Origin of the sequence: Chroococcidiopsis cubana SAG 39.79, from assembly GCF_003991895.1 — a bacterium.
In the GTDB taxonomy this organism is placed as follows: domain Bacteria; phylum Cyanobacteriota; class Cyanobacteriia; order Cyanobacteriales; family Chroococcidiopsidaceae; genus Chroococcidiopsis; species Chroococcidiopsis thermalis.
In genome coordinates this window covers 1-43,934 of record NZ_RSCK01000055.1, presented here as the reverse complement: position 1 = coordinate 43,934, position 43,934 = coordinate 1, and the positions used below count along the sequence as shown (strand labels likewise).

Annotated in this window: 43 protein-coding genes; 16 read left to right on the top strand and 27 right to left on the bottom strand. The window is 44.9% G+C overall.

What is annotated here, in order from left to right:
• The first annotated feature begins 130 nt into the window (after positions 1-130).
• Complete coding sequence (locus tag DSM107010_RS40000) at positions 131-460, top strand: hypothetical protein (RefSeq protein WP_199755724.1); 330 nt, start codon at positions 131-133, stop codon at positions 458-460.
• A gap of 73 nt (positions 461-533) precedes the next feature.
• Here DSM107010_RS40000 and DSM107010_RS24895 read toward each other — a convergent pair whose 3' ends face one another.
• On the bottom strand, positions 534-2,828 hold the full coding sequence (locus tag DSM107010_RS24895; protein ID WP_199755723.1) for a serine/threonine-protein kinase: 2,295 nt from the start codon (positions 2,826-2,828) through the stop codon (positions 534-536).
• Between the two features lie 671 nt (positions 2,829-3,499).
• On the opposite strand from DSM107010_RS24895, the gene DSM107010_RS24890 reads away from it, so the two are divergent.
• From DSM107010_RS24890 to DSM107010_RS24875, 4 genes are all read left to right on the top strand, one after another.
• Positions 3,500-4,024 carry a LabA-like NYN domain-containing protein gene (locus DSM107010_RS24890; protein ID WP_039714205.1) on the top strand — a complete coding sequence of 175 codons (525 nt, stop codon included), beginning with the start codon at positions 3,500-3,502 and terminating at the stop codon, positions 4,022-4,024.
• Positions 4,025-4,089: 65 nt separating this feature from the next.
• On the top strand, positions 4,090-5,706 hold the full coding sequence (locus tag DSM107010_RS24885) for a 2-isopropylmalate synthase (RefSeq protein ID WP_199755722.1): 1,617 nt from the start codon (positions 4,090-4,092) through the stop codon (positions 5,704-5,706).
• A 222-nt stretch (positions 5,707-5,928) separates the two neighbouring features.
• Positions 5,929-8,088, top strand: coding sequence for a hypothetical protein (locus DSM107010_RS24880; RefSeq protein WP_106169454.1), 2,160 nt, complete (start codon positions 5,929-5,931; stop codon positions 8,086-8,088).
• A 17-nt stretch (positions 8,089-8,105) separates the two neighbouring features.
• Positions 8,106-8,906 (top strand): class I SAM-dependent methyltransferase, encoded by an 801-nt coding sequence (locus tag DSM107010_RS24875; RefSeq protein WP_106169453.1) that lies wholly within the window; start codon positions 8,106-8,108, stop codon positions 8,904-8,906.
• A gap of 138 nt (positions 8,907-9,044) precedes the next feature.
• On the opposite strand, the gene DSM107010_RS24870 is transcribed toward DSM107010_RS24875, so the two are convergent.
• The 8 genes from DSM107010_RS24870 to DSM107010_RS24835 form a co-directional block, all read right to left on the bottom strand.
• On the bottom strand, positions 9,045-9,626 hold the full coding sequence (locus DSM107010_RS24870) for a DUF924 family protein (RefSeq protein WP_106169452.1): 582 nt from the start codon (positions 9,624-9,626) through the stop codon (positions 9,045-9,047).
• A gap of 15 nt (positions 9,627-9,641) precedes the next feature.
• A complete protein-coding gene (locus tag DSM107010_RS24865) occupies positions 9,642-10,175 on the bottom strand; it encodes an SRPBCC family protein (RefSeq protein WP_015155938.1) in 534 nt (177 codons plus the stop codon).
• 171 nt (positions 10,176-10,346) lie between these two features.
• Positions 10,347-10,703, bottom strand: coding sequence for a four helix bundle protein (locus DSM107010_RS24860; RefSeq protein WP_106169451.1), 357 nt, complete (start codon positions 10,701-10,703; stop codon positions 10,347-10,349).
• A gap of 91 nt (positions 10,704-10,794) precedes the next feature.
• Positions 10,795-11,745, bottom strand: coding sequence for an AAA family ATPase (locus DSM107010_RS24855; RefSeq protein WP_127024165.1), 951 nt, complete (start codon positions 11,743-11,745; stop codon positions 10,795-10,797).
• A gap of 69 nt (positions 11,746-11,814) precedes the next feature.
• Entirely contained in the window at positions 11,815-12,906 is a 1,092-nt protein-coding gene (locus DSM107010_RS24850; protein WP_106167319.1) for a DUF4350 domain-containing protein, read from the bottom strand.
• Positions 12,907-13,017: 111 nt separating this feature from the next.
• Positions 13,018-13,614, bottom strand: coding sequence for a DUF4129 domain-containing protein (locus DSM107010_RS24845; protein ID WP_106167318.1), 597 nt, complete (start codon positions 13,612-13,614; stop codon positions 13,018-13,020).
• 86 nt (positions 13,615-13,700) lie between these two features.
• A complete protein-coding gene (locus tag DSM107010_RS24840; protein WP_106167317.1) occupies positions 13,701-14,189 on the bottom strand; it encodes a DUF2243 domain-containing protein in 489 nt (162 codons plus the stop codon).
• Between the two features lie 293 nt (positions 14,190-14,482).
• Positions 14,483-14,794 carry an RNA recognition motif domain-containing protein gene (locus DSM107010_RS24835; RefSeq protein WP_015155931.1) on the bottom strand — a complete coding sequence of 104 codons (312 nt, stop codon included), beginning with the start codon at positions 14,792-14,794 and terminating at the stop codon, positions 14,483-14,485.
• A gap of 258 nt (positions 14,795-15,052) precedes the next feature.
• Between DSM107010_RS24835 and DSM107010_RS24830 the strand changes: the two genes are divergently transcribed.
• Positions 15,053-15,847 carry an LmeA family phospholipid-binding protein gene (locus tag DSM107010_RS24830; protein WP_106167316.1) on the top strand — a complete coding sequence of 265 codons (795 nt, stop codon included), beginning with the start codon at positions 15,053-15,055 and terminating at the stop codon, positions 15,845-15,847.
• Between the two features lie 33 nt (positions 15,848-15,880).
• Here the strand turns inward: DSM107010_RS24830 and DSM107010_RS24825 are convergent, their stop codons facing one another.
• From DSM107010_RS24825 to DSM107010_RS24815, 3 genes are all read right to left on the bottom strand, one after another.
• Positions 15,881-17,266, bottom strand: coding sequence for a UDP-glucose dehydrogenase family protein (locus tag DSM107010_RS24825; RefSeq protein WP_015155929.1), 1,386 nt, complete (start codon positions 17,264-17,266; stop codon positions 15,881-15,883).
• Positions 17,267-17,383: 117 nt separating this feature from the next.
• A complete protein-coding gene (locus tag DSM107010_RS24820; protein ID WP_106167315.1) occupies positions 17,384-18,358 on the bottom strand; it encodes a UDP-glucuronic acid decarboxylase family protein in 975 nt (324 codons plus the stop codon).
• 374 nt (positions 18,359-18,732) lie between these two features.
• Entirely contained in the window at positions 18,733-20,850 is a 2,118-nt protein-coding gene (locus DSM107010_RS24815) for a cation:proton antiporter domain-containing protein (protein WP_241994339.1), read from the bottom strand.
• Positions 20,851-21,936: 1,086 nt separating this feature from the next.
• Here DSM107010_RS24815 and DSM107010_RS24810 point away from each other — a divergent pair.
• Positions 21,937-23,385 (top strand): general stress protein, encoded by a 1,449-nt coding sequence (locus tag DSM107010_RS24810; protein ID WP_106167312.1) that lies wholly within the window; start codon positions 21,937-21,939, stop codon positions 23,383-23,385.
• Positions 23,386-23,483: 98 nt separating this feature from the next.
• Positions 23,484-23,957, top strand: coding sequence for a BON domain-containing protein (locus tag DSM107010_RS24805; protein WP_015155925.1), 474 nt, complete (start codon positions 23,484-23,486; stop codon positions 23,955-23,957).
• A gap of 81 nt (positions 23,958-24,038) precedes the next feature.
• On the opposite strand, the gene petL is transcribed toward DSM107010_RS24805, so the two are convergent.
• Complete coding sequence (gene petL, locus DSM107010_RS43100) at positions 24,039-24,134, bottom strand: cytochrome b6-f complex subunit PetL (RefSeq protein ID WP_015155924.1); 96 nt, start codon at positions 24,132-24,134, stop codon at positions 24,039-24,041.
• A 163-nt stretch (positions 24,135-24,297) separates the two neighbouring features.
• Between petL and aroB the strand changes: the two genes are divergently transcribed.
• Positions 24,298-25,401, top strand: coding sequence for a 3-dehydroquinate synthase (aroB, locus tag DSM107010_RS24795; RefSeq protein WP_015155923.1), 1,104 nt, complete (start codon positions 24,298-24,300; stop codon positions 25,399-25,401).
• Positions 25,402-25,406: 5 nt separating this feature from the next.
• Here aroB and DSM107010_RS24790 read toward each other — a convergent pair whose 3' ends face one another.
• Both DSM107010_RS24790 and DSM107010_RS24785 read right to left on the bottom strand, forming a co-directional pair.
• Complete coding sequence (locus DSM107010_RS24790) at positions 25,407-25,649, bottom strand: NUDIX hydrolase (RefSeq protein WP_106167311.1); 243 nt, start codon at positions 25,647-25,649, stop codon at positions 25,407-25,409.
• Positions 25,650-25,833: 184 nt separating this feature from the next.
• Complete coding sequence (locus tag DSM107010_RS24785) at positions 25,834-26,655, bottom strand: peptidoglycan DD-metalloendopeptidase family protein (RefSeq protein WP_181246341.1); 822 nt, start codon at positions 26,653-26,655, stop codon at positions 25,834-25,836.
• Positions 26,656-26,795: 140 nt separating this feature from the next.
• Here DSM107010_RS24785 and DSM107010_RS24780 point away from each other — a divergent pair, with 140 nt between their 5' ends.
• On the top strand, positions 26,796-27,998 hold the full coding sequence (locus tag DSM107010_RS24780; protein ID WP_015155921.1) for an HhoA/HhoB/HtrA family serine endopeptidase: 1,203 nt from the start codon (positions 26,796-26,798) through the stop codon (positions 27,996-27,998).
• An 11-nt stretch (positions 27,999-28,009) separates the two neighbouring features.
• Here the strand turns inward: DSM107010_RS24780 and DSM107010_RS24775 are convergent, their stop codons facing one another.
• The 4 genes from DSM107010_RS24775 to DSM107010_RS38725 all read right to left on the bottom strand — a co-directional run bounded on the left by DSM107010_RS24775 (position 28,010) and on the right by DSM107010_RS38725 (position 30,956).
• Positions 28,010-28,351, bottom strand: coding sequence for a DUF760 domain-containing protein (locus DSM107010_RS24775; RefSeq protein ID WP_015155920.1), 342 nt, complete (start codon positions 28,349-28,351; stop codon positions 28,010-28,012).
• 529 nt (positions 28,352-28,880) lie between these two features.
• Complete coding sequence (scpB, locus tag DSM107010_RS43095; protein ID WP_041463315.1) at positions 28,881-29,396, bottom strand: SMC-Scp complex subunit ScpB; 516 nt, start codon at positions 29,394-29,396, stop codon at positions 28,881-28,883.
• 341 nt (positions 29,397-29,737) lie between these two features.
• Positions 29,738-30,844 carry a peptidylprolyl isomerase gene (locus tag DSM107010_RS24765; RefSeq protein ID WP_015155918.1) on the bottom strand — a complete coding sequence of 369 codons (1,107 nt, stop codon included), beginning with the start codon at positions 30,842-30,844 and terminating at the stop codon, positions 29,738-29,740.
• On the bottom strand, positions 30,795-30,956 hold the full coding sequence (locus tag DSM107010_RS38725) for a hypothetical protein (RefSeq protein ID WP_015155917.1): 162 nt from the start codon (positions 30,954-30,956) through the stop codon (positions 30,795-30,797). The genes DSM107010_RS24765 and DSM107010_RS38725 overlap by 50 nt, the downstream gene beginning before the upstream one ends.
• 142 nt (positions 30,957-31,098) lie before the next feature.
• Between DSM107010_RS38725 and efp the strand changes: the two genes are divergently transcribed.
• From efp to DSM107010_RS24750, 3 genes are all read left to right on the top strand, one after another.
• Positions 31,099-31,659, top strand: a complete 561-nt coding sequence (gene efp / locus DSM107010_RS24760) for an elongation factor P (protein ID WP_015155916.1) — start codon at positions 31,099-31,101, stop codon at positions 31,657-31,659.
• A gap of 69 nt (positions 31,660-31,728) precedes the next feature.
• A complete protein-coding gene (accB, locus tag DSM107010_RS24755; RefSeq protein ID WP_015155915.1) occupies positions 31,729-32,298 on the top strand; it encodes an acetyl-CoA carboxylase biotin carboxyl carrier protein in 570 nt (189 codons plus the stop codon).
• Between the two features lie 81 nt (positions 32,299-32,379).
• Entirely contained in the window at positions 32,380-32,733 is a 354-nt protein-coding gene (locus DSM107010_RS24750; protein ID WP_015155914.1) for an ArsR/SmtB family transcription factor, read from the top strand.
• An 87-nt stretch (positions 32,734-32,820) separates the two neighbouring features.
• On the opposite strand, the gene DSM107010_RS24745 is transcribed toward DSM107010_RS24750, so the two are convergent.
• The 3 genes from DSM107010_RS24745 to DSM107010_RS24735 all read right to left on the bottom strand — a co-directional run bounded on the left by DSM107010_RS24745 (position 32,821) and on the right by DSM107010_RS24735 (position 34,687).
• Positions 32,821-33,447 carry a GerMN domain-containing protein gene (locus tag DSM107010_RS24745; protein WP_015155913.1) on the bottom strand — a complete coding sequence of 209 codons (627 nt, stop codon included), beginning with the start codon at positions 33,445-33,447 and terminating at the stop codon, positions 32,821-32,823.
• A 76-nt stretch (positions 33,448-33,523) separates the two neighbouring features.
• Complete coding sequence (locus tag DSM107010_RS24740) at positions 33,524-34,342, bottom strand: LmeA family phospholipid-binding protein (protein ID WP_015155912.1); 819 nt, start codon at positions 34,340-34,342, stop codon at positions 33,524-33,526.
• 87 nt (positions 34,343-34,429) lie between these two features.
• Positions 34,430-34,687, bottom strand: a complete 258-nt coding sequence (locus DSM107010_RS24735) for a hypothetical protein (RefSeq protein WP_127024162.1) — start codon at positions 34,685-34,687, stop codon at positions 34,430-34,432.
• A gap of 133 nt (positions 34,688-34,820) precedes the next feature.
• Between DSM107010_RS24735 and chlP the strand changes: the two genes are divergently transcribed.
• A complete protein-coding gene (chlP, locus tag DSM107010_RS24730) occupies positions 34,821-36,041 on the top strand; it encodes a geranylgeranyl reductase (protein WP_015155911.1) in 1,221 nt (406 codons plus the stop codon).
• A gap of 392 nt (positions 36,042-36,433) precedes the next feature.
• Here chlP and DSM107010_RS24725 read toward each other — a convergent pair whose 3' ends face one another.
• The gene (locus tag DSM107010_RS24725; RefSeq protein WP_106171513.1) at positions 36,434-37,183 is read right to left on the bottom strand and encodes a response regulator transcription factor; all 750 of its coding nucleotides are present in this window, start codon (positions 37,181-37,183) and stop codon (positions 36,434-36,436) included.
• Positions 37,184-37,277: 94 nt separating this feature from the next.
• Positions 37,278-37,478 (bottom strand): hypothetical protein, encoded by a 201-nt coding sequence (locus DSM107010_RS39995; protein WP_181245495.1) that lies wholly within the window; start codon positions 37,476-37,478, stop codon positions 37,278-37,280.
• Here DSM107010_RS39995 and DSM107010_RS24720 point away from each other — a divergent pair.
• Complete coding sequence (locus tag DSM107010_RS24720) at positions 37,414-38,613, top strand: YheT family hydrolase (RefSeq protein ID WP_127024159.1); 1,200 nt, start codon at positions 37,414-37,416, stop codon at positions 38,611-38,613. The genes DSM107010_RS39995 and DSM107010_RS24720 overlap by 65 nt on opposite strands.
• An 84-nt stretch (positions 38,614-38,697) precedes the next feature.
• Here DSM107010_RS24720 and DSM107010_RS24715 read toward each other — a convergent pair whose 3' ends face one another.
• Complete coding sequence (locus DSM107010_RS24715) at positions 38,698-40,185, bottom strand: DNA phosphorothioation system restriction enzyme (RefSeq protein ID WP_127024155.1); 1,488 nt, start codon at positions 40,183-40,185, stop codon at positions 38,698-38,700.
• Between the two features lie 567 nt (positions 40,186-40,752).
• Between DSM107010_RS24715 and DSM107010_RS24710 the strand changes: the two genes are divergently transcribed.
• Entirely contained in the window at positions 40,753-41,799 is a 1,047-nt protein-coding gene (locus tag DSM107010_RS24710; protein WP_106169418.1) for a glycosyltransferase, read from the top strand.
• Between the two features lie 113 nt (positions 41,800-41,912).
• Here the strand turns inward: DSM107010_RS24710 and lexA are convergent, their stop codons facing one another.
• Positions 41,913-42,524, bottom strand: a complete 612-nt coding sequence (gene lexA / locus DSM107010_RS24705; protein WP_015155906.1) for a transcriptional repressor LexA — start codon at positions 42,522-42,524, stop codon at positions 41,913-41,915.
• A 166-nt stretch (positions 42,525-42,690) separates the two neighbouring features.
• The gene (argF, locus tag DSM107010_RS24695; RefSeq protein WP_015155905.1) at positions 42,691-43,608 is read right to left on the bottom strand and encodes an ornithine carbamoyltransferase; all 918 of its coding nucleotides are present in this window, start codon (positions 43,606-43,608) and stop codon (positions 42,691-42,693) included.
• Positions 43,609-43,934 lie beyond the last annotated feature (326 nt).

The window sequence follows — 43,934 nt, the reverse complement described above, 5'->3', positions numbered from 1 at the left end:
TGTAGGGGGCTGCCATACTAATTCCCAATTGCTCTGCTATCCCTACTATAACGTCCTAATTTAACTTCGTAGTGCTATACAACAAAATAGTCATAATTTACGGATTAACACTTCTGATTCGACTACAGACTTGATTGACAACGGTACAGTCATTCTCGATCGCTTGGAAATTTTACCTGACAATTCTGAATCTGCTTCAGATAATGATTCAAGTCCGATAGGCGATCGCGATGGTTCTACCAAAGATGAAGATCGTCATCCCGATAAAGATAATAATGGGATTGGTGATGGGAATGGCGGTGGCAGAGATCGTCATCCCGATAAAAATAATAATGGGATTGGTGATGGGAATGGCGGTGGCAGAGATCGTCATCCCGATAAAGATAATAATGGGATCGGTGATGGGAATGGCGGTGGCAGAAATAATAACCCTGACAAGAACGATAAATCTCGAAAATAAATCTTAAATCTCAAAGAGATTATTGGCGATTGAGAATTAAATCAAAAGAGACGAAAGATCGCCAGAGAAAGACTTACACTTTCTCTTCTGAATCAACTTCTTCTACAATTTCTACTGTATTAGTTGATTCCCGCCAAAATACCGTACTTGCTTCTAAATCTTCTGAGTCAACTTCTGCGGGGATGGCAACAGCTAGTAAGTCATCGCGATCGCCAAAGTTATCATTATTAGTACTATCAGTACCAGTTAAATTTTGTAGCGCAACTAAAGCTTCTGAGGCTGATTGATAGCGCTGCGTATAATCGTACCGTACCATTTTACCGATAAAAGTTGCTAACTCCTGGCTCACTTCAGCTTTATCTAACCACAGTACCTCACCCGTTTGCGGGTCGAGTTGAAGTTCGTGAGGTGCAAATCCCGTTAAGGCTTTAATTAATAACATGCCGACTGCATAAATATCGCTGCTGTAGAAAGCACGACCTGCGGTTTGTTCGGCAGGAGCATAACCTAAAGTGCCAATGCTAACTGTCAAGTTAGTTTGCCCAGTTGTTAGCATTTGATTGCTAACTTGCTTGACAGCACCAAAATCAATAATGACGAGTTTGCCATCGGAGTGCCGTCGCATGATGTTGCTAGGCTTGATATCGCGGTGAATTGTCTTACACCTGTGAACGAATGCCAAAATTGGCAGTAAATCTTGCAGAATCGCGATCGCGGCGATTTCGCTCACAGGCTTGCCAGGTTTGAGTTCCCAACTGAGGGGATGTCCGTTAATCAACTCTTGAACTAAAAAGAATTCTTCACCTTCTGCAAAATAGGCAAGCAACTGGGGAATTCGGTCGTGTTTCCCTACAATTTCTAAGGTTTCTGCTTCAAGTTGAAACAACCTGCTAGCCATTTGTAAATGCTGGGGATGATTGCTAGAAGGTTTCATTCGCTTCACAACACAGAGAGGTTTGCCGGGACGTTGTAAATCTTCTGCAATGTAAGTTTCACTAAACCCACCAGAAGCTAAAACTTTGGTAACTTGGTAGCGTCCGCTGAGAATTTTTCCCGCCGTAACTAATTCGTGTGGCAGTAATTTTTGGATCTCGTCTTGTTGGTTGTCTACCTCTGGGGATTCTAAAACAGTGGTATTTTCTGTAGCAGCAGGTTTGAGTTGAATTGTCTGGCGGCGATCGCTCATCGTTGCGATCGTCAAGTAAGAACCACCACACAACACAATTGTTAACATCGGTACGGCAGTGGGTAAGATCGAGTACTGATATGTAAAGACGGCGTAACTGATACCACCCCACGCGATCGCAATTCCGATTGTCCATCCTAGTTGAGAGCTGAAGCACTGAGTTTTTGCTAGCACAATTGTCGTTCCAGCGGCTAATAGCAACACCAACAACCCCTGGAAAAAAGGATTGGGAATTGCCAAGGCGATCGCTTTTTGTTGTAACCGCGTGGCGATCGCATTCGCTTGAATCTCTACCCCTGGCATCGGCTTGGGATACAGCCAGCTGTAGGAAAAAGGTGTTTTGTGAAAGTCTTGCAGCGAAGCAGCTGTTGCGCCAACAATCACAATCTTATTCTGAAAATAACGCCCCTGTTGCAGGTATGTGTTCCAATTCTCGGTATCGAGGACGTGCCAAAAAGGGATATATTCAAACGTCCCCGCAGGTCCATAGAAATAAATGCGATCGCCTTTAGAGGAAGTAGGGGCGCACAGCTGTGCGCCCCTACAATTACGAATCGAAGATGCCACCGCTTGCTCAAAAGAGGGCATTTCTACCCCCATAGCCGCATAATTATCAAATTGCTGTTGATATTTTGTTGCCAAACTTAAAGGAAATTCGCTAGAAAATCTGTGAATTTTGCCATCTAACTCTAGGGGGAAATTGACAAAACCAACTGACATTGGCTTCGTCCACAAAAAACGAACTGGCTTGGTTAGTTGAATGATATTACCTTGGCGCAATTGCGATTGCTCGTACTCCGCTGCTAAGGTGACTTTACCAGCGTAGCGTTGTAACACTCTTGCAAATTCGCAATCGTCTGTACTTCCATAACTGCTGGGAGATGCGAATACTATGTCTAAAGCAACAGCACGCGCTCCTGCTATCATTAATCGATCGATCGCTTGAGCATAAGCAAGTCGCTGCCAGGGCCAAGCTTGCAAGGGCTTGAGAGCGGCATATTGTTGAGGGTTAGTTTGATAGTATTGTTGAGGAATTGATAAAGATTGCTCGTCAATTGTCAGGATAACAATATCCTCTGGTGGTACAACAGCGCCCCGAATTTCAAAAAATAGCGCCTGGGTTTGGTACTCCATCATTTGTACTAATGTCCCATTAGTGGCTGTAGCTACTGCCGCAGCCACTCCCCAAAATCCAGATATGAGTCGATCCCACTGGAAAGATCGTAAAGACTTACTCTTCTGAAGCAGCGATGGTATCTTTTGTACATCGGACAGTGTACGATCTTGTCCCATATAGTTATGTCAGACTGGGAGTTAGAGGATAGGGACAGTCAGCAGGGGGCTTCTGATTTGGTAACTTTCAAGTTGCGACTAGTTACCATACACTAGACAGCCCAACTTAACTCTACCGATCGCCCTAGTTTCTTTTTTGACTGCCTGACCCTACTAGTTTAGAGTTCCCTATCTAGGAAGAAAACCTGTCTCATCCAATCGGAATTTATGAGAATTTTAAGCACGATCTGGCAATTTCTGCGATCGCTAACTGTCGATCTTGGCAACTACGTTCGGTCTGAACTGTGGAAACTACCAACCAACTGATAAAATTAACTGCGAATTTAGTTAATTTAAGGGTAGATGTTAAAAATAGGTGTTGCGCTTAAGCTAACCTGGTAAAGGTTTAGCAAGCATGGTTTAACCTTTAAGACGAGAGGCTCACTAAAACTTAGGAAGGGTGAATGTAAAATCGATTGAGATCCATAACATACAATTCATAAAATGATGCATAAAAAATTGTTATAATTGAGAATTCGACGTTAAATAGTTTTTGGAAAATTTCTAGGTATTAAATTTCTATGCCTTGTTCTATGATGAACCGTCTGTCTATATTTGTAGACGGGAACAATATGTTCTACGCACAACAGAAAAATGGTTGGTTTTTCGACCCGCGAAGGGTGCTAGAGTACTTTAGGAAAGAGCAACCAGATACAGTACTAATTAATGCCTTTTGGTACACTGGATTGAAAGATCCTCAAGATCAAAGGGGTTTTCGGGATGCACTCATTAGTCTGGGATACACCGTTCGTACTAAAATTTTAAAAGAGTACTACGACGATACCTCGGGTCGCTATTCGCAAAAAGCGAATTTAGATATAGAAATTGTAGTAGATATGTTTAATACAGTAGATCAGTACGATCGCGTAGTTTTATTTAGCGGTGACGGAGATTTTGAGAGAGCTATAGAATTATTAAGGTCAAAAAATACTCATATTACAGTTGTATCTACAGAAGGAATGATTGCAAGAGAGTTACGGAATGCTACCGATCGATACATCGATTTAAATGATATTAGAGAATCCATTGAAAAAGCTGATTATTAGATAAGTGGTGCGTGGTACGTGGTGCGTGTTTTTTATACGATTACTAATAGCTAAAACAGGGATAAATGTCTGGTGAATCTATGGACAATCAATGGGGAACAGAGCGGGTCATAATTTTCGATACTACGTTGCGGGATGGCGAACAGTGTCCTGGGGCAACGCTGAACGTCGATGAAAAATTAGCGATCGCCCGTCAATTAGCTCGCTTGGGAGTAGACGTGATCGAGGCAGGCTTTGCCTTTGCTAGTCCTGGCGATTTTGAGGCAGTGACAAGAGTTGCCAAAGAAGTCGGAACGATTGATGGACCGATCGTCTGTAGTTTGGCAAGGGCAATTAAAGCTGACATTAAAGCCGCAGCCGAAGCCCTCAAGCCAGCCGCTAAAGGCAGAATTCATACATTTATTTCCACATCAGATATTCACTTAGAATATCAGTTGAAAAAATCGAAAGCCGAAGTCTTAGCGATCGCTGAAGAAATGGTGGCTTACGCTAAGTCTTTTATGGACGATGTGGAATTCTCAACTATGGATGCTACCCGCACCGATCCAGAATATTTGTATCAAGTTTTGGAACGGGCGATCGCGGCTGGGGCAACAACAATTAATATCCCCGATACTGTCGGTTACACAACTCCTAGTGAATTTGGCGCATTAATTAAAGGTATTAAAGAAAATGTCCCCAACATCGATCGCGCCATTATTTCCGTCCACGGTCATAATGATATCGGTTTAGCCGTTGCTAACTTTCTCGAAGCCGTAAAAAATGGGGCAAGACAGCTAGAATGTGCCGTTAATGGCATTGGCGAACGGGCTGGAAATACAGCGTTAGAAGAAATTGTGATGGCGCTGCACGTCCGCAGGCAATACTTCAACCCCTTTTTAGGTCGTCCGGCAGAGTCAGAAGCGCCGCTAACTAATATTGATACGCGGGAAATCTACCGCACTTCTCGCCTAGTTTCTAACCTGACAGGAATGCTAGTACAGCCAAATAAGGCAATTGTCGGAGCAAATGCTTTCGCTCACGAGTCTGGCATTCACCAAGATGGTATTCTCAAAAATAAGCTCACCTATGAGATTATGGATGCTGAGTCGATTGGTTTAACAAATAACCAAATCGTCTTAGGCAAACACTCCGGTCGCCATGCTTTTAGTTCGCGCTTGCAAGAATTGGGCTTTAACCTGTCAGAAACAGAATTAAACAAAGCTTTCTTACGATTTAAAGACTTAGCGGATAAGAAAAAAGATATTTCCGACTGGGATTTAGAGGCGATTGTCAACGACGAGATCAAAACGACTCCAGAAGTTTTTCATTTAGAATTAGTCCAAGTATCTTGTGGCGATTGCACTCGTCCGACAGCAACTGTCACCTTACGGACTCAAGATGGTGAAGAACTGACCGATGCAGCGATCGGCACGGGACCCGTGGATGCTATATATAAGGCGATCAATCGGGTGGTAAACGTCCCCAATCAGTTAATCGAATTTTCCGTCCAGTCCGTGACGGCGGGAATTGATGCAATCGGGGAAGTCACGATCCGACTGCGCTACGAAGATAAAGTCTATTCCGGTCATGCAGCAAATACAGACATTATCGTTGCTTCTGCCCAGGCATACGTCAACGCCTTGAATCGGCTTTATGCGGCATTGCAGCATCAACAGCAACGCGATCGCTCGTTAGCATAGTTTTAGATCCTTCTCAACTCCGCTTAAAAACAATACGATCCCCCCAACCCCCCTTCATAAGGGGGGCAACACGATCCCCCCAACCCCCCTTCACAAGGGGGGCTAATAGTAAGTAGTCAGTAGGGTGGGCAACGCCCACCTTAACTGTAGGTTGAGGCTAATAATAAGTAGGGTGGGCAACGCCCACCTTGACTGTAGGTTGAGGATTGCGTTCGATAAAATATGCCCACTGTCCGACTTCGACATTCAGTCAATTGGCATTCAGTCAATTTGAGTTTGTTTGCCTTGTTAGTACTGCTAATTGCGATCGCCACAGCACTATATACATCTAGCGAACGTAACTTTTATTGGTGGATCGATTGGTATTACAAAACTATCGAGGTTGCTGGTGCTTTTCGTCAATCTCCCATCGCAGGCATTAGTAACTTTTTGCAATCGCTAGGAGCAGAACGAAATAAAATTTACACTCTGCCATTAGTGCCATTTATCCTACTATTTGGCGAGTCGCGATTAGTCTATCAAATTGGTTTAGCACTCGTTTATTTACTACCCTTTTCCCTGGTAATGGGAGGTTTGGGGACGCGATTGATTGCAGCCAATTCTATAGCTGTTTTTTGGTCAACGGCAATTTTTAGTTTATTAATTCCTATCAATTGGATACCAACTTTTCTTGGCATTCCAGATACGGGAGGGGCTGGATTAATTGGGCTAGCGATTTGGATTTACTTGCAAGATATGAGACTGAAACGTTGGTGGCGCGTGCCAGCGATTGGTGTCTTATTAGGATCGGCGATTCTCTTTCGTCGTCATTTTGCTTACGGGGCGATCGCTGTTTTAGTTGCAATGTCTCTGCAAGCATCGATATTTTTCTGGACTACTAGACGTATAAAACCACAACTAGCGTGGCAGAAATTACGGCAACTTGCAGTCAAGATTGGTTTAATTGCTATCATCTGTTTTATTACTCTTGCGGCGATCGCTTGGCAGTTTACTTATAACGCGCTAGTTACAGATTATCGAGGGCTGTATGCTTCTTGGAGTTTCCCAATTCATACAATTGTCGAACTCTATGCTGCTTATTTTGGCTGGGCAACGCTCATACTTGCCGCACTCGGATTTCTAGTTGGAATTGTGACTCGTACTCTGTATCTTCCAGCATTTAGTTTCATCTGGCTGTTTGGCGTAGTCTCAGTAGTAGAATGGTTGATTCTCTTGCGCTATGCCAATGTGTTTTATTGCCTCCATTTGTCCCCAATTGTGGTATTAGGATTAGCTAGTGGTATTTGGACGGCTTACTTAAAACTCAAAGTTAAATTTCGTCCGCTCGTTTCAGGTATAGTTATTTTCTATCTGATTAGTAACTTAGTATTTGGACTGACTCCGATTGGGAAATTTCAGCATCCTCTCCGTTCCCTATGGACGCTGAATATTCCTCCCTTAGTCCGGGCAGATTACGATGAAGCGATCCAATTAGTAGCTTACTTACGTCAAATTGCGACTAATAAAAAGTCAATTTATATTGTTGGTTTCCAGCGGTTGCAGCTCAACAGTGGTATGGTGCGGGCAGTCGAACGTAGTGTATACAAACAAAACGAGCGAGATAATTTACTGTTGCTAGGCGTGCCTCAAGTTGATTCTCAAGATTTTTATCCTGTAGAAAGACTGTTACAAGCAGAGTATGTCGTCATTCCTCACCCATTACCAAATTTTGAGAGCGACTTTACCAAAGTTCCAGTGGTAGGGGAGTGGTTACCTCTCAAAGAACATGATGTTGTTACAGTTGTCTCTAATGCTTTTCAGCAAAATTGGGAAATAGCCAAAGATTTTCAGCTTTTACCCGTCCAGTTTCATTTAGCCAATGGTGCTGTTGTGAGTATTTACCAGCGTTTGCGTCCTACTTCCATAGAAACGGCAATCCACACCCTCGCCACCATGCAACAGAGAATTGGGCAGCGTCCAGGGGGACAGTTGGATTGGATGAGTTTGAGTCATCTATGGCAAGACAACAAAGTTACTAAAAACATCACCCGTAGCTATAGATTATTAGCGTATGCCGTCCCAGGAAGAGGAACGCAACCAATATCGTTCTTGTATTTGGGAACTTTAACCAACCGCACCCAAGTCACAGGTAAAGTGACTCTATTTGGCAAAACCTGTAATGGTGCTACGCTCAGTATAGAAATGCGCGATCGCCAAGGTCAACTCGTCAGCGCGATCGCATCGCAATCTTTCACTCATAAGTCTTACAAACTTCAAGTATCGTTGGCTAGCCAAAATCCAGAACCAACTTATTTATTATTAAACGCTCAAACGAGCGATAAAAATGATTTAATCAAAAGTTGTATTGTAGAAATCGATTCTTTAAAAGTATCTAACTTCTGACTCCGGACTTCCCTCTTATGGAAAATCAAAGATTAGAAAGAGAAAAACAATTTCACGATGCTTGGGCTGCGGCAATTGATGTTGAGGGAATTCGGGTAGCAGACTATTTTGAAGCTTGCACGGCTCCAGAAAATCGATTTATTCTCAGACATATGGGAGACGTGCAAGGAAAAAAAATCTTAGATTTAGGTTGCGGTGCAGGCGAAAACAGCGTTTATTTTGCTAAAAAAGGGGCGCTATGCATGGCAGCTGATTATTCTCCAGGTATGGTAGAAGTTGCTTTAGATTTAGCAGCTAAAAATGGTGTAAAAATCGAGGGACGAACGATGGATGCATCTGCTCTAGATTGTCCCGATAATTCTTTTGATTTTGTTTACGCTGCCAATTTACTACACCATCTTCCCGATCCTCGCGCTGCTATATTGGAAATGCATCGAGTTCTTAAGCCTGGCGGAAAAGCTTGCTTTTGGGAGCCGTTAAAACACAATCCCATTATCAACGTTTACCGTCGCATCGCTACTAAAGTTCGTACGGAAGATGAAATGCCGCTCGATATTGCGATCGTTAAGTTTATCGAACGTAATTTTTCTCATACCAATTACGATACTTTTTGGATTGCCACACTCTGGATATTTTTGCAGTTTTATTTAATAGAAAGAGTCGATCCAAATAAAGAACGTTACTGGAAAAAAATAATTATCGAACATCAGAGATTAGCTCCAGCCTATTTACGTTTAGAAAAGTGGGATAAGCTGCTGAAAAAAATCCCTGGCATGAAAAGATATGCTTGGAATTTGGCAGTTGTGGCAACAAAATAAATAGTTATCAGGGAAGAGTGGTAGTTGGTAGTTGGTAGTTGGTAGTGGTGCGTGATTTAATTCTTCTCTGCTCCCATGCCCGTCTGCTCCCCTGCTCTCTTCACTCCCTCAGCTCTCTTACTCTGCTCCCTGCTCCCTCTAAAAAGACGAACCTGGCTGTTGCAAAAACTCTTCTTCTTCTGGGGTAGAGACTCGCTCTAAAATTTTGTTGCGGTGGGGAAAGCGTTCGAATCTTAAAATGACTTCGCGGTGACGCAAGGCATAGGTAATTGCATCAGCACTATCAGGATCGTCGCTCAGCTGTTGAAATAGAGCTACAGAACGATTTTGATCCTCTAGGTTTTCGCTGTGTTCAAAAGGACAGTAAATAAACCAGCGTTGTACGGGTAATAATTCGCGATCGTAGCCTTGGGCTACGGCATACTGTGCGGTAGATAGGGCTTGCCAGTCAGTCGCGAAAGCTTGAGGTTTACTGCGAAACATATTGCGAGGAAACTGATCGAGCAGCAAGATCAAAGCCAGACAGCTGAGGGGAGAACTTTTCCAGGTGTCTAAATTCCCTGCTGCGGCTTGTTCGTAATCGCTCAGAAAGCGGGCTTCCACTTCTCGATCGAATTCAGGCTTTTTAATGAACCAAATCTGTCTTGGTTTTCCATAACTAGCCTGTTCGGGAGTACCAAACCAAAAATCTAAAATTCTTTTTGCCTGTTCTGATGACATGGCTGACAAACAACTCTATTGATTCTTACAAATCGCTTGCCTCATTTTCCGCATATTTTCTGGTAATTCAAATTGCATCGCTTGTTGAATAAAAATCGATGGAATTGGAACGTTAGGCGTAGCTTGTACGGCATAAGTGAGTAAAGTGCCAATTCCGCAATCTTGCAGGTTTAAATCTGCTGTAAAGTCGGTGAAAGTACCTTTTTCCATGCGAAACTGAATGCGCTGCTGGACTTCCTCAAACACGTTTAAATAGATTTCAACTTGAGCAGTGAAAATGAGAAACGCTTTGCGGGCAACTTGATATAAGCGCTTCACCTCACCTCGCTGCAAGACTTCGCTCTGGATCACGTCGGGAAAATATTGTACCCAACGAGGATAATCGGTAAGCTGCTGCCAGACTTGCGATCGCTGCATTGGTAGATACATACATGCTGTCACAGCCCCGCCCCATGTCGAATGAGGGCGCGTTTGAACTAAAATTTCCCCCCGCATCAAAGCTGTTTGCTCTGTCTGACCGAGCGTCGTACCTATATACATTGCTGTCATACTAACTTCGTTATTCCTCACACTTATGCACTTAGCGATCGCAAGCAGTATACTGCTTACTCTACCTATAGTTTTGTTAAGAGATGGTGAACGTACTATAAAGGTTCCCCAAATTTTGCCAAAAGCGATCTGTTTGGGGAGAATTCGGAATTTGGAATTCGGAATTCGGAATTATTTCTGTTTTAGTTTTCGGGTGGAGGTGACGAGAATACCAACAATTTCTGATGCTTCAGTCAGTAAAGGCTGAAATTTGTTGAGTTTAACCATACCAGATTCAATGAGAATTTCTAACCAGTACTCAGTTTCACGGGCTTCTTTGAGTGCAATTTCTAACTTGCTCAAAAAATCTTTGTCTGATTGTGCCGATTGCGCTTCGCGGACATTTGCACCAACACTTGTACCGCTCCTCAACAGCTGCCTAGATAAAGTTCTACATACTCCTGGCTTTTCGTCTAAAAAGCTACAAGCCTTAATCACTCTAATTGCAAATTTCTGTGTTCTCTCAGTAATAGGAGTATAGTTATTCATGTCTAAATCTAAACTTAAGGTATAATTTTATACTATATATTTAGATTCGTCTTGAATTCCAAATTCCGAATTCCAAATTCCGAATTCCGAATTATCTTGGTACAGGTACTTGATTTAATAAATTATTAATTAATGTTTCAATTTGAATCCCATCGAGTAAACTTTCGGGTTTGAGAATGAGACGGTGACGCAGCAGAGGTGGAGCTACAGCTTTGACATCATCAGGGGTGACGTAATCTCGTCCGGCAAGCCATGCGGCGGCTTGACTGGTTTGCAGCCATGCTACGGCACAACGAGGGGAAGCACCCAAAGTTAAATCGGGATGTTGGCGCGATCGCTGCACCAGAGCAAGGAGATAGTCTACAATTGGCTCTGCTACTTGTACCGATTTGACTTCCTGACGCGCTTGTAAAACCAACTTCACGTTAGCAACGGGTTCGATTTGAGCAATATCTAGCCGTCGAGATTGAAAACCCTTTTGGCTGTTCAGCAGCATTTGCTTTTCATGCTGGCGATCGGGATATTCTACCGTTAATTTGAATAAAAATCTGTCTAGTTGGGCTTCTGGTAAAGGATAAGTTCCCTCAAATTCCAAAGGATTTTGCGTGGCGATCGCCCAAAATAATTCCGGTAGCGGCAAGCTTTCACCATCCAAAGTCACTTGCTGTTCTGCCATTGCTTCTAATAAAGCGGCTTGTGTTTTGGGTGGCGTGCGGTTGATTTCATCTGCCAACAAAACTTCAGTAAATACGGGTCCCTTTTTCAGCGTAAAGTTACGACTGTTAAGGTCGAGAATATTCGTACCTGTGATATCAGCAGGTAAGACATCTGGTGTCAGTTGCACGCGGCGAAATTCTGCTTGAATAAGTTGCGCCATCACTTTCACTAGCAGAGTTTTTCCCGTACCTGGTACGCCTTCTAAAATGACATGTCCCCCCGCTAGCATTGCCACCAATAATTGTTGTACTAATTGAGATTGACCGACAACAACTCGGTTGAGGGCTTCACTGAGGCGATTTAATTCAGCGCGGAGTTCGGGCATGAGAAGGGGTAAGTAGGGATTAGAGTAGGGGCGCACAGTTGTGCGCCCCTACTGAAAGAAACGTGATAACTAATCAGGTTTAACATAACTGCGGATGGTGCGCCATTGTTTTAACCAATTTAATAGGTCTTTGTCACTGAGGCGGCGCTTTTGCCCATGCAGCCGCAGCAATTGTTCGAGTTCGGTAGGCGATCGCCCCGTTTGCTGTACCCATGCTTGAATCAGTGCTTGCCGTTCTAAGGGAATTTGTCCGAGTCCTAAAGCTTGCTGGAGTTGTTTTTGCTCGGCATTACCAACTGTATCTATGACAAAATCGCTGGCTTGGGCTTTTTGCAACACCCCTGCTAAAGCTTCAATATAAGCAGTGCTATTGTCTGCGATCGCTGTTTTGAGAGTAGCTGGTTGCCCGAAACGACGATTGCTAGCCAGAATAAACACAAATAGCACGATCGCGGTTTGAAACAGGGCAGCAGCTAAGGGTCTTTGTGCTAAATAAGATAGGAAATTCCTTTCACCCGCTCGTTCTCTGACTTCTTTATCTCGGTAGCCGTGAATGTATTCGTCTATCCAGATCGGTCGATCGCCTTGAGTCGCGAGTTGAGCTAAGTATTTATAGTTATTGGGATAGTCTTGGTAGGCATTTGCTGCTAAATAAGGGGTGACACAGAATATGACCTGTCCTTCACCAATTTTTTCTTGCCATACAACTGCACCATAGCGATCGCCCAATAGCGATTGCTGTTGCTGGTCGATCCCTGCTCTGCGCCGCGTATCGATTTTAATATTAATTAACTCGTTGTTTTGTTGCTTGGTGCTGAACTCAGCTGGTGTGACTGGCTGGGGTACGCCCAAAATTATCAAAGTGTTGCCTCGTTCCACCCACTGCTTTTCTACGTAATTCAAGCCGGAATTGGGTTGGTTAAGGACGCGCAGCAATGTTATTTGATTTTGTTTGCTTAACTCACTGGATGGCTTTTGCCAACGCTTAACAGGCGTGCCTCGGTTTTGCATGTATGCATACCAAGCTCCATATCCATCGGGGCTGCGGCTGTAGGTAGAGCCAAGACGCGAAGGATTATTGGGTGCAGTAACTAGGCTGAGAAAGACGATCGCAGCGATCGCAATCGCCCCTAACCACCATCGATGACGTAGATTTCGCACACTCCACCTACCATGAAGAGAATTCGCAGCTATACAAACTCAGTCTACCCAGGCGGACGTTTGTGTAGTGCCATTCTAGTCTGGGCACCCAATTGAATTTGTGCAATAGATCTATTCTTGTCTGGCAATATCTCGATATGCCTGCTGACATCGTTCAAATGTTTCTGATAAAACCTCACCATCGCTAAAGCATAATTGCTCGTGGGTGGTAATCAGCGTGCGGTAAGACTGAAACTGGGGTAGTTGTTGAACTAATTGCAAGTATTCTCGATCTGTGCGACTGAGTTGATGGCGGGCGATCGCTCGTTCGTGCAACAGTTGTAGCGTTGCCATATACAAACAGCGACAAGCTTCGCGATAATTACCTCGATCGAAATAAGTTTGCGATCGCTTTAACCAAGCTTCGACTGGCATTTCACTGGTTCTAGAAGTCGTCTTTCCACCAACAGCGCCCCTAGTTTTCAATTCTATGAAATAAGGCTCCAAGCGTCGCCATACATACCTCACTAGCCACAGCAACAAGGCAAATGCCGCTATCCAGGCGATCGCTTTTAATCCCTCCACTAACCATGAAGGGATGCCTTCTGGCAACTGGGGAATGTTTTTATTCAACCTCATCGTTTGGAGTTCGAGCCATTCCCCTACCTGTTGCTGTAATTGAGATAACTGCCAACCTATGCTATTTTTTTCAAATTCGCCTTCTTTCATCGGGAGTTGGGAGTGGTGCGTGGTGCGTGGTGCGTGGAAGAGATTGTACTTAATATTTTCCTGAGTCTTGACTTTTGACTTTTGACTTACCCATTACCCATTACCTTTTCTTCAGACTTTATCAGTATCCACCCTGCGATCGCTAAGATAGCGCCTAGAACGAGAAAACCGATATCCCAGATTAACTCATTAGTCCCTGGCTTGACATGGTGAATGCCGAGAATTTGATGGTCGATTAACCCCTCAAAGAAGTCGAACAATCCTACGCCTAGCAACAAAGCACCAAAGAAAGTTCTGCCCGACCAAAACACGTCTTTTTGTTCGCCTGCCCGCCAGAGTAAAAATATTCCTAGTAAAGTTAATATCCACGTAGCCGCATCGAAAAAGCCATCCCACACCATGTTGACCTTCATTTCTGCAACAGTGACAGTCGGTCGAACGCTGCTGAGCATGTGATGCCATTGCAAGATTTGATGGAGCAATATACCATCAAATAGTCCGCCAGTTCCCAACCCAAGGATAATTCCAGATGCAATTAAAGGGTTGCGCTGCGTGCGAAGTTGTTTCGCTTCCATTTTCAGTCCTCTGCGACAGTTCTTTTCACAATGGCAGTCCACTACGTGAATTTCTTCTGTCTGATGGTGAAGATAGGAGCAGCGATCGCCAATTCCTACAAAAAAAACCAATACAAAAGACTGAAGGGAAGATATTTCTCTCCTTCAGCTTCTGAAATGCAAACTAACTTGCGTATCTTGTCTTGACTCAAAAGAATAAATACTAGAAGTCTAAGCAGCGAGTGGGTATTGCCCACCTTACCATACTTCTATCCCTTCAGTTTTGACTTTTGACTTTTAACTTTTGACTTTTTCTAGTAGCTTCTAGAAGATTCGCGGCGGTTATAGCTACCTCTGCTGTTGCTAGTTCTACTACCACCTTCCTCGCGTGGCTTGGCTTTATTTACCTTCAGCACTCGTCCCATCCATCTAGCGCCATCTAGCTCCGAAATAGCAGCTTCTTCTGCGTCTTCTGTTTCCATTTCAACGAAACCAAAGCCACGCGGACGACCGCTTTCTCGGTCTATAGGTAGCTGTACTCGTGTCACAGTGCCGTAATCGGCAAATACCTTAGTCAAATCTTCTTGGGTAACGTCATATGACAAGTTACCTACATATATGGACATTCCTACTCTCTCCTGAGTCCGAATCGTTGTCGAGATGACGGTTCGGAGGAGCATCTGAATTAGCAAACACAAACACAACTACCGAATCTACTCTCTATTTTAGAGTAGCATAAAATCGCTGTAACTTATACTGGCTGCGGGAATGATTAGTTTACTTTCCTCAAATGATTAGTATTACCTATGGTGCAAACCTTGCTAGCTCGTTCACATTTTGTTACAAAAGGAGAGTATGGATAACTTCTACAATCGCGTAAACTTATGTTTGGCGGATTAACTGGTTTTACTAATCCTACTGGCACTGATTGGGGCGAGCAAATGCTCAATACTGTTGCCAGCAAGACAATTCGTCACTTATTTACACAAAGTGAGTCGGTAGAAGTTGCCGTTCGTTGTTATCCTTCGAGTAAACTCTTGCAAGGTAGCATTGATAGCTTCAAGATGAGCGGTCGCGGTTTGCTGATCCGGCGTGAATTTTGGGCAGAGGAGATGTCGTTTGAGACGGATGCTGTAGCGATAGATTTCAGCTCTGTTCTAGGTGGTAAACTTGCCCTCAAACAACCGACTCAAGCTGTAGCTCAAGTGACGCTATCAGAAGAAGGAATTAACAGGGCGTTTGAAGCAGAACTGGTGAAAAAACGCCTGCTCAATTTGACTTTACCTAGTTTGACTGAATTATCTGGTGGCAAGCCAGTCTCGTTTCAGGAAGTTCGGGTAGAGTTATTGCCGGAGAATGAAATTAAGATCTGGGCTAAGGCAGACTTATCTCAAGAGGAATTAGTACCAGTTAGCCTCACAGCAACTTTAGGTATTGAACGGCGGCGACGAGTACAATTTCAAAACCCTAGATTTGAAGTAGAAACGCTACCAGAATCTCAACGAGAGACTTCTCTGGCTTTAGCACGAGCTTTGGCAGAAATTTTGAATAATATGGTCGATCTCGATCGCTTCGACTTAGATGGCGTTACCATGCGGCTAAACCGCCTAGAAACTAAAGGCAAGTTGTTAGTTTTTAGCGGCTACGCTCAGATCGAGCGCGTACCAGGAAAACAATAGAGCGTGTAGACTAGCTCTACACGCTCTATTGTTTTAGCGTCCTACGCCAACGTAGTAGAATCCAGCTTGTTGTAGAGCTTCGCGATCGAGGTAGTTACGACCGTCAATCATGACGGGGTTAGTCATTAACGATGCCATCTTGTTGTAGTCGAGATTGCGGAATTGCTGCCAATCAGTGACGAGGACTAGAGCATCGCAGCCATCGGCAAGGCGTTCGGGATCTGTTTCAACCAAAACACCCGTTAGCCCGTGACGCATTCCAGATTGGGCAACAATGGGATCGTAGGCTTTTACCTTTGCTCCTAAGCGGTTGAGATGCTCGATTAAATTGAGAGCAGGAGCATCGCGCATATCATCAGTATCGGGTTTAAATGTCAGTCCCAATAGTCCGACTGTTTTCCCTTTGAGGATCTTGAGTACCTGCTGGAGTTTTTCTACTGCAATTAAACGCTGGCGTTGGTTAACGCTCACAGCAGCTTTGAGCAGATGAGTATCGTAGCCGTAGTCATCAGCAGTATGAATCAGCGCTGAAACATCTTTGGGAAAGCAGGAACCACCCCAACCAATGCCTGCTTGCAAGAACTTATTACCAATGCGGGAATCTAAACCGATACCTTTAGCAACTTGGGTCACATCTGCACCGACGCGATCGCAAATATTGGCAACTTCGTTAATAAAGCTAATTTTAGTGGCTAAAAATGCGTTTGCTGCATACTTAATCATCTCTGCCGAACTAATATCGGTGGCGAGAACTGGTACGGGGGGTAAAGACTTGTCTTCGGCGTACTGGCGCTCGATAATTGGAGCGTACAGCTCTTGCATCATGGCGATCGCTTTGGAGCTGCTACCACCCAAAACAATGCGATCGGGGTTAAAAGTATCGTAGACGGCGCAACCTTCACGCAAAAACTCAGGATTGCTCACGACATCAAATGCAGGGACGCTTTCCAAAGTCGTGACTTCGCCACCACCAGCGCCAACTAACACCTTCTGGCGTTCGACAATGCCATCGAGAACGATCATTCGTACCCAGTCACCAGAGCCGATTGGTACTGTAGACTTGTTGACAATTACTTTATAACCACCATCCAAATGAGCGCCAATGCTGCGGGCTACAGCCTCAACATAGCGAGTATCGCTTTCTCCAGTTGGTAGCGGTGGAGTACCGACAGCAATAAATAAGATTTCTCCATGTGCCACACCGCCACCGATGTCTGTGGTAAACTCTAACGTCCCTGCCTGCATTGCTCCTGTCATGATCTCGGACAGCCCTGGTTCAAAAATCGGAGACTGTCCGGCTTTCATGAGCTTGACTTTCTCTTCATTGTTGTCCACGCAGATGACATGGTGTCCGATGTGAGCTAAGCAAGCACCCGTAACTAAACCGACATAGCCTGTACCAATTACGCAAACACGCATATACTTTTGTCCTCAACGGTGTATGGGTGATAGAAGTTTAAGATGTGAGCTTGGGTATGGAGTGCGAACGATGCAGATATGAGCGATCGCCCATTCTCCTAGCTAGACAAATAGTTACTAGGAATTACTAGCAATTCCCGCCTCGCTGTAAGTTGTTGGCTGGGGTTGCTGCAAGCGCTGCCGAAAATCTTCTACTGTCAGTTTTAATCCTTCTGATAGAGGCAAAGTTGGTTCCCAGCCCAGCCAGGTTTTAGCACGGGTAATATCTGGGCGGCGACGGCGCGGATCGTCTTGCGGAAGGGGCGCAAATTTGATTTCTGCTTGAGGGTTCACCAGATTGCGAACTGCTTCAGCTAGTTCTAGAATGGTATACTCGTCTGGATTGCCTAGATTGACAGGACCAATTTGCTCTCCATTCATCAATCGCATTAATCCTTCTACCAAGTCAGACACGTAGCAAAAACTGCGAGTTTGAGAACCATCACCATACACCGTCATCGGCATATTCTTCAAGGCTTGTACGACTAGGTTACTCACAACTCGTCCATCGTTTTCTAACATGCGGGGACCGTAGGTGTTAAAGATCCGCGCCACGCGAATATCGACATCATTTTGTCGATGGTAATCAAAGGCGAGAGTTTCAGCAATGCGCTTGCCTTCGTCATAACAAGAGCGAATGCCAATTGGATTGACGTTACCGCGATACTCTTCAGTTTGCGGGTGGATTTCTGGATCGCCATAGACTTCTGATGTAGAAGCTAGCAGAAATCTTGCTTTGACTCGCTTTGCCAGTCCTAGCATATTCAACGTTCCCATCACATTAGTTTTGACGGTTTTGACTGGGTTGAATTGGTAGTGAACGGGAGACGCAGGACAAGCCAGGTGATAAACTTGGTCTACTTCTAGGCGAATGGGTTCGGTGATGTCATGACGGATTAATTCAAAATAGGGATGATCCATCCATTTCAAGATGTTACGCTTGTGTCCGGTGTAGAAGTTGTCTAGGCAGATAACTTCATGTCCCTGTGCCATTAATCGGTCGATCAGGTGAGAACCTATAAATCCAGCGCCGCCAGTGACCAAAATTCTCATAGATTTTCTTGTTAGTTACAGCAGTCTTAACTAGACTCGTTAAGTATTTTTATCAGAACTGTGCTTCTGTGACAAACGATCTGTGATGCAATTGTGCATACAGAAGTTCGATTGGCAGTGCCGAACGGAAAAGTCGAGCATACCAACACACATGCTTAGTTGATTATTCCCTAAGTTAAACAAAAACTAACGATCGCTAGTTACAAAAACCATGATAGTAGGACAAAATTCACGAAATCTAAAAATAATCTTTATAAAATTTGTGGTGTTTATGTGCTACATGCTACCATCTGTCAGGCATAAGTTATTCAGTATAGAGACGTTACATGTATCAGTGTAGAGACGTTACATGTAACGTCTCTACAAAGTTATCCTCACTCCTCGCTCCTCGCTGAAAAGCTGGCTGGTTGTGGTTCGCCTAGCATGATCAACGAACAAGCGATCGCTCCGATCAACTGGGTTGTCGTGTCGGCGATTGTTAAACCGCCAGCACTCGTTCGTCGCCTAGTGGAACGTATGACGACGAGATCGCAGTCTTTGGCTACTTCTAGAATTGCTTGAGTGACGTTAGGGTGAGGCTTAATGCGAATTTCTGGGTGATCTGGTAAAGCCAGCTTATCAACCAACAGAGAGAGTTGCGATCGGATCCAAGCGACTCTGCCTGGAGTTGTATTGCGATCGCAGATGTGTAACAAAACAATATGCGCTCCATTTGCTGCGGCTAACAAACTGACAAATCTCAGGACGCTAACCGCTTGCGGTGTAATATTCTCTACTGGGACTAAGATTTGTCTAAATTCTTTGGGCGATTTGAGTAAGCGGCTAACAGCTACCGGACAGTGAGCTGCCCATAAAACGCTATCGATGACATTACCAAATAAGCGGGCGCGTAAACCAGTGCGTTGTCCCCAGCCCATGACAATTAAACTAGCGTGTTGCTCTTTGGCAGCGCGACTAATTCCTTGAGCGATCGCATCGTCAATCCTTAATAAAGGTTCTGCTTCTACTCCCAGTTCGCGGCTTAAGTTGGTGGCATTTTCTAGTAGGGTATCGCCGCGTTTAAAGGCTGCTTCTAATTGGGGTGCATCCATATGAGCGGTAGCTTTGGCGATCGCTAGAGGAAGGATTCTACCCTGAGCTTGGCGAGCTAGTAAAGCTGCCATTTCAATTAAGTATTGCTCTGTCTTCGGGTTATAAACGGGAACCAAGACACCAAATGAGTGTGTTGCCGTTTCTCCTGTACTCCAATAAGGCGATACTGGCTCTGGTTCTAATTCTTGGGAAGCATCGATCAAGGTAGGGGCTACCCGACTCGTGACTAGTGGTCCGAGAGTTGCGGTTACGAGTAACAATACGATGACGCTGTTTAACACCTCTTTAGTCAACAATCCTGCTTCGTAACCTACTAGCGTAGCTGCTAGAGTTGCTCCTACCTGTGGCACTGATAAAGACCACATGGTCAGCATTTCATTCCACTTGTAGCGATAAATCAGTTTGGCAAAATATGCTGCTAAAAACTTACTAACGATCAGACCAGTGACAATAGCTAAAGTTAGCGTGATGGAGTTAATGCTGGCAATGAAAGCGGGAATATCAATCAGCAATCCAAGGCTGACAAAGAAAATTGGAATAAACAAGACGCTGCCGACAAACAGCACTTTTTCTTTGACTGGTCCTTCTCCAACAGCATCGTTCACCGCCAAGCCAGCCAGGAAAGCGCCGACAATCTTTTCTACGCCAATTAATTGAGCGCCCACTGCGGCAAGAAACACTGCTAATAAGACAAATAAAAACTGATTGCCCTGATCGTCGCCCGAACGCTTGAAAAATTCTTTGCCTGCGCGATCAAATCCAAACAAAACTACGACTGAATAGATGACCAAAGAGCCAATTAAAGTGGCTAATCGGGTAGCAGAGAAATCACCCTGATGAATAGCTACACAAATGGCTAGTACTAACAACGCACCAATATCGGTGAAGATAGTCGCCCCAATCGTAACGGTGACAGCTTCATTTTTCACGACTCCCAAGCGGCTGACGATCGGATATGCCAGCAAGGTGTGAGAAGCAAACAGGGAACCAATGAGGATAGAAGTGTTCCATTTACCAGGAAAGAAAATTAGCCCTACTGCTGTGCCCATAATTAGGGGAACTAAGAAAGTAAAGCTACCAAAAGTTAACGAGCGATTCCGTGTTTGCCGAAATTGCTCCATGTCAATTTCTAAGCCTGCCACAAACATCAGATAAACTAACCCGATTTCTGGCAGCAAATCCATTGGTGGCGCTCCCCGCTCTAGTACCCGTAACCCTTGGGGACCCAGCACTACCCCTGCTGCTAGCAATCCGACTAATCCTGGCACTTTCAAGAAGCGCTCAAATAGCAGCGGTACGAATAAGATGACTAACAGCAGAATTAAAAATGGAACTATCGGTTCTTTAGTAATGCTTTCAGCGGCTGGCGCAGCAGCAAATAAGTGTAGTAGCCGTTCCATGTGTACCATGTCTGTTCGAGCAGGCAGCGATCGCGCCAGGATAGTAAATAAATGACAGGGAATTATATCCTACCCTGCCAGCGAGTGAAAATTCATTCTGAAGATAATGGACTTTCTCTCTAAAAAATACCTATCTAGAGAGGGATTCATTTAACCACGGTTAGGTATTAACGAGCGGGAATTAACTGTTAGTTGGAGATCGTTGGTAAAAGTAAAATTTCCCATTCTTTTTTTATATTGACAAACTGATTAATTTTCAACTACTGCTATTTTATTTATCTATAGTCTAGTAACACTTGTCACAGTTTGAGTGCAGAGATACTAGTTCAAAAGAAAATTGATGCAGTAAAGACAGCTACTACTTGAGGCGCAGTTGTCTAGATTGTTAGACTTAGTATATTTAAATACGATACTCAACGAATTCGCTCGAAGACTAATCTGAAATTAAATGCGAATGCTCCAGCTCAGGGAGTGAAGTTGGAAACTATGAGTGACAGGAGCAGATTGACACTTGACTCGCAAGGCTTCGCACGCGGGTCGCGATCGCGTTTTTCCAAACAGTAGAAATTCACTTTTGACTCTCAAAGAATTTTTCAGAAGATCGAGTTTATTTAAAACCAGCATTACGCCAGAAAAAATATTATTTGCATGTAGTTAAGCCACAAAAAAATTACACGATTTTTAGATAAGTCTATTTCTAAAAATACATGCGATCGAAAAGATTGCGACCTCCATTTTTAAAAAAGTTAAATAAATCAGGTAGAAAAAAGTCAAAATGATAACTTTGAAGACAAATAATTTTGGTCGAAGCTTTTTAGCTAAAATCTGCAATAAACAAAGTTGTTAAGATCGCCCAGGTTGTTTTTATTAAAAAGTAAGTTTAGCAGCGATCGTCCCCATCTTTAGTTATATAAGTAGACTCTAATATAACCTCCCTATTGATAGAGCCATGATTCCAACTTCGGACTGAGGAAAAAACAGCTATAAAAGTGAAAACTATAAATACATAGCACGAATACCAAAAATAACAAAAATTTGTGTTTGTGCCAGAAATATTGTTGATACCTAAAAATAGGGGGTAAGAAAATGGCAGTAGGTCAACACAAGCGAGCTGTCGGTGTGTTTGCCAATCGCCACGATGCGGAAACTGCGATCGGGGAGCTAAAAAGTGCGGGATTTCCCATGCACAAAGTCACGATTATTGCCCAAGATGCAGACCGCAAAGCCGATGTTGCTGGCGTAAACGTTCAAGATAAAAACCAAGCTGGCAACAAAGCCGATGAAGGTGCAACCGCCGGAGCGCTCACGGGTGGAACTTTGGGAGGTATAACCGGTTTACTCGTGGGTCTAGGAGCTTTGGCAATTCCTGGAGTCGGTCCCATTATGGTAGCTGGGGAGTTAGCTACAGTTTTGACGACTACAGTAGCAGGTGGTGCGATCGGTGCGGCTGCGGGTGGTCTTGTTGGTGCTTTAATCGGTTTGGGAATTCCAGAAGAACGCGCTCAAGTTTATAGCGATCGCGTCGATCGAGGCGATTATCTCGTGATTGTCAAAGGCTCCGATGAAGAAATTGCCAGAGCAGAAGCAATTCTCAACCATCGTGGGATTGAGGAATATGGCGTGTACGACGCTCGCGATGTCGATACAACGCCCTCTGCTATGCCTATGGGGAGCAGCTCTACAGGCACAACTGCCGACTATACTCCTGCCGCTACAGGAATGCCAGTTGGTTACAGTGCTGGATATATGCCAGGGATGACTCCAACCGCAGATTATGCACCAGGTACGGTCGCGCCCGGAACTGTCACGCCTACGGCAGATAGATCGCTATATCGTAGAAAGCGTGCTGTAGGTGCATTTACCAGCCGTCACGATGCAGAAACCGCACTTAATCAATTACGGGAATCTGGTTTTCCGATGGATAACGTGAACGTAGTATCCAAGAACGCAGACCGGATCGATAATATTGCTGGTGCAGATGTAAAGAAGAATGTTGGCAATAAAGCTGACGAAGGCGCAGCTGCCGGAGCATTAACTGGTGGCGCTATTGGGGGAATTGGCGGTCTTTTAGTTGGTTTAGGCGCTTTAGCGATCCCTGGAATTGGTCCAGTTATGCTTGCGGGTGCAACAGCAACAACCATAGCTACCGCACTTTCAGGTGGTGCTATTGGTGCAGCAGCAGGAGGTCTTGCGGGTGCGTTGGTTGGTTTAGGCATTCCTGAAGAACGCGCCAAAGTTTACAACGATAGACTCTCCCGAGGAGATTACCTAATTTTCGTAGACGGTACGGAAGACGAAATTCGTCGAGCTGAGTCAGTTCTGCATCATCGTGGGATTCAAGAATGGGGGATTTACGATGCACCCGATGCCGATACTCCTCGCCGGAGCGAATATGCTGCCACAGACACCCGCAACACTGTTCGTGGGGATGATGTCATTGACTCCGATACTCGGCGTACCAATTACGATTCAGGTGTAGTCGATCCTAACGACCCAAAAGTCATCATCGTTGATAAACGCGACTCGACTCTATAAGCGTTGTGGTTGACAGTTGACGGCTGAATGTTAACCGTTAACTGTCAACAGTTACTCAATCAAATTGTTTGAACTACTTTCCATTGAGAGACTGAGAAATGAAAAGATTATTTCCATTATTACTAGGTGGCTTTATTGCCCTTGGTGCATTTGGGTGTGAAGCGGGTGTAGAAAAAACCAGTACCGAAGCTCCTAATTCAGCTAATCAAACTGGTGAGGTAGCTGACACCGAAACTGCTAAGCAGAATCAAGAGGATGCCACTGATGAAATTCGCAGAAAGCAGTTAGACGCTGATATTAGAGCTAGAGAGCAGCGCAACAACGCTACTGGGGGAGATGCTCAACGAGCTGACGCAGATTTGGAAAGCGAAGTCCGTAGCAAGTTAGAGGCAAATTTACCCGCAAGTCAATTAGCGGTTGAAGCTGAAGACGGAGCCGTGAAAGTTTCAGGTACAGTACCGACTCAAGAGCAACTCGATCGCATTGAGCCATTGGCGAGGGAGATTAAAGGGGTACAGCAAGTGAGCGTTAATGCCCAAGTTGCCCCAGCACAGCAAAAACCAGAAAGCTAATAACTTCAATACACCACTATGCGATCGCCTCTTTACTATCTTGAGTAAAGAGGCGATCGCTTTATGGACATGGATTTAGATTTAGATGATCTTGGCAGCTCGCAGACCGAATAATAAACCTACAGCCAGAGCGAAGAATCCACCTAAAAAGCCGATGTAAGCAATAACTCCCAACATTTCTGTAATTTTCCCAAAAATAACTAAAACTATTGAAACATTTATTGAGATAGAATACAGCCTACAGACGATTGGTAGTTGGTAATTGGTAATTGGTAATTGGTAATTGGTAATTGGTAGTTGCCCCTCCGCCCCTCTGCTTCCCTGCTCCCTCATAACTGATATGCATGTAATTGACGTAAATATTCCCCAGCAGGCTTATAAGATCGCGATCGCAGCGCCAGGATTGGATCGTCTAGGTGAGTTGATGAGCGAACTCAACCTGGGGAAAAAGGTTTTGCTGGTTTCTAACCCAGCGATTTTCAAACAGTATGGGGAAAGGGCGATCGCTTCTTTGCAAGCGGCTGGTTTTGATGCCACTAGCTGTATTCTTCCAGCTGGAGAACAATATAAAACTCTCACTTCAGTTCAAAAAATCTACAATGCAGCCCTAGAAAAGCGCTTAGAACGGTCTTCAACCTTGGTAGCTTTGGGTGGTGGTGTGATTGGCGATATGACGGGTTTTGCCGCTGCTACGTGGCTGCGAGGAGTTAATTTCGTTCAAGTTCCTACTTCTCTGCTAGCAATGGTAGATGCAGCCATTGGTGGGAAAACTGGCGTGAATCACCCTCAAGGCAAAAATTTGATTGGGGCATTTCATCAACCAAGATTGGTTCTCATCGATCCGCAAGTCCTGCAAACTCTCCCTGCAAGAGAATTTCGCGCGGGAATGGCAGAGGTAATCAAATATGGTGTGATTTGGGATGCAGAGTTATTTGTCCAAATGGAACAGAGTAAGCGCCTAGATCAAATGCGCTATTTGGGTGCAGATTTACTTCAGAATATTCTCAACCGTTCTTGTCAAGCAAAAGCTGATGTGGTGAGCAAGGACGAAAAAGAAGCAGGACTGCGAGCAATTCTTAATTACGGTCATACTATCGGTCATGCTGTAGAAAGTTTGACTGGTTATCGTGTCGTCAATCACGGGGAAGCTGTAGCGATAGGAATGGTAGCCGCTGCTCAAATTGCTGTAGCACTAGGAATGCTTTCCTCTGAAGATGCTATTCGTCAAGATGCATTGATTCAGAAAGCTGGTTTGCCTACACAGTTACCAACAGGGATAGATATTGAAGCAATTATAGATGCTTTGCAAACTGACAAAAAAGTGAAAGACGGGAAAGTAAGGTTTATTTTACCTACCCAAATTGGTGCGGTTGAGATTACCGATAAAGTGACAGCAGATCCAGTTCGCCAGGTGCTACAACACATGCGATCGGTTGGAAAATAAATTGCTTAAAATAATTGAAGTTTGCCACTGCGCTTGTATTCTTGAAATTTTTTTAATATGGGCATATCTGTTAACATTAAAGGAGGCAAATGCTTCAAATCAAAAAAATCTAATGCCAACGATTCCCCATCCAAACAAGCTAGACTTCCCTCCCACTCGGTAGCGTGCAGAATTAGAATAAAGTTTTGAACGCGATCGCCATTTGGATATGCTACGGTTTCTATTTTAGGGTTAGACCTGAATCCCACCGCTTCAAAGCGTTTAATATAAAAATGTATTGGTTAGGTTCTAGAAAGTACCAAAATTGCTGGTCGGAATGCTTCTTCAATATTTCTGAGATTACCGCAAAATTAAAAATAAACCGATCGCCTTCACTGCAAAATTATTGAGTTTGTTGTCGTTTTAACTTTTAACTTTTGACTTTTGACTTACTTAACGTTTTGCTACCTTTAAATACGCTGTCGGATCTTCTGCTACCCAGCCTAAATCAGAAGCATAACGAATTTCAAAATGTAGGTGAGGTTGAGTAGATGTAGGACTACCTGTAGTCCCTACTGCCCCTATTACCTGCCCCGATTTTACAGTTTGACCAGCTTTAACTTTTAGATCTCTCAGTTGAGCGTAACGGCTTTGTTTACCCTCTTGGTGGTTAATGACGACTAAATTGCCATAAGCCCCTTGTTCGCCAGCAAAAGCCACAGTTCCCGCCCCTACTGCCCTCACAGGAGTTCCAACAGCAGCTTCTAAGTCTAAACCACTGTGAAAGAAAACTTTTCCCGTACTGGCATTCAACTGCCAGCCATAAGCCAAAGCTACTGTCGCTGCTTTTGGCAAAGGATACTCTGTTAGAATCCCTTTGGCAGTATTAGAAGGCGGCTGGGGCGACCAGTTCACCCCAGGAACGAAAACCTCTTTGGCAACTGGTTGACAGCCGTTGGCTTCAAACAAGACATCAGAACGAACTTGATACCTTTCGGCTAGCTGCTGCCATGTTTCTCCTGGCGTGGCATTGACTTTGATGCCGTTATAGGGAGGAATAACTATCTTACTGCCAACTGGCAACTTTCCCTTTGGCAGATTACGACTTTGCAAAATGGGATTCATTCCGATCAGAGTAGCTGGAATAAGATTGTATTGTCGAGCTATGCTGTCTAAAGTATCGCCTGGTTTGACTGAATGGCGAATTAGGCGAGATAAAGCAGCTGGGGGACAAGTTGTCGTCTGACTAGTGCCGTTCGGATTGGCTTGAGCCATTATTGGAATAACACATTCTAAAAGTGTTGCTAGTAGGAGTAGCCTCCAGCACGAAATCTTAAGGTGGAAGGCGTGTAAGGCTATTGCTCGATCGCACTTAGTAATTAGCATCTACGTTTCTGGCTATAGGCGCAAAATTTATGGGTTTGTCGTTAAAAACACTGGCTTTCTCTTCTACTTTACTTGTCTTGGGTGGCAGTGCTGGTTTTTGGGGCAGTCGCTATGTCGATTTGCACTTCTCTCCCCAACCAAACACGATTTCTGTTGCCGTACCACCAACTACTTCAGGAGGACAAACACCGTCAGTGGGAGGATTAGCAGTCGCAAGCGATCGCAATTTTATCGCTACTGCCGTCCAGCAAGTGGGACCAGCTGTCGTGAGAATTAATGCGACCCGTAAAGTTGCCAATCAATTACCCGAAGCATTTAACAATCCTCTATTCCGCCGCTTTTTTGGCGGACAGAAACCGATCCCCGACGAAAGAATCGAACGCGGGACTGGTTCTGGATTTATTCTCAGTCCTGACGGTCGGTTATTGACCAATGCCCATGTCGTCTCCGAGGCAAGAACGGTTCAAGTCACGTTGAAAGACGGTCGCACATTTGAGGGCAAAGTTGTCGGTGTCGATCCGGTCACGGATGTTGCTGTTGTCAAAATTAACGCTCGTAATTTGCCGCGAGTCAAGCTCGGTAACTCAAAAAATTTAATTCCCGGGCAGTGGGCGATCGCGATCGGCAATCCTTTAGGCTTGGATAACACCGTCACGATTGGCATTATCAGCGCTACCGACCGCACGAGCGCCCAAGTTGGCGTACCGGATAAGCGCGTTACATTTATTCAAACTGATGCGGCAATCAATCCTGGTAATTCTGGCGGACCCTTATTAAATACTGAAGGGGAGATCGTGGGTGTCAACACGGCAATTCGTACCGATGCTCAAGGACTCGGTTTTGCCATTCCCATTGAAACTGCTGCCCGCGTTGCCAATCAGTTATTTAGCAAAGGACGCATTAGCCATCCTTTTTTGGGGATTCAAATGATCGATTTAACCCCCGCATCAAAAACTGAAATCGCTCAGGAAACCGATTTAAAGGTTGAAATCGATTCTGGCGTACTCATCGTGCGCGCGATCGCTAAATCTCCGGCGGCTCAAGCTGGGCTGCGGGCGGGAGACGTGATTCAAAAAATCAACGGCAAGACGGTAGCTAAATCGTTGCAAGTTCAAGAACAGGTGGAATCAACGACCTTGGGAACAACTTTGACACTAGAAGTCAATCGCCAGGGTGCGATTCAGACTTTTCATGTCAAACCAGGTGCTTATCCTGCCGACGAACTCAGTTAGGCTATCAGCGCTTAATCTCCACCATTAGACTCTTGAGGCGAGGTAGCGGCATCAGCTAAATTTTCTAGCTGCATTCTTTGTTCCATTTGCCGCAGAAAATATCCTGTCATCATGGCTGATGCTAAAATTCCTGCTAGATTCTCGCGATCGGTCACGATTTTCACGTTGAATTGCTCTGAAGGTAACATTCCTACCAGCCCTTGGACGTTTTGGGAGATGATTTGTTGAATGTCTGGGCTGACAGACTTAGCAACGCGGGCTAGAATTTCCGGCGATTGCTGTTGGAGATATTTCAACAATGAGTTAGCTTGCGTTTCTTCGCGATCGCTCAAAAAGTCAGGATTAAAGGTCATAAGCAGTGTTTTGTTGCTGTAGTATCGAATCTATGGGATTGAGGATTTTTCTATACTAAAAACTAATAACTAAGTGCTAACATTTAGCTATTGTAGCTTTCACGCTATGGCAACTCATTTTCTTTACCTGCGCTGGGAATGCGGTTTGCTTTACCGCTCGGTCAAACTTTCCTGCCTGGGTAAGAGCTAGAACCATTTTTGGTACGTCAACTAATCCCGATCTCTAGATCCAACACTCGCGTTTTGGTGTTTTCTCAGCTAGAGCTAGACCTGTTGCAGGCAAACCTTGCGGACTAAAATATTAATTTTTTTTACTGATTCATTAAATAAATTGTATCAGATGTTTTGAGGATCGAATAGAGAGTTTACGTCCTCAGAATAGAGCAAGATAGTAAAAAACTAGTAACAATCGGCAAAATGAGATTAACAACCGCAGAATCGAGCGATTTTACCTGAAACAAGCTAGAGAAAAGAGATATTTGCCCTAGTCCTGATGTTTGCTCAACGAGATAAATTACTTTCAATTCCCTCAGCTATCTTCTAAATCGTCAGCCAACTCTAGCTGCTGATACTTAGATTGCTTGCGTTCCTGCCCCAGAAGTTGCGGTAGTTGTTCGACTTGGAAGTATTGATGAAATTTTTCGGTTAATTGAAGTAGGGAGGAGCGAGAATCTGACTGGCGGCGTTTGCGGACGAATCCTTGTTCTACCAATTCTTGAACGTGCTGGTAAGCACTAGAGCCGCGCAGCTCGACGAGTTGATTTTGAGCAATTGGGCTGTGAAGGGCGATCGCTGCTAACGTGCGTAAAGCCCCGACTCCAAGTTCGAGAGGAATTAACCTCTGTACCAAGTTTTGAAAACCAGAGCGCAGTTGCAGGCTGTAACCTGTAGGTGTTTCGACAACCTCTAAGGCGCTGTCGCGACGGGCGTAGTCTTCAATCAGTTCGATCAGTCCTTCTTCAGCCGTAGGGCGATCGCACTGGGCGTATTCGGCAATTTCTGCGACTGATAGCGGTTTGCCTTTTAAGTAAAGAATTGCTTCGATTTGGGTTGATAGTTTGTGGGAAGTCGGGAGTCGGGAGTCGGGAGTCGGTAGGGGCGGGTTGCCAAACCCGCCCGTACGGGAGTCGGGAGTCGGGAGTCGGGAAAGAGCGGTGCGTGGTGAAGCGGGCGGAAGCGGAGGTTTCCTCCGCATTGGAGCCGCGTCGTGGTACGTGGTAAGTGTTTTTTCTCCCTCAGCTCCCTGGGCTCCTTGGGCTTCCTCAGCTCTCTTCTCCCCCTCAGCCCTCTTTTCCACTGGCTCTTCTGCGGGCGGGTTTAGCTGAATTTTTTGTTTGTCTTTAGGCATATCTGTTAAACCCGCCCCTACAAATCCCTACTCCCTAGTTATGCTACTTGGGGTTGAACTAATTTGTCTGCACCCTGGATGACTTTAGCTGATTCGATTTTGTCACCTGCTTTCAGCTTTTCTAGGACTTCTTTACCCTCGGTGACATAACCAAAGACAGAGTAGCGCCCGTCTAGTAAGTTACGTCCGGCTGGAGTTAGTTCTGGCTCAAACAAAAAGAAGAAAAATTGGGAAGAACCACCGTCAGGCTCAAATTCCGGTCTTGCCATTGCGACTGCACCGTAGGCAGAAAAGGGCAATACTGGTTCGTCAGTGTAACGACCGGCTTGCTCTAATGTTACGCCGTATGTAGGTTCCGAATCGCCTTTGACTAGAATTTCTAAAGGAACGGCGCGGTACTTACCCGTGTTGGGGTCGATAAATCCTTGATCTTTACCAGGGGGATCGCCTGTTTGCAAAACGTAGGAATCTTCAGCACGGATGAATTCTAATCCGTTGTAGAAGCCCCGTTGAACGAGATCGACAAAATTACCTGCGGTGACGGGGGCGCTGTAGCCGTCTACAACCACAGTAATGTCACCTTTATTGGTTTTAAATGCGATTGTTGCCCGTCCTTTGAGTTGAGGCAAGTTAGAGTATTGAGCGGGGACTTCATAGGGAAATTCTTTGACCATCAACTCTTCTAACTCGCTAACTAAATTGAGTATGTTAGCGCGTTCGACCCAGATATTTTCTTTATCTTTCTTATCTGTTGCTGCTTGAAGTTTGGGAATGCCATCTTTAATTTGAGCAATTATCTTTTCTGCTTGAGGCTGGCGCTCTGCGGGAACGCTACTCAGAATTTTTTCAGGATTAGAGATTGCCCTAGAAGCGCCTTTGAGGTCGTTAGCGATCGCACCCCAACGGCGGTTGGCTCGCAGTTGATTGGCAATATCTTCTAAACTTGCTTGCAGTTGCCTGACGGGTTGGTTGTCAATTGGCAAGGCGTAACGCAACAGAGCTTTACCATCAGTGATGGCATTTCCTGCTGGTAGTGCAGCGTAGGAGGTAGGAGTCCAGGCTGCTGCACTCAGGCTCCAACAAAACGCAATCATGCTAATTGCGATCGAAATATTTTTTAGCCAGCGTTGGCAAAATTTTGTCATGATCTAGCTCTGATAAGGGGTATGCTGCGAGGAATTTTTGCTCTCCATCGCACTGCGGCGATGGCAGGGCGCGGATACGCGCAACGCGATCTTCGCGCATAACTTCGCGCATAACTTAGTGAGACCCGATCGTCATTTTGCCATACAGAGTGGTGCGTGAAATGCCTAATCCCTCACCCCTAATCTCTAACCCGACACAAAGGAGGTAAAATAGATTGCCGATTGTCCTGCACGATGAGTGAGTCTATTGTTCCATGATTTCTAGTAATGACTTTCGACCAGGCGTAAGTATTGTCCTAGATGGATCTGTTTGGCGGGTGGTGGAATTCCTTCATGTAAAGCCAGGGAAAGGCTCGGCTTTTGTGCGGACAAAGTTAAAAAACGTCCAGTCTGGTAGCGTAGTGGAACGAACCTTCCGTGCTGGTGAAACAGTTCCCCAAGCCACTCTAGAAAAGAGTACGATGCAACATACCTATAAAGACGGCGATGATTTCGTCTTTATGGAGATGGAAACCTACGAGGAAGCGCGATTGACGGCAGCACAAATTGGCGATCGCGTCAAGTACCTCAAAGATGGCATGGAAGTGAATGTCGTCCGCTGGGACGAGCAAGTGTTGGAAGTAGAATTGCCTAATTCTGTCGTGCTAGAAGTCGTGCAAACCGATCCTGGCGTGCGCGGTGACACGGCTACGGGTGGTACTAAGCCTGCTGTTGTCGAGACTGGCGCTACTGTTATGGTTCCTTTATTTATTTCTCAAGGGGAACGCATTCGGATCGATACCCGTAACGATACTTATCTCGGTCGGGGAGAATGATTGCTTTTAGGAGTCATTTGTCATTTGTCATGTGTCATGAGTGGAATGACAACAAATGACTGATGACTGATGACAAATGACATTGAAGAGGGATTTGCTGTGTCACTGGATTTAAATGAAATACGTCAACTCTTGTTGGCGTTGGATCGAACTGAAATTGAGGAACTCACCCTAAAAACTCAGGAATTTGAACTGACAGTACGTAAGGGTACGGGTAGTCAAAGTGCTGCACCTGCATCCGCTGTAGCAGGAGACAGCAGTAACCTAAGTACAACGGAGTTACACTTCGATTCTGCTAAAATGCCTGCTGGCATGGATTCAGTTTCTCGCCGAGTTGATTCTACTGCGATTAATTCCACCACAGTCTCGATGGCTGCGTCAGCACCCGTAGAACAAAAGTTTGCAGAAATTCCTTCTCCTATGGTAGGAACTTTTTATCGCGCTCCTGCTCCAGGCGAACCGCCATTTGTAGAAGTTGGCGATCGCATTAGATCCGGTCAAACTGTCTGTATTATCGAGGCGATGAAGCTGATGAACGAAATTGAAGCCGAAGTATCTGGACAAGTCATGGAAATTTTGGTACAAAATGGCGAACCAGTGGAATACGGACAGCCACTGATGCGCATAAACCCCGATTAATGGTTAACTACTTTAATTACCAGTTAACTATTTGGCATCACTGCCAACTATCTTGCGACATCTTTCTACGGGTCAGTTCTAATGAAATTAACCAAGCCTGTACCTCCAGAGGTTATGCAACAAGTAGCAGAGTATTTCAGCTTGTTAAGCGAACCAATGCGCCTACGGCTGCTCAGCCTGTTACGCGATGGTGAAAAGTGCGTTCAAGAATTGGTGGATGCAACTCAGACTAGCCAAGCCAACGTTTCCAAACATTTAAAAATCATGTGGCAGGCAGGCATTCTCAGTCGCCGTAGTGAAGGCACTTCCGCCTACTACCGCGTTGAGGATGACATGATCTTCCAATTATGGAATCTTGTCTGTCATCGACTTGCTACCCGAGTCGAACATCAAGCCCGCCAATTTCGGGTACTCAATGGAAATGGAAAACGTTGAGGGGTTAACTATGCCACAGTTTGCTGCCAGCGATCGCTCGATCTCTCGATCGCTGCTAATTTCATAATTCTTATCAAATGTAGCAGGCTAAAGTGTAAAGTTTTCTCCTAAACTTTGGCGCGTCAGCGGTTGCTCTAACTCTAAGCCTTCGCCGCCTAAAACTTCCAGCGGCTCTCCTTCCACCTCAATCCAAACTTTGGCACTTGGATCGAGACTTGTTGCCGTGTAAATCACCTGTGCTACTCGCCCTGTCATAGCAGTACTACCGCCACCAGCGGTGAAATCTTCTGATAAATTGACGTGAATTCCATCTTTCTCCACCTTTAGATCCCGCAGTGTTGTTCCTCGGGGAATGGTAGTACTGACAGATCCATCTTTTGGACCAGAGAGTAAGTTATCAAAAGCAGTTTTTAGAGCAGCCGTAGGCTGTTTTTTAATGTCAGCCGTTGTGGTGGCTGTAGTCGCAACCAGCTGCTGTCGTACTCCACTTCCCTTGAGCCAAAAGACTTCTACCTGTTGTTGTGCGACTGGTGGAGTTTGCTGCTTTGGCGCTTCTTGAATCCCGCTAATTGGTGGCGCAATTGGTCGAGTTGGTTTTTGGTTCGATTGCCAGTGCCACCAAGCTGCGCCGCCTCCTGCTGTCACTGCTACTGCCGCAATTCCTGCAACTAAGCCGCTAACTGGAATTCGGCGATTTTGTTGTTGTTTAACCATAGGGATAGTTCTCCTTGGGTGGACGCGAGATCGGTGAGATGAGGAGGCAAATTAGCAAATTATATATTAGCTGAGTCTATAACTTAGAATTCTGCAATGAAGGATTCTGCAACAAAGAGGAAGACGGATCGACGCGCACAAAAGTCACCAGATCTAATTTTTGGGCTGCTACTTTTAATTGTAAGATTCTCACTTGCAGTCCGTACACTTCCAGGCGACGGAAATCGAGTTCTTGGCTGAGATTCATGGCGATTTCGTCTACGATATTCTGAGCGACTGCTTCTCGATCGACGGTAACTGTTGGTTGAACTAGTTGAATTTGTCGCCCCCCTTTTACCGCTAATCCTGACTCAGCTACAATTGCCAGTGGCTCGTCGTCATCCTCTGCGGCTAGTTGGACTTGAAAGCGCAAACGATTGTTGGCTAGTAGTTCTAGTCGTGGATTGACAAACTTATAGTTAGAGGTAGACTCAGAGCGATCGCCCCCCAACTCTGGAATCACAAATGCCTGAATTTGCGCAATCAAGGTGGGTAAGGCTTGGTTGAGGTCTGATTGCTCTAGCAGCAAATGCACTCCTGCATGGAGCGATCGCCGTAATTTGAGCTTTTGCTTTCCTAGACTGCGCGGCTCGACATCAATCGGATCGGTTTCTAGTTCTAACCCAGCAATACGGATATTCTGCTGCTTTAGCCTTAAGCCTCGTCCAGCTAAGCGCACCCTTTCCACCTTACCTTGTAGAAGTTGGTAACTAGGCGCATTGTCTACTCGCACTTCTAGCCGCTCTGCGTGTTGCAATTGAGAGCGAATAGCATTTTCTGCCGTTCGATCTACAACTAACCCTGCCGGAGTCACTAAACCAAGTATGCCAGACAGAAGAATCGTAAAAAATTCCATTATGCGTTCATTTCAAGGCATTTAGGCGATTTTTAGACTTCGATATTAAGTGTTCAGACTCAAACTATACTAGGTTTCTGGATTTGTTTAAATTCTTAAGTTTAGCTTAATCAGCGATCGCGGCGCACGACTACCCGCTCTTGCAACAGTAGTGCGCGATCGCACTTGGTGTGGAATATGATGAGTGATGCGTGGTACGTGGTGCGTGGTGCGTGAAGAAGGGGTGTGGGGTGTAGGGTGTAGGGTGTGGGGTGTGAATTTTGAATTTTGAATTTTGAATTTTGAATTTTGAATTGCTCCCTGCTTCCTGCTCCCTAATAACTGACATACACAAAGCCAGCTCAAAAGACATTAAATATATTTACAAAAGTTTTAAGCTCTGTTGCAAATTTGCCCGATCTGCTGCCACAGTCGCCAATTCGGGCAAAAGACCGTGATACGATGCATTTTTAGCGATTTGAAGTTTGGGAGAAAAACTTTGACTCTACGGGTTGCTGTCGTTGGTTCGGGTCCAGCAGGTTCCTCCGCCGCAGAAGTCCTAGCCAAAGCTGGCATCGAGACTTACCTAATTGAACGCAAGCTGGATAATGCCAAGCCTTGTGGCGGTGCGATTCCTCTATGCATGGTGAGCGAGTTTGACCTCCCACCAGAAATTATTGACCGTCAGGTACGACGGATGAAGATGATATCCCCCTCTAACCGCGAGGTGGATATCAATTTGGTTAATGAAGACGAATATATTGGAATGTGTCGCCGCGAAGTGCTGGATGGATTCCTGCGCAATCGGGCGGCGCAGTTGGGCGCAATTTTAATTAATGCCACAGTTCATAAACTTGATTTTCCGACAAATAGTAAAGAACCCTATACCATCCACTATGTAGACCACTCAGAAGGTGGGACGCAAGGTGTTGCCAAAACTCTGAAGGTGGATTTGGTTATCGGTGCGGATGGGGCAAATTCTCGGATTGCTAAAGAAATGGACGCGGGGGACTACAACTTCGCGATCGCATTTCAAGAGCGCATCCGTTTGCCTCAAGATAAAATGGCGTATTACCAAGATATGGCGGAAATGTACGTTGGTAACGACGTTTCTACCGATTTCTACGCTTGGGTATTCCCGAAATACGACCACGTAGCCGTAGGTACGGGGACGATGCAGGTCAACAAAGCCAGCATCAAGCAGCTGCAAGCTGGTATTCGCGCCCGTGCAGCGAGAAAATTGGCTGGGGGTCAAATCATTAAAGTTGAGGCGCACCCCATCCCCGAACATCCCCGTCCCCGTCGCGTTGTTGGCAGAATTGCGCTCATTGGCGATGCTGCTGGTTACGTCACGAAATCATCAGGTGAAGGAATTTACTTCGCTGCTAAATCTGGGCGGATGTGTGCCGAAACGATTGTGGAGTTTTCCCAAGGCGGTAGCCGCATTCCTACAGAAGATGACCTCAAGGTTTATCTCAAGCGTTGGGATCGGAAGTACGGCATAACGTACAAGGTGTTAGACATTTTGCAAACTGTTTTCTACCGTTCCGATGCAACTCGCGAGGCATTCGTGGAGATGTGCGCCGATTTAGACGTACAAAAGCTAACGTTCGATAGCTATCTCTACAAAACTGTGGTTCCAGCTAATCCCATCACTCAGTTGAAGATTACTGCTAAAACGATTGGTAGTCTAATTCGGGGTAATGCTTTGGCTCCTTAATTGGGGCGATCGGTTTTTGATTTGTAAGGGCGTACAGATAGATGCGCGTCCTTACATTTTTTTTGCTTACGTTAGACAATGCGTAGCAATTCTAATTGATTTACCAACATTTTTCTGTAGAGACGTTACATGTAACGTCTCTACATATGATGGGGCGATAAATATTTTGAGAATGCTTTGAGCAGGATTGCTTATTTTTATTTCTTAAGTTATTATTTTTTTAATTCAAGATTAAAAGTAGTATCAGTTTTAAAAAATCGGACTATATTTCTAGTATAAAAAACACAATATCAGAAAAGTAAACAAATGCAGATGAAAACAACTGCATTTTCTCCTGAAAACTAGAGCAAACAATCAAAGTTAACTCTAGCTATTTTTGTAAAAATATGGACTTATTCGTGACTGCTCCCGTGAGCTACAGCTACTTCCTCTAGTTGCTCTACGCTAGGTAATTCCAGACAATAGCCCGCACCATAAACAGTTTTGATATAGCGAGGGTGGCGAGGATCTGGTTCTAGCTTGGTTCGGAGGTGGCGAATGTGGACGCGAATAGTTTCAATGTCATCGTCAGGATCGTATCCCCAGACTTCCTTGAGAATGTCGCTAGGCGAAACAGTCTGTCCGTGACGCTGAAGCAAGCAGTGGAGTAACTCAAATTCTAGGTGGGTCAATTTGACAGTTTCAGTAAACCAGATAGCTTCAAAACGCTCTGGAACCAGAGTTAGAGGACCGTAGTTGAGGATCTCGCTATGCTTGGCTGCTTGAGGGATGCGATCGGTACGCCGAAGTAACGCACGGACGCGAGCTAGCATTTCTTCAACTTCAAATGGTTTCGTCAAATAGTCATCTGCGCCTGCATTGAAACCTTCAACCTTATCTTGAGTTTGGCTAAGGGCTGTGAGCATGAGTACGGGAATTTCAGCCGTCCGTTCGTCGCGCCGCAAACGCTGGCAAACTGTAAAGCCGTCTACTCTAGGTAGCATCAGATCGAGCATAATTAAGTCTGGCTGCAACTGGAGTGCGAGAGCCTGTCCCTTAATTCCGTCTTCTGCTTGACTGACATCGTAGCCAGCCATTTCTAAGTTCACGGCAACCAATTCGGAGATTGCTGGATCGTCATCAATTACAAGTATTCGTGCCATTATTATTAAATCAGATTAACAAATGTTAATGAACAATAAGAACCTTGGGCAGATACAAAGATTGCTGTACTGATTATACGGATGATTCTAAAGATTAGCTATCGCTCATGTGGTGAATGTTGTAACAAAGTGATGAAAATTGAATGCGATCGCCGAGTTTGAGAGGTAAGAGGCGATAGACAAGAGGTAAGAGTTCGCTGACAACTGACAACCGATCACTGATAACTGAAATGCATCGAGGAAAATTGAATTCTAACTTTACGCCGCCTTGGTGGTTGCGCAATGGCTTAGCCATGACAGTTTACACTGCGCTTTGGGCAAGCAAAGACTGGGAAAAAACGACTAGCCACCCAGAGCCGAATTATGAAGCAGTTATTTTTCACGGTGCTGGGGAAGTACCAATCTTTGGTTGGGTAGCAATTCCTGAAAATCCCAAAGCCACGATCGTTGGGACTTATGGTATTACAGGTACTTTAGAAAATCAGTGGTTTTTAAGACTTTTAGGACGCAAAGCTTTTGCTCAAGGCTATGCTGTAGTGCTATTTGACTGGCGGGCGCACGGTAAAACAGCTCAGTTATCGCCAACTTTAACTTCTGATGGGTTATATGAAGGAGAAGATTTTGTTTGCATCGCCGCTCAAGCAAAAGCAATGGGTTGTCCCGCACCATTTTGGTTTATAGGCTTTTCCCTCGGCGGGCAATTGGCTTTGTGGGGAGTGAAAGCAGCGCAGGCTCTAAAATTCGGGAGTCAGGAGTCAGTAGGGGCGGGTTTGGAAACCCGCCCGTACGGGAGTCGGGGAGAAGAGGACAAGGGAGATAAGGAGGACAAGGAGGACAAGGAAGCAATTCTAGCCACCAGTCACCAGCAACTAGCCACTAGCCACTCACCCCACTCCCTAATCCCGCAGGATATTGCTGGGGCGGCGGTGATTTGTCCGAGTTTGGATTCAAATCGGTCGCTATCTTATTTGGTAAAGCACCCATTGGGGAGAAAGTTGGAACAAGCGATCGCCAAGCAGTTGAAAAAATTGGCATGGCAGATCTACGAAGCACATCCAGGCGCGATCGATCCTACTGCGATAGAAAAAGCTAATAGTATTTGGGGCTTCGATAACGAATTGGTAATTGAGAAATTGGGGTTTCCTTCGGTAGAAGCTTATTACGAGGCAAGTAGCGGTTTGCATATATTGCCGCAGTTACAAAAACCGACACTGATTATTTATGCTGCTAACGATCCAATGTTCGATCCAACAATCGTGCCAGACTTGCAAGCAGCGTGCGATCGCAATCCTCAGCTCGATCTACTGTTAACTCGCTACGGCGGACACGTCAACTACATGAGCGATCGCACCTGTCAGCAGCATTTTGCCGATCCCGATCCTTGGTGGGCGTGGAATCGAGTTTTGGAGTGGATTGATAGTTATCGGTAAAGAGTGGCTAGTGGCTGGTGACTAAAATTGCTTCCTTGTCTTCCTTGTCTCCCTTGTCCTCCGACTCCCAACTCCCGATTCCCATCAAACATCCAGCAAGCCATATTTTTTCTGCAAATCGAGCAATTTCATTCTGGCTTCTCCAGCATTGTCAGCTAAATCGGCAAATTCGATAAATCGGCGGAGTTCTTTGCGCAGAAGATTGCGTTCGACTTCCCATGTATCGCGATCTAATTCTGGGGGCAAAACGATCGCGTCGAATAATGTAGCGCGTTCCTTACCTGGATGAGGGCGTAAAATTCTGCCGCGTCGTTGTACGAATTGGCGCGGATTACTGCTACTAGCCAGAATCACGGCGGTTTGGATGGCAGGGATATCAACACCTTCATCTAAACAACGAATTGCTACTAAACCTTGCAGTTCTCCTGTTTCAAATTGACGGCGCAATTTTGTCCGTTCTGCTAAAGGGGTGTCAGCGGTGTAAGTGTTGACGCGATAGCCGAGTTCCACTCCTAACATTCTGACGACAGCTGCAATCTGGCGATCGCTTGCCGAGCTACGCTCATCTTCAGTTTCAGTCGTTCCATCGCCACAATAAAATAGGGTGTGGGATGTATCGCGACGGTTTTGCATTAACTGTCGTAAAGCATCAATCTTATTGGCTGCTGCGCCAACTAATCTAGCTCTCTGCATCAATAAGGGCGTAATATCGCTTTCTGTACCATTTTCTTGGGATGCGATCGCCCAGCCAATTCTCGTTGTCAGTTTTGCATAGGCTTGCGCTTCGGTAGCAGTCAGATCTACCAAAATCGGATAGTAAAGATAGCGGACTAATGCCCCTTGTTGAATGGCATCAGCTAAAGTGAGTTCTGGTTGTAGGACTGTGCCGAAGTAGTCGAAAATAAATTCCGTGCCTTGCTCGTCGAAGTATCTTTCTGGTGTAGCAGATAAACCCAGGCGCAGTCCGATTTGGCGGGGTAGACTTTGCTCTAAACGAGGCGCACCGAGGTTATGAGCCTCATCGCCAATTATTAGAGTTTTTTCTGGGAAATATTTCAATTGAGATTGAAAGCCTTCGCCAATTAGAGTTGAGTTGGTCGCGATGACAGTAACAAAAGGCTGACTGCCAGCACGGACGTTATATAATCCCGTAGATAGCTGACTTTGCCACTGTCGAAGACTTTCAAAGCCTAAAATCGGCTGCATCCCAAATTTTTCGGCTTCTGTCGCCCATTGGGTGACGAGATGACGATAGGGACAGACAACGATTAAAGCTTGCAAGCCAATTCTTTGATAGAGTTCGCAGGCGATCGCTAAAGCTGTAATTGTTTTACCGCTACCCGTTGCCATTTTCAACGTTCCCCTACCGCGATTGGCAAACCAATTAGTTATGGCTTGGCGCTGATACGATCGCAACTGTAGCGATCGGGGTATTCTCGGACATCCCGGTATCGGTAAGGATTTTGGTGTCGTCTGGGGTTGGTACTTCCCCCGTTCTTCCTTGGCAACAACTAATTTTAACTGCGATCGGGCATCAAGCTGGTATTTGACTGAACTCTGTGTAAGATACATTGACTTTAAATCCCATCTGAAGCAATGCGCTTGAAGAACAGAAGCATGACTAGCTTTAATGTCATAATTTATACCTTTATGGTAGTATAGTTTTCTATCTACAAAAAAGTTTGTCACAAATAACTCAAATTGAATCTACCAGGATCGATATTGGTAGCCATTATCATTTGATCCTCAATTAGTTAGTTCGTAGCTGCTCAAAGCCTATGCTTAAAATCAGAGTTAGCCATGCTGTTTTTTTTTCTCGGATTCTAGTATAATTTGCCATATCAAATTTCAAGATCAACCGTAAAAATTTCATGTGACTTCAAAGCTGAGATCGATAAATTCTATACGAGTTCTAGTTGCATACTGGTAGCGATTGCTGCTACAGATTTTGTATGCAATTAGTCAGGTTCAATTTTAATACAGGTTATCAAAAATAAAAAAAATACAAGCGACCGCATAAAATTATGTTTGATTTGAAGAGAGTTAAAGCTTAAATTTAGCTTTCCAAATAAACTTTCGTAAAGTCTATTTTTTCTAGTGGTGGGCTTCATCCGAAGCGGAGTCAGTTTAAAAATAAAGATGCTCAGCAACAACACAGATTGCAGTTTAACCGAAGTCAAGAAAAGCTCAAATGCCATCGATCCACTTCCTCCAGATGTAGATAGACCAATGTGGTCTGTGATGATTCCCATATACAACCGCACAATATATCTGGAGCAAGCGATCGCCAGTGTTATAGAGCAGATGCGAGAATATGCAGCAGAGCGAATTCAAATTGAACTGATTGATAATTGTTCTACTAACCCTGAGATTGAATTTCTGATTCAGCGATTAGCTAAACAGCACAGAATTTCTGTTTACAGACAGCCTCAGACCGTCAGCATGGTTGAAAATCTCAACACTTGCATTCGTCGCGCTCACGGTCATTTAATTCATATTCTGCACGATGATGATATTGTTTTACCAGGATTTTATCAGTCTTTAGAAGCAGCATTTACCCAAGAACCAAGTATAGGTGCAGCGTATTGTCGGCACGGACATATTGACGAGAACAATCGGCAGCAAAATTATTTATCTTCATTAGAAAGAAGTACATCTGGTATAATTCCTAACTTTCTAAAACGCATTGCAGTATACTCGCTTGTCGATCCACCAGCGATGGTGGTTAAGCGCAGTGTTTACGAACACTTGGGTGGCTTTCGTCCAGAATTGTATGGTGCTTGCGACCACGAAATGTGGCGGAGAATTGCTGCACACTACCCTATTTGGTTCGAGCCACAAGTACTAGCTTGTTTTCGCGTTCACTCTAGGTCCCAGACTTCTGCCTTTGTGAGAACGGGAAAAAACATTGTCAATATGCGTCAGAGTATTGAAACTACCCGCTCGTATTTACCAAAATCCACAGCCGAGCGCATAGCAAAACGAGCGATGGAAGAATGCGCTTTATATGCTTTAAGAAATGCTTTCAGAGTGCTTAGTAGAGGCGACATAACCGCTACAAAAGCTCAAATTCGAGAAGCTCTCAAGTGTAGTTACTCCTTAAAAGTCATAGTTGCACTATTCCTAGTGCCTTTCTTAGCTGTAGCTAGTAGCCTCAAGCGATATTTGGAGCGGAATAGGGAGTAGGGAGTCGGGAAAGGGTGTGGGGTGTGGGGAGAATTCGGAATTCGTTGTGACTTGTCTTGCTCCCTCAGCCTCCTCAGCCCCCTCAGCCCCCTCAGCTCTCTTTTCCCTGTTCCCTAGTTATAGCCGCGCCACACGCCTAAGAGAACGCCTTGCAGTTGGACTTGCTTGGCAGCGATCTCTATTGGCTTATATTTGGGATTAGCAGGCTTGAGCGTCACGCGATCGCCACGAAGATAAAAGCGTTTTAAAGTCGTACCGTGTCCGTCTACTCTAGCTGCAACGATCGTGCCATTTTTTACCTGTTCTGGATTGGCAACTGGACGCATGATTGCGAGATCGCCTTCCGTAATTAAATCTTCAATCATGCTGTCACCAATCACCCGCAACGCAAAAGTTGCAGGTGGTAAAAATAGCTTTTCAAAATCTAGGTGTTCGACAGCATCGGTAAACGGTTCGACCAAACCGCCAGCTGCGATCGCACCCAGAACTGGGATACTTTGTTGGGGAGATTGGGATTGTAAAATGCGGATCGTCCGTGCTTTACCTTCCGTCCATTCAATGTATCCTTTGGCGCGTAAATGTTCCAATCGACTTTGCACGGGTGCAGGCGATTTCAAATTCATCGCTTGCATCATCTGGCGAATTGAAGGTGAATGCTGGTATTGCCGCACGTATTCTGCTAACCAGTCATATAGTTCTTGTTGAGCTACCGTTAGGGGTTCCATAGTTTAGTGTGTTTCAATCGCGATATAGACCTCTTAGAACAGTCGTACTACAAAATTGCCCCTAATGGCAAAAAAAAGTTTTTGTTTGGTAGTTGGTAGTTGGTAGTTGGTAATTGGTGATTGGTAATTGGTGATTGGTAATTGGTGATTTGTCACGCACCACTCACTAAATTCCCAACAAACTAGCTAGTAAAGCTTTTTGAGCGTGCATTCGATTTTCAGCTTGATCCCAGACTTTAGAGTGAGAACCTTCTATGACATCGGCGGTTATTTCTTCGCCGCGATGGGCTGGGAGACAGTGTAAAACGATCGCCTCTGAATCGGCAAGACTTAACAATTGTTCGTTGACTTGGTAGGGTTGAAAGATTGGAATGCGGGAATTAGCTTCTGATTCTTGTCCCATACTCGCCCAAACATCGGTATAAAGGACGTGCGATCCTTTAGCTGCTGCTTCTGGATCTTCTGTTACGGTAATTTCAGTGTCTGGTAAGGCGATCGCTTTGGCTTGCTCGACAATTTCTGTTAAAGGTTTAAAATCGGCAGGAGTGGCAATTCTGACATTCATACCTACCAAAGCACAGCCCAACAGCAAAGAATGAGCGACATTGTTACCATCACCTACATAAGTCAAAGTTAGTCCCTTCAACTTACCAAAACATTCTTCTACCGTCAGCAAATCTGCCAAAATTTGACAAGGATGTTCGCGATCGGTGAGAGCGTTAATCACAGGAATTTTGGCATAGTGGGCAAAAGTTTCTAATTGTTGCTGCTCAAAAGTCCGAATCGACAGAATATCTAAATATCGATCTAAAACTCGTGCTGTATCTTCTACAGGTTCGCCACGGCTAACTTGAGTTGTTGTGGTGTTAAGATCGATTACCTGTCCGCCTAATTGATACATTGCTACAGTAAAGCTGACGCGAGTGCGAGTGGAAGCTTTGTAAAATAGCAATCCTAAAACTTTATTGCACTGAGGCTTTAGCTGCCCTGATTTTAACTGCGCTGCCAGTTGTAGCAATGCTGTAACTTCCTCTGAAGTTAAATCGGCAAGACTTAGTAAATCTCTTCCCTTCAACTCTGCCATGCTGCCTGTAGTAAGTAAAGAACTGTACTAAACGAAAATTGACACAGCTTGCCTTGTTCCGGTTTATTGCTGTGTCAAAAAAGTACTGATTCTTTAGAAAGTAGCAGATTTTTTGGCACATAGCACGGCTAGTTAGCTTGAATCTCCGGACATAATCCTGTCGGTTTCTCCTGTAGAGACATTACTAACGTCTCTACAGGAGAATATTTTCTGTGGCAGGCACAAAATTTTGTTAGCAGCGATCGCGCTAGAGCATTTTCTAGTCTACTGAGGTACAATAACAGCAATGAGTAAACCAGCCACGTAGATCTTCAACAGAGACTTGA

Coding starts and splice junctions, on each gene's coding strand:
- DSM107010_RS24890 (WP_039714205.1), top strand. CDS start 3,500: ATGCCTTGTTCTATGATGAACCGTCTGTCTATATTTGTAGACGGGAAC.
- DSM107010_RS24885 (WP_199755722.1), top strand. CDS start 4,090: ATGTCTGGTGAATCTATGGACAATCAATGGGGAACAGAGCGGGTCATA.
- DSM107010_RS24880 (WP_106169454.1), top strand. CDS start 5,929: ATGCCCACTGTCCGACTTCGACATTCAGTCAATTGGCATTCAGTCAAT.
- DSM107010_RS24875 (WP_106169453.1), top strand. CDS start 8,106: ATGGAAAATCAAAGATTAGAAAGAGAAAAACAATTTCACGATGCTTGG.
- DSM107010_RS24870 (WP_106169452.1), bottom strand. CDS start 9,626: ATGTCATCAGAACAGGCAAAAAGAATTTTAGATTTTTGGTTTGGTACT.
- DSM107010_RS24865 (WP_015155938.1), bottom strand. CDS start 10,175: ATGACAGCAATGTATATAGGTACGACGCTCGGTCAGACAGAGCAAACA.
- DSM107010_RS24860 (WP_106169451.1), bottom strand. CDS start 10,703: ATGAATAACTATACTCCTATTACTGAGAGAACACAGAAATTTGCAATT.
- DSM107010_RS24855 (WP_127024165.1), bottom strand. CDS start 11,745: ATGCCCGAACTCCGCGCTGAATTAAATCGCCTCAGTGAAGCCCTCAAC.
- DSM107010_RS24845 (WP_106167318.1), bottom strand. CDS start 13,614: ATGAAAGAAGGCGAATTTGAAAAAAATAGCATAGGTTGGCAGTTATCT.
- DSM107010_RS24840 (WP_106167317.1), bottom strand. CDS start 14,189: ATGGAAGCGAAACAACTTCGCACGCAGCGCAACCCTTTAATTGCATCT.
- DSM107010_RS24835 (WP_015155931.1), bottom strand. CDS start 14,794: ATGTCCATATATGTAGGTAACTTGTCATATGACGTTACCCAAGAAGAT.
- DSM107010_RS24830 (WP_106167316.1), top strand. CDS start 15,053: ATGTTTGGCGGATTAACTGGTTTTACTAATCCTACTGGCACTGATTGG.
- DSM107010_RS24825 (WP_015155929.1), bottom strand. CDS start 17,266: ATGCGTGTTTGCGTAATTGGTACAGGCTATGTCGGTTTAGTTACGGGT.
- DSM107010_RS24820 (WP_106167315.1), bottom strand. CDS start 18,358: ATGAGAATTTTGGTCACTGGCGGCGCTGGATTTATAGGTTCTCACCTG.
- DSM107010_RS24815 (WP_241994339.1), bottom strand. CDS start 20,850: ATGGAACGGCTACTACACTTATTTGCTGCTGCGCCAGCCGCTGAAAGC.
- DSM107010_RS24810 (WP_106167312.1), top strand. CDS start 21,937: ATGGCAGTAGGTCAACACAAGCGAGCTGTCGGTGTGTTTGCCAATCGC.
- DSM107010_RS24805 (WP_015155925.1), top strand. CDS start 23,484: ATGAAAAGATTATTTCCATTATTACTAGGTGGCTTTATTGCCCTTGGT.
- petL (WP_015155924.1), bottom strand. CDS start 24,134: ATGTTGGGAGTTATTGCTTACATCGGCTTTTTAGGTGGATTCTTCGCT.
- aroB (WP_015155923.1), top strand. CDS start 24,298: ATGCATGTAATTGACGTAAATATTCCCCAGCAGGCTTATAAGATCGCG.
- DSM107010_RS24785 (WP_181246341.1), bottom strand. CDS start 26,655: ATGGCTCAAGCCAATCCGAACGGCACTAGTCAGACGACAACTTGTCCC.
- DSM107010_RS24780 (WP_015155921.1), top strand. CDS start 26,796: ATGGGTTTGTCGTTAAAAACACTGGCTTTCTCTTCTACTTTACTTGTC.
- DSM107010_RS24775 (WP_015155920.1), bottom strand. CDS start 28,351: ATGACCTTTAATCCTGACTTTTTGAGCGATCGCGAAGAAACGCAAGCT.
- DSM107010_RS24765 (WP_015155918.1), bottom strand. CDS start 30,844: ATGACAAAATTTTGCCAACGCTGGCTAAAAAATATTTCGATCGCAATT.
- DSM107010_RS38725 (WP_015155917.1), bottom strand. CDS start 30,956: ATGCGCGAAGTTATGCGCGAAGATCGCGTTGCGCGTATCCGCGCCCTG.
- efp (WP_015155916.1), top strand. CDS start 31,099: ATGATTTCTAGTAATGACTTTCGACCAGGCGTAAGTATTGTCCTAGAT.
- accB (WP_015155915.1), top strand. CDS start 31,729: ATGACAAATGACATTGAAGAGGGATTTGCTGTGTCACTGGATTTAAAT.
- DSM107010_RS24750 (WP_015155914.1), top strand. CDS start 32,380: ATGAAATTAACCAAGCCTGTACCTCCAGAGGTTATGCAACAAGTAGCA.
- DSM107010_RS24745 (WP_015155913.1), bottom strand. CDS start 33,447: ATGGTTAAACAACAACAAAATCGCCGAATTCCAGTTAGCGGCTTAGTT.
- DSM107010_RS24740 (WP_015155912.1), bottom strand. CDS start 34,342: ATGGAATTTTTTACGATTCTTCTGTCTGGCATACTTGGTTTAGTGACT.
- DSM107010_RS24725 (WP_106171513.1), bottom strand. CDS start 37,183: ATGGCACGAATACTTGTAATTGATGACGATCCAGCAATCTCCGAATTG.
- DSM107010_RS24720 (WP_127024159.1), top strand. CDS start 37,414: ATGCATCGAGGAAAATTGAATTCTAACTTTACGCCGCCTTGGTGGTTG.
- DSM107010_RS39995 (WP_181245495.1), bottom strand. CDS start 37,478: ATGGCTAAGCCATTGCGCAACCACCAAGGCGGCGTAAAGTTAGAATTC.
- DSM107010_RS24715 (WP_127024155.1), bottom strand. CDS start 40,185: ATGTATCTTACACAGAGTTCAGTCAAATACCAGCTTGATGCCCGATCG.
- DSM107010_RS24710 (WP_106169418.1), top strand. CDS start 40,753: ATGCTCAGCAACAACACAGATTGCAGTTTAACCGAAGTCAAGAAAAGC.
- lexA (WP_015155906.1), bottom strand. CDS start 42,524: ATGGAACCCCTAACGGTAGCTCAACAAGAACTATATGACTGGTTAGCA.
- argF (WP_015155905.1), bottom strand. CDS start 43,608: ATGGCAGAGTTGAAGGGAAGAGATTTACTAAGTCTTGCCGATTTAACT.